Origin of the sequence: Paenibacillus sp. y28 (genome assembly GCF_037137075.1) — a bacterium.
In the GTDB taxonomy this organism is placed as follows: domain Bacteria; phylum Bacillota; class Bacilli; order Paenibacillales; family NBRC-103111; genus JBBBNV01.
The window spans coordinates 1-57,671 of the sequence record NZ_JBBBNV010000005.1 but is presented as its reverse complement, the minus strand read 5'-3'; the positions used below and the strand labels follow the sequence as shown (position 1 = coordinate 57,671).

Genomic DNA, 57,671 nt, shown 5'->3' with positions numbered 1-57,671 from the left:
CATCACATGCGCATGACTATGGTGAGTATGGCCGCTGTTGCGATGGCTGTGATCGCCGTCACCGCTGCGGGCGTCATGGCTGTAGCGCGGCTTATCCTCCTCGCTCTGCTCATGAGTACGCGCAGAACGCACAGCCGGATGTGCGCCGTGCCCGCCTCCATGGCCCGCATCGCTCCGGGTCCCGCCATCCGCCTCGCCATCCGAAACCGGCTGACTGCCCGCAGAGGTCGGCGGCTGCTCTATGGCTGCCATCCACCTGCTGCCGCCCGCGCGTGCAGGCTCCGTCTGCCTCGTCGCATCGAGCAACCCCATATCCATCCCGCCATAAACCGAGGCAAGAATAGGGGCGCGGCTGTTTATGCTTCGCAGCGCCCGCTCAAGCTCCGGCAAATCTCCGGGCTGCGCCAGCCGGTCGATTTTGTTCATCAGCACAAGCGTCGCGTATTGCACCTGGATTTGCAACAGCTTCATCGTCCGGCCCTTGCTGCCCAGACGCCGGTAACGATCCAGGAAAGCAGGACCGTCCACCAGAGCAATCACATCACGAAATTCCAGGCGCTGCACAAGCGTGAGGTCCGTTGCCGCATCAAGCAAATCTGCAGGATTGGCCGCTCCGGTCGACTCTACAAACACCACATCGGGCTTCTCCCCGGACACCAGCTCCTTCAGCGCTTCTGCCAAATCGCCGCGAACTGTGCAGCAGATGCACCCGTTCAGCAGCTCCCGCATCGGCACACCGGCATCAAGCAGCATCCCATCCAGATTAACGTCTCCCAGCTCGTTCATAACGACGGCCGGGCGCTTCCCCTGCAGGATGTAATGATCTATCGCTTTCTGCAAAAATGTTGTTTTGCCGCTGCCCAAAAAGCCGGTCAGCAAATAAACCGGGATTCTCTCTCCTGCCTCCAGGGGCTGAACAACAGCTTGGTCATGTACAGGATGCGCTCTCGTCTCCATCTCTTTTCTCTCCATTATCTTTTCTCTCCTTCTCCGTCCGCCCGCTGCACCTATTTCGTAAACCTTACGTTCTGATTCCCGTTATCTTTAGAATATGCTACAATTAGCGGTAAATCAACCGTTTGTCCCCCTCGCTGCTGCAAGGGGGGCTGTATGTGAAGGGAGCCGCCATACGCATGACAACCTCCGTTGAGCAGCACCGCAGCGAAGCGCCTTCCTCTGTCCGCTGCATGGTCATTACCGTGTCCGACACCCGTACACCGGATACGGACAAAAGCGGCCAGCTGATGAAGCAGATGCTGGAGGAAGCCGGGCACACCATTAGCGATTACCGGATCGTCAAGGACGAATACGGGCCGATTCAGGAGCTCATCCGCGGGGCGGCCGGCAGCGGCTCTATTGATGCCGTGCTGCTGAACGGCGGCACCGGCATCGCGCTGCGGGATACGACCTACGAAGCGGTACGGGATGTGCTGGATAAGGAAATGCCGGGCTTCGGCGAGATTTTCCGCTATTTAAGCTTTGCCGAGGATATCGGGCCTGCGGCCATTTTGAGCCGCGCCGTGGCCGGAGTGTGCGGCCCAACCGCCGTTTTTTCCACTCCCGGATCGTCCGGCGCCGTGAAGCTCGCAATGAGCCGGATTATCGTGCCGGAGCTGGGCCACGTCATGCGGGAAATTAACAAGGACCGCTAGAGAATCGGCACTTTATTCAGGCCCGCTCTCGGCCCCTCTACGCTCGCCAGGCAGTCAATGAGACCCGTGAGGCTGCTTGGGGCTAGACGGACCGCCACGCAGCGCCGCCACGCGCGCTCGGGATTCCCGCGGGTGGCAAATCGGGCGGCATTCCACCCGATGCATGCGAGGCCGGGAGGCCTGAATTTATGAAAATTCGGCTTGTCCGCTAGCCGGACTGTCCTTGTCGCCCCCCTAGCTGTCCTATATACTGAAAGTACAGCATATCCTTTCAGCAACAATGCTTTTTTTGAAGGAGGATGCGGTTTGTCTACCACTGTCCGGCGGGGAATAAATATCGTTCTCGGCCTTGCCTGCCTAAGCTTGATTTATTTGATTGCCACCCGGCGCCGGCTTCCGGAGCTGGATTGGGCCGCCATGCTTACCGGCAGCGAGATGACCAGCTTCAAAATTTTATTTCTCAGCATTATATTAGAAGCTTTTCCGTTTATGCTGCTCGGCGTACTGGTCTCCGCCCTGCTGCAGGTATTCGTATCCGAGGAAACGATTCGGCGCTGGACACCGAAAAATCCGCTGCTCGGCATCTTGTTCGGCTGCACGCTCGGGATCGTATTCCCGCTTTGCGAATGCGGCATGATTCCGGTCGTACGCCGGCTGATGCTCAAAGGAATGCCGCTGTATATCGCGGTGGTATTCATCATCGCCGGTCCGATACTTAACCCGGTTGTTTATGCCGCCACCTTCATGGCCTTCCGCAGCCGGCCCGAAATCACGTATTCCCGGATGGGACTGGCCGTGCTTGCCGCTGTGGTCATCGGACTTATTATTTACCGCTTCTACCGGACGAACCCGCTTCGATCTCTGATGCCGGGCAGCGGCTCCTCGCTCGGAAGCGATCATGCCCATCTTCATATGAATACCGGCGGCTTCCGAGGGAAGGTCGGCGCTACGCTCAGCCATGCTTCGGATGAGTTTTTTGACATGGGCAAATATTTGCTGTTCGGCGCGCTGCTGACAGCCGGCATCCAAACCCTGGTCGCCCGGGAAACACTCGCGGCCATCGGCCAGGGAGAGTTCAGCTCCCATTTGTTTATGATGGGCTTTGCCTATGTGCTGTCCTTGTGCTCGACCTCCGACGCCTTCGTTGCTTCTTCCTTCGCCACAACGTTCTCGGCCGGATCGCTGCTGACGTTTTTGGTCTTCGGCCCGATGCTGGACATCAAAAACACGCTCATGCTGCTCTCGGTGTTCCGGACACGATTTGTGCTGGCGCTTACCCTGCTCATCGTCGCCACCGTTCTCGGCGGCTCCTTGCTGTTTGAGAAATTCATTCTGAGCTGAGGAGGAAATCCGATGATTTCGATGCGAAGGCTGGCCCTTCATCATTTGTTGCGGGCCCTGATTTTATTCGGCTTTGCGCTTTATATCCTTATGCTTGTCCGCAGCGAGGGCATCCTGCTCTATATCGCGCCTCGTATGCTGCTGTATGTGAAGCTGTCCGCCCTGGGCTTGTACCTGGTTTCGGCTTATCAGGCATACCAGGGCATCAAGGCGTGGCGGGGCTATGCAGCCGCCTGCGATTGCGATCACGGCCCGTCTCCTTCCTTCATCAAAAACAGCCTGATTTACAGCCTGTTCTGCCTGCCCCTTGCACTCGGCTTCCTGTTGCCCGATGCGACGATGGGCAGCGCGCTGGCCTCCAATAAAGGAATGGCCATCAGCGGCTCCGGCTCATTAAAAGCCAACACCGCAGGTACGCCTTCCGCGGCTCCGGACCGGGAAACAGCGCCTTCCGGCGAAGCCTCTGCGCCTTCCCCGGAAGCCAGCTCTCCTGCAGCCGGCTCCGGCAGCGCCGCTGCGGGCGAAGCTGAGCTTGACAAGCTGTTTCCATACGACAAGTTTACGGAGCACTTCGCCAGGCACGCCAAAAAGCTTTACAAGCAGCCCGTCATCCGCATCCCGGAGGACACCTATCTGGAGACTCTCACAACACTGGATTTGTTTACGGACTCCTTCGCAGGAAAAACGATTGAAATTGAAGGCTTTGTTTACCGCAATGAGGACATGAACAACCGGCAATTTGTCGTCGGCCGGTTCGGTATTTCATGCTGCGCCGCCGACGCTGCGCCGGTAGGCCTGCTCGTGCAGTATGACGGCTCCGCCTCGTTCCCGCAGGATACGTGGGTTAGAGCGACCGGCACAGTCATCCATACTAAATATATGGACATGGATTTGATTGCGGTCCAGGCCGATACCATCACAGCAATTAACGCCCCTAAGAATCAGTACGTCTATCCGAATTATGAATTCGGCCAAGAACCGTAATCCGATCTATTCACAGCAAAAGGAGCTGCTATCTTCATGATTAGTAAACAATCGTGGCAGGGCGTCACCGTCTATACCTTGCATAACAGCCAGCTGTCGGCCTCCCTGTGCCCGGAGCTCGGCTGCAATTTGTACTCCATCCGCGATCATGCAGAAGACCGCGAGCTGCTGCGCGCGCCGTCCACCCCGGAGGAACTGCGGGAGCAGCCGATTCAATTCGGCACGCCGATTCTTATGCCGCCTAACCGGATTCGAGGCGGTCACTTTGAATTCGCGGGACGCGCTTACCGTTTTGAACCGCTGAACCAATTCGGGCATCACAGTCACGGATTGTTCCGCAACCGGCCATGGCAGGTAACCGAAACCGGGGAAAATGGAGCCTCGTGCTACATGACCTGCGAGCTGCATACCGCAAGCTTCCCGGACATTCAACACGTATACCCGCATGATCTGCACCTGAGCCTTACTTATGAGCTGGAAGGCGGCACGCTGACCCATCGGCTGACCGTCACGAACCGCGGTCAGGAAGCGGCTCCGTTCGGCTACGGCCTGCACACATGGTTTATGCTCGACGGGGAGCCGGAGGCTTGGACACTGCAGCTTCCGTCGGAACAAATCTGGGAGCTGGATGCACATCATATTCCGACAGGCATCCGTCACCCGCTCGGAGACCTGGAGCAGCTCAATGCGCCGGGAGGCCTGAGTCTTAAAGGGCTTGACCTCGATACCGTGTTCCAAATCGGCGCCGCCTCCCGGACCGCGACATTATCCCGTGGCAGCCTGGAGCTCCGCTACACCGCTTCGGATTTGTTCAAGCAATGGGTGATTTACACCAAAGGGACAGCGGACCAGTACATTTGTCTGGAGCCGTATACGTGGGTCACCAACGCGCCGAATCTGAACGATTCGCCAGACGTGACCGGATTTCGGGCGATAGAAGCCGGGGAAAGCCTCCAGCTCGATGTAAGCCTTGAGATGGAACATAAGTAAAAGGGGAGCGAGAAAACGGATGAATGTCAAAGCGGCCGTCATCGGCACCATTTTTATGGATTGCAAGGGCTTTGCCCATCAGGCCTATGTGCCGACAGGAAGAAACCTCGGCCACGTGCAGTTTGTGCACGGCGGCGTAGGACGCAATGTAGCGGAAAATTTAGGCTTGCTCGGGGTCAGCACCTCGCTGGTTTCGACAGTGGATACCAGCGGTCTTGGTCAAGAGGTCATTGCCAGGCTGCAGCGTTCCGGCGTGGATACGTCCACGCTGCAGCACACCTCCGAGAACGGCATGGGGATGTGGCTTGCCATTCTTGAACAGGACGGCGGTCTGGCGGGGTCCATCTCGCATATGCCCGACCTGAAGCATTTCAACACCTTGCTGGCAGAGCGGGGAGAAGAGATCATCCCGTCCGCCTCCCATCTTATTCTGGAGCTGGATCTGAATGCCGACCTCGCCCGCCGGACGCTGGCCCTGGCCGCTAGCCACGGCAAGCCGGTATACGGCATCCCCGGCAATTGTGATGTCATCTTGACCCATCCCGAGCTGCTGAAGGAGCTGTCCTGCTTCATCTGCAACGACATTGAGGCCGGGCGCCTGCTCGGACACGCTCTGGAAGCAGCCAGCCCGGCGGCGGTATTGGATGAACTGAAGCGATTTGTTGACGAGCAGGAGCTGCAATCCATGGTCGTCACCCTTGGCGCCAAGGGGTCCGTTTTCTATGACCGCAGCACGGGAGACAGCGGATTCCAGCCGGTGTTCCCTGTCAAGCCGGTCGATTCCAGCGGCGCCGGGGACGCCTTTTTCTCCGGAACGGTTCTTGGTCTGCTCTACGGCTTCCCGCTGCGCAGCTCCGTCGTCCTCGGAACACGCGTCGCCAGCTGGACGATCGAATCGCCGGAGAATAACTGCTTTGAGCTGGCCCGGAAAGTTCGGGAGGAGCCGTTGTTCCATGACGTGCTGAAGCTGCAGGCAGCCTACGGGAAAGAGCAGGAAATCCCTGCCTTGTAACAAACCCGCTCATTAGCAAAAAAACACCCGGACTGCACCTGCACCGTCCGGGTGTTTTTTTTGCGACCGCCCTCATTGCACCACCGGCATCCGCAATCCTTATTCGGCAAAGCCATCGATTTCATAACGGGATATTCATTCCTATCCCTTTGTATGATTGTGGTTTAATTTTCCAATTTTCCGAAGGAGTAATAAAGCAAAATTGGTTTATACTACCTAGTACAAAGTCAGAATTCATTCCGATGCCCGGGCCTCAGCAGCTCGGCAAGGCTTGATGGCAGGACCAAACTTTATCCTCTGACCTCGTGCAGCCTGACGGCAGAGAGTTAAAACCAGGCGGCCTGAGCTTCCGCTGTGCGGCAAGCGCTCCGATGACAGCGCACCGCTCAAGCCTTCTGACTTTACCCGATTACATACGGAGGAGGTGACTACACATGGGAACTGGACAAAGCAGAAGCAGCAACTCCCTGGTTGTACCGCAAGCTAACGCAGCCTTGGATCAAATGAAATATGAAGTCGCTCAAGAACTCGGCATCCAAATTCCACAGGACGGATACTACGGCTATATGGCTACTCGCGATACAGGCGCTATCGGCGGCCACATCACCCGCCGCCTTGTACAAATTGCGGAACAGCAGCTCGCAGGCAAATTCTCGAGCATCAGACAATAGGCAGCAGGTCCTCTATACGGAAAAGGTGGCCGAACAATCTGTCACCTTTTTTTGTTGCGTGCGGATAGTTAGATGGTTAGTCAGCCATCGTGACACATACCGAATCATTGCCTTAAGTACCGGTATCGGGCCAAATGACGACATCGATGAAAATTCATCCGTTCAGCTTCCAATGGCCTCCACTTTACAGCAGCAAAAAAAGAGGGGGTTAGCCCCTCTTGCTCCGCATTCCCTTGACGACCTTCGTTTCCTCCGAAGCGCAAAGGCCTCTCCTACGGTTCTGTATCCGCTCCGAGCAGCGCGATTTTGCCCGCAGCATCAAAACCCAGTCCCCATCCGTACTTTTTTACCAGCGGAGATGTTCTCAGGCACGCCTTCGGCTTGGAGAAAAATTCACTCCACAGCGGCTCCGGCTCTTCCGTCTGGCATGTGGTCGACCGACCGCCGTCATGCAGCGAAACACCGCGCGCTGGGAGCTGCGCGCGGTGCGGAAATCTGATTCTGAATCCGGTATGTCCCTCTTCCTTCAAGCACCGCAGCCTGCAGCGGCCGCTACAAATTGAGAAGCATCTTAACCCCTACTTAATCTCTACTTAATCCCTACTTGTCCGGCAGCAGCCCCGCAAGAAACATCATTGCCCGGTCATGAAAGCCCGGCAACATTTCATGCCCGAAATCCGGGTAAATGAGGGTTTGCTTCGGCGAACGGATTTTGTTGTAGGCCGCGTACTGCGTAGAAGGCGGGCAGACCGTGTCCATCAAGCCGACACCCATCAGCACTTCCCCTTCAATCCGGTCTGCCAGATGCTGAATATCGATATAGCCCAAGGTTTCAAAAAATTCCTGCTCCCGCTCATGCATCGGATCAAATTGGCGGAAATACGCCCGCAGCTCCTCGTAGGCGCTGGACGTATTATCCATCTCCCATACGCGGCGGTAGTCGCTCAGGAACGGATACACCGGCGCCAGCTTCTTGATACGCGGCTCCAGTGCTGCGCAGGCGATCGCCAGCGCCCCGCCCTGCGATCCTCCATAAGCGCCCACCCGCTCGGGATCGATTTCGGGCAGCTCCATTATAATCGACGCCAGCTGCGCCGTATCCAGGAAAATGTGGCGGAACAGCAGGTTTTCCGGCCCGGAGTCCAGACCGCGGATGATGTGGCCGCGGAAGGTGTTCCCGGCAACCCCGCCCGTGTCCTCCGATTTGCCGCCCTGGCCGCGGCAATCCATCGAGAACACCGCAAAGCCGAGGCCGACATAGCTGAGCTTATCCGCCCAGTCGCCGGAGTGTCCGGTATAGCCGTGGAAGTTCAGCAGCGCCGGCAGCTTGCCCTTGGCCTGCTTCGGCCGCAAATATTTGGCATGAATGCGGGCGCCGCGCACGCCGGTGAAATATAAATCGTAGCAGTCCGCAGAAGGAACCTGGAACGTGCTGGGCACCAGCTCCACATTCGGCTCTACGGCCCGCATCTCCGCAACAGCCGTCTTCCAGTATTCCTCGAAATCCGCAGGCTTGCGGTTCATCCCCTGATACTGCTGAAGCTTCTCTAACGGCCAATCCACTAATGGCATACTCTACGCCCTCCTGTATTTGATTTCCATGGATCATATCCAGCTTTATCGACATTTCCGTTACAAATTATACCATAACAGCGGCTGCAGTTTCACAGCGGCCTTATATAGCAGGCCTTGTGTTGCATAAGCGTGCTTCTTCTTTGTATGATGGGAATAATTCGACAAGAAGGGGCGGTCATTCACTTGCTGCTAGAGGATATCAACCTCCGTGATCCGTTTATTCTGCCTGTCCCGGAAGAGCAGGCCTATTATTTGTATGGCACTGCCGGCGCTACAGCCTGGTCCGGCACGCCTGAGGGCTTCCCCGTATACCGGAGCAGCGATCTGACACACTGGGAGGGGCCGTTCCAAGCGTTCCAACCGCCTGCCGGCTTCTGGGCGGATCGCCATTTTTGGGCGCCGGAGGTGCACCGGTGGAACGGGAGATACTACATGCTGGCCAGCTTCAAATCAGAGCAGCGCTGCCGGGGCACGCAAATTTTGGCTGCCGATCAGCCGCAGGGCCCCTTTGAACCGCTTGGCGACCGGCCGGTAACACCGGCGGACTGGGAATGCCTGGACGGCACCTTGTATGCCGATGAAGACGGCGTGCCTTGGCTGGTGTTTTGCCGCGAATGGCTGGAGGTCTTGGATGGAGAAGTATACGCCATGCCGCTGCTGCCGGATTTGACCGCAGGCGCCGCAGAGCCGGTACTGCTGTTTCGGGCGTCCGAGGCAGCCTGGGCGAGACCTGTGAAGGGAGACGACCACTTCGTTACCGACGGGCCGTTTCTACACCGCCTGCCTGACGGATCGCTGGTCATGCTCTGGTCCAGCATCGGGGAGCAGGGCTATGCCATGGGACTGGCCCGATCGGCCGGAGGCCGCATGACCGGCCCGTGGTCACAGGAGGCGGAGCCGGTATTCGCCAAGGACGGCGGTCACGGCATGCTGCTTCGCACCTTGGAGGGCCGGCTGCTGCTGACAATCCATACTCCGAACAAAAATCCGCTGGAACGGCCCATTCTGCTGAAGGTTGAAGAAGCCCCAGACGGCATCAGCCTTCCGCAGATGCCGCTGCCATAATCGGAGCACTGTCCATTCATTCATTCGTGATGGCAGCCGCTCCATTTTGCGATTATCCTCTGGCTGCCCGCACACTTATACAAGAAAGGTAAAAAAGCCGCGCTCCTGAAATGAGCACGGCTTTTCAAATTGCATTTTTACCCCATCACCCTTCTTCCGCCCACTGCTTCAGCTTGCGGTCCGAGGGCAGCAGGAAGGTGACCACGCCGAATAGCGGCAGGAAGCTGAGCACCTTCATCATAACACCCAGGCTGTACATATCGATTAATCCGCCCAGCGCAACCGCGCCGATCGCTCCCAGCCCGAAGGCGAATCCGGTCGTCAGGCCGGAGACGGTGCCGATCATGCCCGGAATCAGCTCCTGGGCGTATACGACAGCCACGGACCAGCCGGACAGCAGGATAAAGCCGTTCAACAGCAAAATCACATAAGCCCACGTCTCATTGGCGTACGGCAGCACCAGAGCCAGCGGCGAGGAACCGAAGATGGAGAGCAGCAGCACATTCCGGCGGCCGAATTTATCCGACAGCGGCCCGCCCAGGAACGTTCCGAGCACCCCGGCAGCGGCATACAGGAAAATATATACTTGGGCTTTCTCCAAGCTGATCCCGAACTTCTCCATCAGTTCAAACGGATAGTAAATGGAAACCCCCGATTGATACCATGTCCGTATAAACAGCAGGAAGATGAGCAGCACCACGGCCATGCCGATTTGCTTCTTGCGGGCCGGGTTAATCATCCCGCTATTCGCCTTTTTGGCCGGGCGCGGATTAGCGACCAAATACCCACCGTACCAGCGGGCTACATACATTTGCACGAAAATGCCGAGAGCCGTAATAATGGTAAACCAAATGGCGCCCATCTGGCCGAACGGAACGAAAATCACGGCCGTCATCACCGAAGCGAGCGCCGATCCGGAGTTGCCGCCCACCTGGAAAATGGATTGCGCCAGACCGCGTCTGGACCCAGCAGCCATATAGGCCACGCGCGACGCTTCCGGATGGAATACCGCGGAGCCGAGACCGACGAACAGCACGGCCAGCAGGAGCAGCCAGTAGTTCGGCGCGAAAGCAATACCGAGTACTCCGATACAGGTTAGACCCATACCGAGCGGCAGCATGATCGGGGACGGGCGGCGGTCCGAATACAGGCCGACCACAGGCTGCAGCACCGAGGAGGTCATATTAAGCGCAAAGACGATAATTCCCGACTGCATGTAGGTTAAATGCATCGTGTCCTTCACAATCGGCAAAATGGCGGGAACAATCGCTTGAATCGTATCGTTAATCAAATGCACAAAGCTGATAATAAACAAAATGCGGAAAATGGTTGGCTTCAAATTTTGCGGTGCCGCAGCTTGAAGCTTTGCTCCTGCGGACGGCGATCCTGTTGCTTGCTGCATTGCATAACCCTTCTCTCTCTGGAAATCACATCCGTCGAATACAAAAAGAGACTTCATTTCCCGGATACCCCCGGAAAATAGCAGCCTCTAGCAAGTAAACTAGTCAGCAGATGCTACACCCGATACAGATGCATCTATATCGTTGGCAATACGGAAATCATAACTCCGTTTTTCCAGCCCGTCAATGCTTAAAATCGGCTCGCCTTCTGCAGCAAATCCGGCTCCTGCTTTACAGAATGTACTCCATTCAAACCGGGTCTATCGGTAAAAGCCCGGGAAAGCATGTCCGTGATGCGCCTAGCGGATTTGCCTGCTCGTCAGTCCGGGCAGAAAGCGCTCTTCCCCTGCCGCGCCTTCATCTCGCCGGATACCTGCTGCAAGCTCCTCCCGCTCTGCTCCAGCCGGGGAGTCGTTTAGGAGGACAAGCCGCGAAGCACTCTCCAATCCTCTTCATCCAGGCTCGAAACCGGGCCGGACTTAATCAGGTCGGAAAATTGCTCATCCGGCACCATGGTGGTCAGCACGTACAGGCGGCCTTGGCCCGTATTATGTACGGCATGGGTATTCCCGGGCCGCACGATGAAGAAGGAGCCCGGCTTAATCGGCACGGTCGTATCCCCAACAGTGGCTGTCCCTTTCCCTTTCAGCACATAAAAATATTCAAAGGCTTCCGCGTGCTCATTCGGGGGCGTTTTTCCGCCTTCATCAAAAATTTCGATAACCGACACGAACGGAACCTGCTCCCGGTCGCACAGCAGAACAAACTTGTTCGTATCCTTTTCGGCAATTTTATAGACAGGGGCCTTCTCAAAATGACCGGCGACTAAACTGGACCTATTCATCGGAATCTTCCTCTCAGGTGATTAATTTGATGGCTTCATGGCCGATTCATGCCAGGAGCTGAGCAGACGCTTGGTAATCAGATTCACGAGCATAAAGAACGCAATGCCGAGAAGGGAGGCAGACAAGCCGCAGGCGAACAAATACGGGGTTTGCAGACGGGTTGCCGCAACCGTAATCGCATAGCCCAGACCGCCTTTGCCGCCGCCGATGCCCGCAATGTATTCCCCGACGATAGCGCCGACAACGGACATGGAGCATGAAATCTTCAGGCCGGCCACAATATACGGAAGCGCTGCTGGAATCCGGAGCCGCATAATGGTTTGCAGCTTCGTGGCATTATAGAGGTAGAACAAGTTTTTCATATTTTGGTCGGTGGAGTTCAGGCCGATCAGCGTATTCGACAAAATCGGGAAAAAGCTGATAATAAACGAAATAATGACAATGGCGTTTAATCCCGCGCCGAACCAGATCACAATAATAGGCGCAATGGCTACAACCGGAATGGTTTGCAGTATAATAGCGTACGGGTAAACGCTCCGTTCAACCAGCTTGGACAGCGCAAGCAGAACAGCAACCGCAATCCCCAGCACCACACTCATCAGAAACCCGACCACCGCTTCTAAAATCGTTGTGCTGACCGAGGTGAGCAGGTTGCTCCAGTTCTCGCCGGCCGCCTGCACTATATCGCTCGGCTTCGGCAAAATGTAAGGCTTGATGTCGGCCAAACGGACAATCAACTCCCAGCCGCCGAGGAAAATCACGAGCACCGCAAGGGACGGCCCGACATTGAGAAGCATTTTGGCCAAAGCGCCCAGTTCCTTTGCCGGAACGGCTTTCTTGCCTGCTGAGACACTGGCAAAGGACGGATTAGATATCACGCCTGCATATTGTTTTTCCATCGCTCCATCACGATCCTTTCATGTTGTACATCAGATACACCGCACCGCTTTACCGCTCTCTTTCGTGGACCGGCTCTTCAATAAACCTGCGCGAAAGCCGGTTATACGCGTGTATGAGCTTAATGCTTCAGGGATTGGGAGACCAGCTTGACATATTCTCCGAACTCGGGACGGACCCGGAATTCCTCGCCACGCGGGAACGGGAACGGAATATCGATAACGTCCGCAATCTTGCCCGGTCTCGGTGTCATCACGACAACCCTCGTCGACAGAAACACCGCTTCAAATACATTATGGGTAATGAACAGCACCGTCATGTGCTTCTCCCGCTGCCAGATGTTCAGCAGCTCATCCTGCAGGGTTTGGCGGGTAATCTCGTCCAGGGCTCCGAACGGCTCGTCCATGAGCAGCAGCTTTGGTCTGGAGATAAGCGCGCGGGCGATGGACACCCGCATCTTCATCCCCCCGGACAGCTGGCGGGGCAGCACCTTGAGGTAATCCTTCAGCCCGACAAGTTCCAGCACGCGGGTGCCTTCCTCTATCCGCTCCTTCTTTGGCACACCTCGCAGCTTCAGCGGCAGTGTCACATTGTCCAGCAGGTTAAGCCATGGCAGCAGGGTATGCTCCTGGAACACGAAGGCTATGTCGTTATGCTTGCGCGCTTCCTTCGGGGTCGTCTGCAGTACGGACAGCTCCCCTTCGGTATGCGAGGTCAAGCCGGTAATCATGTTGAATACCGTCGATTTCCCGCAGCCCGACGGGCCGACGAAGCACAGAAACTCACCGGGTCCGGCTTGCAGATTCGCATGTTGAACGGCGACCGTGCCGTTCGGATACATCTTCCCGACATCCTTCATTTCCACAAGCAGTGACTTCGATTCCAGAATTCCACGACGCGTTTGTTCCAATTGTTCCAGCTGCATTTCCATAGTGTCACCTCCAGCGAAATTAAAGAAGAAAAACAAGACACAGGCCTAACATAATATTAATGTTAATTTTAATGACATAATATTTACCTATTGAAAATCAGAAGGTTATAATCGGTTCCAATCGATATTTCATGTCACATTTTCTATTCGAATGGTTACTGAATTTAGGTTAATTATAACGATTCGAAATTAAATCGTCAACATATATGTTAGTTTTTATTACATAAATTAATATACCCTTGAACATTCATACATCTCACAGTTCTATTTTCATTTTTAAATTCAATTAATTTAGTTGATTGTGTCATGTAATATAACACATAAAACCGTACACAATAATTTCTCAAGTTCTTTCATTGTAATCAGTTTTAACTATTTTTATTTATTAAACTAATAATTTTGTGTATTTACAATCACAATTAGGTTAAAATGTAAATAAGATATCACGATTATCTAATGAGGGCGAGGAATCTGGATGGCAAGAACACCTTTTATCCCTGACAATTTACCTTTAGACATAAGTCGAATAAATCAACTCATGTTCCTTCGGGAACTAATTGAAGCGAACAAGAAGGTGGCACAGTATCAAGTCTTACTTCAAAACACGAAGCTGCCGTCACATCTATTACTAAACCCAGTAATGTTAAATGAAGCCGTTCAGTCTACTAAAATTGAAGGTACACAAGTAACTCTTGATGAGGTACTTGAAGTAGAAGCGCACAGTAGAAAAAATAATAAGGATGTACAAGAAGTACTAAATTATTATCATGCACTTCGGGAAGGAATGGATAAATTATCTACGCTGCCAATCTCAACACGATTATTCAAAACCATGCATTTAACACTGATGTCAAACGACGTACGCGGGAGCAATCGTTCCCCGGGAGAATACAGAAAAATTCAAAATTTCATTGGTCCTGAAGGATGTACGATGGACACTGCCACATACATCCCTCCCCAACCCCAATTAGTCGACAAGTATATGAGTAATCTCGAAACCTATATTAACGATCCTCAAGATCAATTTGATGAGCTGATTAGAACTGCCGTTATTCATGCTCAATTTGAAAACATACATCCTTTTCTGGACGGTAATGGCAGAATTGGTCGTATTTTTATTCCCTTGTACTTATTTAGCAAAAAAGTTATTGATTATCCGAACTTCTTCTTAAGTGAGGCATTGGAGCGTGATAAACACAAATATTATCGCTTCTTAAACGACACTCGATATAACGGAGATTGGAACCAATGGATCCTCTTTTTCCTAGAAGCTGTAATACTCCAAGCAAACAAGAACATTCGATTAATAAATGAAGTCAATGCGTTGTACAACCATGACTTAGATCTAGCACAGTCCCTAATCCATAGCAGCGGTGTTAAGAAATTAATTGATGCCATTTATCAAAAACCTATATTTACTGTCTATACCATCTCATCGACAGCAGAAATATCCGAAGCGACATGCAGACGTTATTTATCTATTCTGGAATCCAATAGAATTGTTTTCTCTGACGGTAAACAAAGATTTAAGACTTACTATTATTACAATTTGCTCGATAAATTGCGGTGAAGCCCGCAATGATTTTGATGCTCCGTTAGTTATAGTCCATTGGACGGCTTCGCCTTCCCTTGCGAGAGGACGATTCCCACTTACTCGCTGGATTAGACTGAATATAAGCCTGTGCGAACAAATCATAATATTTTTACAAAACAAATAAGCCTCTAAGCGCATTATTACAGCGCTTAGAGACTTATTTACATGCAGATAAATGCACCTCGCTTAGTTATGGAACGAGTTGTGAATTCTCCACAGTCATGCCTTACTGCAAACCTCACCGCCCCCTCACTTCATGACCTTGACCGTCATCCGCTGGCTGCTTGTTACACCCGCATCATTTTCCAGCTCCGCCCGGTATTCGTACGTGCCGATAGACCGGCCGGTAATAACCGTTGCCGCGGCCTGTGCCGCCGGCGTTTGGGAAATCAGGGTCTGGGTGTCGATCAGAACGTCATTTTCGTACAGCCTATACACCTTGGCATTCGTTCCCCACCACAAATTCATCTGTACCTTATAGCTCCCGTCCTGATCCCAATTGTCGTTGGACAGTACAGGCACAGCAGGCATCGCGTCCGTCACGGTCACGGTTAGCGGATCGCACGCCGTCGTTCCATGCCGGTTCAGCAGCTCGCACGTGTACGTGTAGGTGCCGTTGGCCTTTCCCTGTACAATCGTTGCGGCGCTCTGGGCTGCCGGGCTGTGATCGGCCAAGGTTTGGATATCGATCAGCTTCCCGTTCTCATACAGCTTGTAGACACTTCCGTTCTGCCCCCACCACAGGTTCATCGTAATCGTGTAATCGCCGGACCGCAGGCCGTTCGTATGGCCGTTATTGTCCGAGAGGACCGCTTTGGCCGGTGCGCTTACAGCCGGACCGTCCGGCAGCACAATCGTGATCAGCTTGCTTCCCGATACTCCGGATCCGTCCTTCGCTGCCGCAACCACCTTCACCGTGCCGGGTGCCAAGGCATGAAGCACGCCGTCACTGTCCAGTGCGGCTATGGAGGTCGGTGCGCCATCCGCTGCGTAGACCGACCAAGCAACCGGCTTGGCTGCAGCGGCCGGAATGATGACCGCCGTCAGCTGAAGCTGCTGTCCGGCCGCCACTTCCTCTGCCGGGGCAGTTACACGGATGCCGGATACCGCTACCGGCACCGGGGTAATATTCGGAGCCGGAGGCCTGCTCATGCCGTCACCCAGGAAGAAGCCTGGATGCGGCGGCTGGTTGTAGGCCACATTTTGCCATGCCACAGATAAACGGTACTGCGGATCATGCATCAAGGTTCTGAATCGGTAGGCGGTCGTGTCCGTTGTCGTATAAATGCGCAGAGCGCTGCTGTCCTCGGTGCGCCATACCGCTTCCTCGCGCCAATCCCCGAACAGATCCGCCTGCAGGCCCGGATTGCCCTTGGTCGTATTGCTCGAGTACGTGCCTTCCGCCGTAAGCAGATTCACCCGCTTAAAGTTCACGTAATCCCATTTGTCAATAATTCCGACTCCATTGGTTCCATCCCAATTGTGATCCAGCTGCTCCCGCAGCAAGTCCCCGTCCCACCAGATCGAGAAATTAATCCGGGGCATGCTGTCGGAAATTTTTTGCCCCTTGGCTGAGTACAGACCGGCGCTTGAAGCCCAGACCTCTTCTCCGGGATAACGCGGGTCCACATCGCCGCTTAAGCCGCGCCCTACATCATAATTGGTCGGAATGCCCCAGATCAGCTCGCCTGTCTCGGCATCCCGGAATTCGAGTCCCGCCCGGTTCGGGGTTTCTTCATGTACATCGAACACTTCCAGTCCCGGCCGCTCCGGGTCCAAATCCCCCAGGTGCATCGCATCGCCGTGACCGAGCCCTGTCGTATATAAGCCTTGTCCGTTGTCATCGAGCGCCATCGCGCCGTATACAATCTCATCCTTCCCGTCGCCGTCCACATCGCCGATACTCAGATTGTGATTGCCCTGACCGGCATAATCGCCTTTGCCCGCATCATTGGAATCAAAGGTCCACAGCTTCGTTAGCTGGCCGTCCCGCCAATTGTAGGCGACAAGCACGGTTCTTGTATAATAACCGCGCGCCATAATAAGACTCGGGCGCTCCCCGTCCAAATAAGCGACTGCCGCCAGGAACCGGTCCACCCGGTTGCCGTAGCTGTCCCCCCAGCTGGACACATTGCCCCGCGGCGGGTCGTAGCTGGTCGTCACAAGCGCTTTGCCTGTCTGTCCTTCAAAAACGGTCAAATACTCGGGGCCGGATAAAATATACCCGCTGGAGTTGCGGTAATCCGCTGCCGCGTCGCCGATAACCGCACCGGTTCCGTCCACCGTGCCGTCCGCTGTTTTGAAGGCCAGCTCCGCCTTCCCGTCGCCGTCCAGATCATATACCATAAATTGGGTATAATGGGCGCCGGCGCGGATGTTGCGCCCCAAATCAATCCGCCACAGGAAAGCTCCGTCAAGCCGGTAAGCATCAATATAGACGTTCCCGGTATAACCGGAAAGTGAATTATCCTTGGAGTTGGACGGGTCCCATTTGACGATAAGCTCATATTTCCCGTCCCCGTCCAAATCGCCGACACTGACGTCATTGGCATGGTACGTATAGGCTTCGCCCTTCGGCGTTACGCCGTCCGCAGGCTTCTGCAGGGTGACCGACAAGTAATTGTGCCCCCATACGGAAAAAGTCTCGGAAGGCGGCTCCTCCATGCCGTGCAGGACGGCCCGCACTTCATAGACCGCATCCGGCGTGCCGGACGAGTCGGTGAAGTTGGTTGTATCTGCAATCGGAGCCGAGTTAAGCTTCGTCCCGTTGCGGTACAGATTAAAGGCAATGTCCTCCGGGTCTGTTCCCAGCATACGCCAGCCGACGTATACGCCCTGGTTTGTTTGGACAGCAACAGGGCTCCGGTCAAGCGACTCCATCTGACGCGACAGCACCGCAGCCGCAGGGACGGCAAGCACACCGGACGGAGCGGATTTTCCGCCCGTGCTCACGGCGACAACCTGATAATAGTAAGGAATCGTTGTAAAAACCTGGTTGTCGGTAAATTGTGCACCGGTTGAAGTGCCGGCTTGTACAAAGGGCCCCTCCGCTGATTTGGACCTGTAAATGAAATAATGCAGCGCCTCATTCACAGCGTTCCATTTCACGGTTATCGACTCTTTTGAAGCGCTTACAAGTTGAAGCCCGCTTGGAGCCGCCGGGACCGGCTTCGACCGATCCGCCACTGTGACTGTCACTGGATCGCCGGGCATCGATTCCAGCCCCTGGCTTGTCAGCTGGGACACCTTATATTGATAGGTTTCTCCGATGCTTACACTGTGATCGGTATAAGACGTACCCGCGGTACTGCCGATTGGGAGATAATTCGTTCCCGGTCCGTCCTGCCTGTAAAGATTATAGCCCGCTGCGCCGTATACCTCTTCCCACACCAGGCTGACCGATGCGGGAGCATAAGTCACTTCTGTCACAGTCAAGCCTTCCGGGGCTGTAGCGGAAACGATCTCCACAGCATTCGCCCGTCCATCCCTGGAAAAAGCAATCGTCAGCTGCCCGTCCGCCACATGAACCGTCCGGGTCAGCTCTGCATAGCTGCCCGAGGCTGATGACATCGTGCCATAGGATATTCCCTCTATCGTGACATCCGTTTTGTTGGAGGCGATTGCATCGCCGGAAATGACTTTGACCACATAATCTCCCGCAGGCAGGTCAACAAGAAAGGAGTAGCTGCTGCTAACCACGAAATCCCGCAGCAGCGTGTCCTGGGTTCCACGATCGCGGCTGTTCACCGTTTTATCCAGCCCATAGCCTCTGGACGCGGTGTATACGGTGGACTGGGACACCCGGGTGTAGCCGCTGGCCACAGGGCTGGAATCCGTCCCGAAGTCGAATTTCATCGGTACCGCTTGAGCCGCCGCCGCGCTACTCGCCGGCAGCCATCCCGCGCCGGATAAGAGCGATAAGGCCAGCATGACCGCCAGAAAAGCAGGCAGCCCTTTCCATCTTCTCATCTGCAATTTCAATCCCTCCCACAAAAGAAATGGTAGCGCTTTCTATTATTGGCAAGCGCAGCCGTTTACCAAGCTCTCGATTCTCGACTCTCAACTCTCGACGGAGAAGGAGTAAACCGCATTTCCCGCCCCCTTTCTTCCAAAAATATGCATTCGCAGGCCTTACACTCGTATTATAGGCCGTCTGTTTCCTTCCCCGCTAGATTCATAGCGTCCAAAAAAAGGAGGCCCTAAGGCCCGATCCCCCGACAAAAAGCTACTTATTCTGCGAGATAACGAGCTTTGGGGGCGTAATCTCCGGCCAGCCTGCATTCCAAGCAGCACCGAGGAGCGTCCGGAATTCCCCTCTCCCGAATGACAGGAAGCATAAGAACACGGAATCATCTAAGTAAATCAGCGCAAAAAAACAGGCCTGCCCGCCTGAAGGAGCGGATACAGACCCGTCTGGTATGGTATGCCAATCCAGCCGTCGCCACAAGCGCAGGCAGCGCCGCATGCTGTCTTCGGTGACGGCTATGCTTTCGGCGGATTTGTTACTGCATTCGAATCATGCGATATTCGTACGGCTGAATGGCCAGCCGGCCCGCCTGAACCGTTTCCCCGGTAAGCGCGTCCGTCCCGCCTGACGGCAGCACCGCCTCGCCGCCCTTGCCGTTCATGTTCACCAGACACCACAGCTTATAGGCTCCGTTCCTGGCTATACGCGGAACCGCCAGCGTGCCGGGCGTTACATCAAGACGCAGGGTCAAATCGCCTTGCCCGGCGTAATGCTCTACCAGCCGGCGAATCAGCTCCTTGCCTTCGTCTCCCAGCGGTGCGGCGCCGAGCATCACAATGCGGCCCTGCCCCACACGCCGCTCCGTAATGAAGGCCGCTTCGTCCGACGGCCCGCCCTGTACGACGCCGACAACCTGAGCGGAGGATTCCGCCGGGTCAAATACATGCGCCCACCGGCCAAGCGCCGCAGCGGCCCCGAACGCATGCCCGGTGCTTCCGGTGTCCCCGATCGGGTAGCTGTACAGCGTCTCCACGCCGGCCAGCGCTTCAAGCTCGCCAAGCGCCGCAGTGGTCGGCACGGTGTGCTCGCCGGTACGGTAGCCGGTCATCGGGCCGACAATCCAGATGCCGCCTTCACGCACGAAGCGCTCGGCCCGGGTGCGGAATTCATCGGGCACATGAGGCAAATACGGCGTCATCAGGATCTTATAGCCGCTCAAATCGCCGCCTTCCGGCAGCAGGTCGCGGTGAATCCCCATATCCCGGATCAGGTCGGTCCACTCCCGCAGCACCTGGCGGTAATTGATGCCCTCCAGCGGCTCCGTCAGCAGGAAGCTGCGGGCCCGGTCGGAATATACCGCCGCCAGCTCGGCCTGCTGCACCACCGTCTCCAGCAGCAGCGGCTCCAGCGCCGCAATGGCGTCGCGGGTCTCCAGCACGCCGCGGTAGCCGACGGTCGGCTTGCCCCAGGAGCTGAGTACCGCGCCGTGCGGCAGCTCGCAGCCCGCCCGCTGCTGCCGCCACAGCCAGTAGGAGAAGCCCTGCGCGCCGCTGACGTAAGCAGCCACCGCTTCCGCCCGCAGGAAACCGTTCGGATGTGTCGCATGATACGCGGATAAGTAACCGTTGTGCGAAGTCGATGTCTCCATCACCCAGAACGGGATACCCTTCTTCATGTTCCGGAACAAATCATACTTGAGCAGCAGCTCCGTGTAGCTGCGGGCATCCGGATAATCGTCAAAGGAAGCGAAGTCCAGATTACGGAAAATAAGCTCATTATCAAGCGCAAAGCCAAGTCCGGTATTGTGCGTTATCGGCGCTTTGGAAAATTTGCGAATCATATCCAGCTGCAGGTCCTGGTATTCGGCGATTTTTTCCCGGGAAAAGATCCGGTACGCCGTAATTAATGACGCATTGTGCAGAAACGGCGTTTTGCGCGGCTGAGGAACCTGATCGAACGACAAATACGCTTCGCTCCAAATTTGTGTGCCCCAGGCTTCATTCAAGCGGCCGATGGTGCCGTACTTCCGCTCCAGCCATTCATGCCACTGCTCTTTGCATGTATCACACATGCATTCAGCCACATGACACTTGAATTCATTATCCGTCTGCCAGCCGATGACACCCGGCAGCGAACCGACGGCCCGGGCCAGCGCTTCCACAATGATCGCCGACCGTTCCCGGAAAAAAGCGTTGTTCGTGCACACATGCTGCCGCGCCCCATGCACCATGACCTGCCCGTCTCCGTCCACATACATCCGCTCCGGATGCCCATGGCTCATCCAAATCGGCGGTGTCGGCGTCGGGGTGCACATGATGGTGTCGATGCCATGCTTATGCAGCTCGGTAATTCGCTCTGCGAAGAAGCTTACATCAATCTGATCCTGCACCGGCTCCATACGCGCCCAGGCGAATTCCCCCATCCGCACCACGTTAATGCCGGCTTCCTTCATATAACGCAAATCTTCCTGCCAAGCCTGCTCGTCCCACAGCTCCGGGTAATAGGCCGCACCGTAGTACAATTTGTTCTGCATGTTCCGTCTCGTCTCCTTCGCATCGGTTTTTCCACCAGTATACCATGTCCATTTCATCAAAAAAGCCGAAAAATCCGTGCGAAATCCACGAAATTCCGGCTTTTTGTTCAGCTTCGCTTGCCCTTCAAAATATAGACTCCGTAAATGACGACAAACACCAGCATAAAGAAGATGGAATAGCGGTACATGAGCGCATAGCTGGTTTGTTCGGCCACAATCCCAAGCAGCATGCCGCCGCCCCCGATCCCGAGGTCGAAGGCGGAGAAATACGTCGCATTGGCGGCCCCTCGCCGGCTCGGCGGCGTCCGGTTAATAATCCAGGCCTGAATGGACGGCTGAATCGCTCCAAGCCCGATGCCGTACAGAAATGCGGCGGCGATGAGCATGCCTTGCGATGCGGTCAGCGACAGCAGAAGTAGGCCGATGATGCTGAACAGCGCCCCGGGCAGCAGCACCCACACGTGCCCCTTCTGATCGAACAGCTTGCCTGATATCGGACGGACGAGAAACACGCTGAGCGCATTAATCAGGAAAAACCAGCCGATGCTCGCTAGGCCCGCTTCCCTTCCGAACAAGGTGATGAACCCGACAATGCCGCCATATGTCACTCCCAGCAGCAGCACCAGCAGGGACGGGAACAGCGCCTGGCGGTCAACCAGCCTCGACCCGAGCGAGGCGGCGGGCTCCTGCCTCAAGCCGGCAATAGCGGCACGAGCCGGCTCCGAGCCGGCGGCGAACTGAACACATACGAACGATAGCAGCGTGCTGCCGAATACACACAGGAACAAAGGACCGAACCCGTATGCCTTCAGCAGCTCCAGCCCCAGAAAAGGCCCCAGCGCCATAGCCAGCGTCGTCCCGAGGCCGAAATACCCCATCCCCTCTCCGCGGCGGTGATCCGGGATCATATCGGAGGCGATCACCCCGAAGGTTGTGGTAGAAATCCCCCAGCCGATGCCGTGTACAAAGCGCAGAAGCAGCACGAACCCGACGCTGGCTGCCGCATAGAAGCCGCCCATCGCCAGCAGCGTAATGAGAAGCCCGATATTCAGAATGAGACGCCTGCCGAGCGAATCCAGCGCCATGCCGGAGAATGGCCGGATCAATATCGCCGCCAGCGTCAGCACGCCGATGACCAAGCCTACCTCCGTGCTGCTTCCCCCATGCTCCGAGACGAAGACGGGCAAGGTCGGCAGCAGCATCTGAAACCCGAAAAACAGCAAGGTATTGGATAGCGTCAGCAGTATGAAACGGCTGGTCCACAGCGGCGCCTTCTGTTGCGAGGAAGGGTCTGTGCGGGTAGTTGCATTAGGCATTTCTGTCACCCCGATTTTGTCTTGTATTCCAATACTTCAGAGCGAAAAGACCCGCCCCTCTACTCCAAAACCTGCTTCGTAAACCTGATCCATTCCTTGGCTGCAAAGGACAAATAGCCGTCCTTGCGCCAAATCATACCAAGGCGCCAAGGCAGCGCCGGCTCCACCAGCTCCAGCTGGCGCACCCGCCGATCATCAAGCCGGGCGCAAATCGTTTCGGGCAGCATGGCAATGCCGAGGCCGGCAGCAACCATCTCGCTGATGAAATCCCACTGGGAGCTTTCATACACCACGCGGGGCTTGTAGCCGCTCCGGACACATTCTGCGATAATCCGGTCATGCAGGGCGAAGTCCTCCCGCAGCAATATAAACGATTCCCCGGCAAGCTCCTCGAACGCGACCCGCTCCCGCCGGGCGAGCGGATGGGAAGGAGGAACAATCAGCTTGATCTGCTCCTTCACAAACACAAACGAGTCAAACAGCTCCTCGTTGACCGGCAGCAGGACGACCCCCATATCCAGAGAGCCGTCTCCGACCTGCGCTTCAATTTTTTTGCCCCCGTTCTCAACCATTTCAATGTGTATGCCCGGATACTTTTCACGAAACCGGCTCATCACCCCGGGGAAGAAGTTCGCCCCTACCATCGGCGGAAGCCCGAAGCGGATGCGGCCTTTTTTCAAATGGGTCAGGTCGCTCAGCTCCGCCGTCAAATTATCGAACGACTTCAATATCGGCTGGGCCTGGGCAAAAACAATTTGCCCGGCATCGGTCAGCTCTACGCCTTTGCCGCGCCGGATGAACAGCTCTACCCCGAGCTCCTCCTCCAGGTTCTTAATCATCTTGCTGATGGTGGGCTGCGTAATATGCAGCGCCTCGGCCGCCTTCGTAAAGCTGTTGCAGCGCACAACCTCCATCACATATTGCAAATGCCGCACATCCATGATCTGACCCGTCCCTTTTCATAGACAAATGGAATGAAAACTATTCAATACATTCATTTTACTCATATTTGATGTTGATGTACACTTTTTTATATCCATTGATGAAACGAGAAATGAGAAAAGAGGTTCCCGAAGATGGTGAAGAAATGCGCTATCGTTCTTGGTCAAGTCATCCTGTTTGTTCTCATTTCCCGGGTGATGAATGCGCTGGCCTCTTACTTCCAGCTTCCGGTTCCGGGGAGCATCCTCGGCCTGCTGCTGGTATTCCTGCTGCTGCAAACCCGGCTTGTTCCGCTGAGCTGGATCGGTGCCGGAGCACAGTGGCTGCTGGCGGAGATGCTGCTGTTTTTCGTCCCGTCCGCCGTCAGTATGGTGCAGTACAAGCGCCTGCTGCTGAACAACGGCTGGCAAATTGCCCTTGTCGTGCTGGCCAGCACCACGGTTGTCATGATTATATCCGGCTTGCTGGCCCAGAGGATGGCCAAACCGCAGACTGAGCCGCAGGAAGGGATGACAGAATAAATGCTTGCTTTACTAGGTGTACTCTGCACCATCGTTATTTATCTCGCCGCCAAACGGCTGTACCGTGTTGCCCCCAGGGTATATTTGTCCCCGCTCGTCATTACCCCGGCGGCCGTCATTGCGGCCCTCCAGCTAATGGATATCCCGTATGAAGCATACCAGCCGGGAGGCGACTGGTTAACCGATATGATAGGGCCCGGCACGATCGCCCTTGCAGTACCGCTCTACAAAAACCTGCACGTTCTTAAAAAGCATGCAACCGCCATCGGAGTCAGCGTCTTCTGCGGCGCGATAACCGCCATTCTGACTTCGGTCTTCTTATCCGAATGGCTCCGGCTGGATACCAGCCTGACGGACAGCCTGGCTCCGCGTTCGGCGACGACCCCTATCGCAATGGCCGTCTCCCAGACTAGCGGCGGCATTCCGAGCATGACCGCCATCTTCGTCATGGCGACCGGTCTGCTGGGCACCGTGCTCGGACCGCTGATTGTGCGGGCATTCCGCATCCGCAGCGATATCGCGCGCGGTGTGCTGCTTGGAACCAGCGCCCATACGGCGGGTACGACCAAAGCGTTCGAATTCGGTCCCGTCTCGGGCGCCGTCTCCAGTATCGCTATGATTTTAACCGCCTTTATTACCTTGTGCGCGGCCCCGATTGTACTTCGAATGATTTCTTAACTAAACAGGCAGGTGACCGGACCGAATATGTGAGACAGAGGATCTATTCACTTCAAGCTATACCGCTCAGCATAACAAAGCCCCGGGTCCGCAAAAGGACCGGGGCTTTGAAATTGTTCCGCTTGTTTGCGCTTATGCTTCGCCTCCGTAATCCTTCTAGCGGATTCCGGCATCCCTCTTCTGCTTAAAGAGCAGGACGGCAAGGCAAACCTGAATATTTTGAAACAATAGCTTGGTTTCAAATAAATCGGCGTTTCGGTGAGCTGTCTGGAGCTGCAATTCATTCGAAGCGGCCTTGCTTCTGCTTGCTGTAGCTGAAGGCGCACGCGATTCCCACCAGCACGACCACCGTCAGCCCCCAGTAAATATTCGAGTAGGCCTGGGGCAGCGTCAGGCTTTTCTGCCACGTCAGCGCACTGCCGGTAAGCGCCACACTGAATGCCCCGCTGAAAAACTGGGTCAACTGAAACAAGCCCATCCCTGCGCCGATTTGCTCCTTCGGAAGCATCTGGGACAATTCGTTGGACACACTTGTCGTCAAGGCGCTGAAGCTGAGACTCAGCATAGCGTACAGGACCATAATCGTGTAGAAGGAAGTGCTGACGAAGAGTGCGAACAATACAGCCGATGCCAGCAGCATCCAAGGCGCATAGCGGAACAACAGCCCGTTGCCGAAGCGGTCAATGAGACGGCCAATCCGGTTTGAGGCCAGCGCGGAAAGCATAGCCCCGGGGAAAATAACGAGCCCCGACTGTCCCGGTGTCAAGTCATACAGATGCGCCAGCACCTGCGGCAGCAGGAACAGCGCCGCAAAATTGTTCATATACGATACAATTCCGATGCCGCTCAGCAGCAAATAGGGCTTATTCCGAAACAGCGCCGGCTGCACGAAAGGATTCGCCGAACGGTGAATGCGGACCCAGAACAAGCCGAGAGCGACAATTCCCGCCGCAAGCAGCAGCCAGGAGCGTGAAGTCAGAAACAGCAGCAGCCCCGTCGTGCCAATACCGATAAGCAGGGAGCCCGCGGTATCGAATGAGCCCTTTTGGACAGGCTCCGCCGGAAGCAGCCGGTAAAAAAACGGAATCAAAAATAACACGATGCCGGTGACAATAAACAAATCATTCCAGCCCAAATATTGCGTAATCGCCCCGCCGATAACCGGCCCGAGACCCAGGCCAAGCGAGCTGGCCGACATGATGACGGACATCGATTTGCCGCGGCGGCCTGCGGGCACAAAGCGGGTGATAAGCACCATGCCCAAGGCGGGTACCGATGCCGCACCGGACGCTTGAACCAGTCTCGCGCAGAGCAGCAGGGCAAAGTGATGACTGAAAAAGCCAAGCACGGACGCCGCGCCAAGCGAGGCTAAGCCGATAAGCAGTAATCTCCGGATAGGCAGAAAATCAGACAGCCGGCTGTAGGTAATGGAAGAAATCGCAAAAACGATCGAATAGCCTGTAACAATCCAAGAGGCCGCCGTCGAGGTTAGGCCGAAATCCCGGGTCACCTGCGGCAGCGCCAGATTAAACATCATTGTATTCATCACAACCAGCATGACCGTGATGCCCAATAGCGCAGTTACTACGCCTTCTTTCAGCCGAACGGCCGGTACATCGTTTAACGGTGCGGAAGCGGAAAGCGCAGCTTCTTGATTCATGGGGACTTCCCTCACATTCATTAAAGTTCCATGCTTATCGAACAATAGAAATATACCATGGATTATGGTATACTTCAATACGAAAGTGTGAAAGTGTGAGATGAAAGAGCTTTCGGGGGAGGAATTCGGATGAAAATTTTGTATCATCCCGGCCGGGAAGACATTCATATCAGCAGTGTCCTGAGCGCACTCAGCGATCCGATCCGGCTTTCCATGCTAAAGACGATTTCACTGGAGGGCGAGCGCCCCTGCGGCGAATACAATTTATCCGTTTCCATCGCTAAATCGACGTTATCCCACCACGTCCGCATCCTGCGTGAGGCCGGCGTCCTGCGGGTCCGTGTCCAGGGCACCCAGCATTTGCTCAGCATCCGCAGCGAAGATTTGGAAGCCCGCTTTCCGGGGCTGCTGTCTTCCATTCTTCAGGCGGTGGACATGAAAGCATAATCCCTTATCAATTTATAGAACGATCCATAATACATGCTGGATATATCACGAGAACCATGATGGCCTTCACACAAAGAAGCCGGACAAGCGCTTTAACGCTGTCCGGTTTTTCTACTGCTTTGATAGGACAAAGGGTAGCCGAAAATGAGTTCTGCCAGCAGCTCAGCCGGGATTATTTGGCCCGACAGGAGAACGAGAACGGTTCGCCGCCTCATACACAAGCAGCTTCAGGTCCCGCTGGGAATGATTGTACAGGCCATGGCTGCCGTACGGCTTATTCAGAATCGTATCTCCGGCCCGCACCTCCCGGGCTTCCCCGTTTACCGTCATCATGCCGCTGCCCTCCAAAATAATGTACATCTCCTCATCATCCTGATGCGGATGGTACCCAATGGAGGTGCCGGGCGGAAGCTCCATATCATATAGAAACCGCAGCGGCGTTTCAAAATCCTCTTGACTGTACAGCTTGACACTGCGTACTTCCCCGATGCCCTTGTGACTGGGAGCATGACGCATTTCCGCCTTCAAAAAGCTGCGTACCTCCACCTGTCATCTCCCTCCTTCCATGCTTCGCCATTTCAGTGTCGGCGCCTGGCAGCGGCGCATCTATTTTACATGTCGCTTTCCGAATCGCTGTGAACATCCGAATAGACAGCGATAAAAATAATGGCCGTCTCCTCCCCGATGTTGCGCACCAAATGAGGTGTACAGGCATTCCAAGTAAACGAGTCGCCTTCCTCCAGCACCGCCGAATCTTCTCCCTGCTCGGCACGTACCGTTCCTTGCATCACGACATGAACTTCTTTCCCCTCATGGGCATGAGGGGCATCGCCGCTGGACGATCCTGGCGGCATCTCTGCGATCAACAGCCGCATTCCTTTATTGGAGCACAAATGCTCAATCTTGACGTTCTGGCTCCCGCTGGTCGTAACCCGCCGTTCATTCTTGCGGATGATCTGCATCCGCTCGTCTTTGCGAAGCAGCAAGTAGGCCAGCGGAACATCCAGCGCCTGCGCGATATTGTCCAGCGTGGAAATGGACGGCGAGGTTTTGTTCGTCTCGACCTGGCTCATAAAGCCCTGGGACAGCCCTGTCGCTTCGCATATTTGGGCAATGGTAATGTTCTTGCGCTTACGGATCGCCCGAATCGTGGAACCGATGTCCATTCTGATCATTCCTTTCTTGAAATATTACTTATACAAATTATATTTCTATATTATCAATTTTTATATTGACATGCTAGTGCTTGCGGAGTTAAATTATTCATACAAAACAGTTTTTGCTATTACTAATATCTTGGATGAAGGTGGAGAACAATATGGAACAAGAAGCACGTCTGGAGAAGTCAGCTTGGATATCTACTCTGATGAGGGTGGTACTCGGCATTATTTTTTTGGTGCACGGCTATATGAAGTTTCAAATGGGCCTCGGTAATGTGGACGCCTGGTTCACAAGCGCAGGAACTCCCGGCTTCCTGGCTTATATTGCCGGTCCGCTGGAGCTGGTTGGCGGCGTAATGCTCATTATCGGTCTGTTTACCCGTTATGTGTCCATCCTGTTCGTGCTGCTGATGGTTGCCGCTATTGTACTGATGAAGCTCCCGCTCGGACTGGTCAGCGATACGGGCGCAGGCTATGAACTGGATCTGGGCTTCCTCTTGATTGCCCTGCATCTCACCTTCGCCAAATCGACGCCGCTGTCTCTGGATAAAGCATTTCTGAGCGAATAATGCTGGGGCCGCGGATAGCGGCCCATGAACGAAGTCCATTCGAAGGGCTCGCCACCCGACATACCGTGCCGCAATACGAGCCTGGATTCGCGCTTGTGACTTGATGGTGCGGGGCGGCAACAACCGCCGGCTGCTGCACTGCATACGGCACAACAAAGCCGCACACCCTACCCAGCAGGAGGAATTGTCCTATGAAACCGGCTTACCGGTACGATCTTCATCTGCCCCCGGACTACGATCCGGGCCGGCGTTATCCGGCCATCTTCACACTGCACGGCAAAGGCTCCAACGAACGGAACATGTATGGTCTCGTGGAGCCGCTGGACTCTCCATGTATTATTATCGGCATTCGCGGGAATCTTCCGCTCGGAGCCGGATACCAGTTCTACGAGCTGAAAAGCCTCGGCAAGCCGATTCGTGAGCTGTTTGATACAGCGGTCCGGCAGCTGGAGCAATTTATTGCCTACGCTACGGAGACGTACGCGATCGATCCGCAGCAGCGCTATTTGCTGGGCTTCAGCCAAGGCGCTATTTTATCCATGTCCCTCGCATTAACAATGGGGCAGGATCAAATCAGAGGGATTGTAGCCTTGAACGGCTACGTTCCGGAATTCGTGAAGACCGAGTATACACTGCAGCCTGTGGCGCAAATGCCGGTGTTCATCTCTCATGGCGAATACGATTCCGTATTCCCTGTCCGTATCGGGCATGAAACAGCCGCCTACTGGCAAACGGCAACCTCCGCTTGCACCTTCAAGCTGTATCCGACCGATCACGGCGTTTCGCCGGACAATCAGCGGGATTTCCTGTCCTGGCTGAAGCAGGCTTTCACATCCCATCCTCAAGGAGGCGATACAATATGATGCCCGCTTATTTTTTTGCGCACGGTGCGCCTTCCCTCATCCTGGATCATATGGAGTATACGAATTTTCTGAAGGAATTTGCTGCGGATAAGCCTAAGCCGAAGGCAATTGTCTTGTTCTCGGCCCACTGGGAAAATCCGGAGCAGGCTGTCAGCGGCGTCAAGGGAACGTATGAAACGATTTATGATTTCTACGGCTTCCCCGATGCGCTGTATCAAATGACCTATCCGGCCCCCGGCAATCCGGAGCTGGGCAGTGAAATCCAATCGGTTCTGGCGGCTCACGGGATTGCGAACGTGCTTGATGAAAAGCGCGGGCTTGATCACGGGGCATGGGGCATTCTGAAGCTGCTTTATCCGGACGCAGCTATTCCGGTGGTGGCCCTGTCCGTCAACCGTTACCTGACCGGCGAGGAGCAATACAACATTGGCAAAGCTATCGGAGCGCTGCGGGAGAAGGACGTGCTTGTCATCGGCAGCGGCGGTACCGTGCATAATCTGCGCCGCGTCAGCCGGGGCGCCCAGCAGCCTGAAGCCTGGGCGGTTGCCTTCGACGACTGGCTTAAGGAAAACCTCGAGGCATGGGACACCGAAGCGCTGTTCCGTTATGCCGAGGATGCCCCGTATGGCCGGGAAGCCGTGCCTACCGCGGAGCACTTCGTTCCGCTGCTGCTGGCTATGGGCGCCGGCGATGCAGGCCGGCAAGCCAAGCTGCTGCACCGCACATACCAATACGGCACGCTGAGCCTGAGCTGCTGGGAATTTAAATAACGGTATGTGGAATTGAGATACCGCTCCTGCTTTACAGTTCCAATTAGCACCGCATGCAGAGTTCTGCGTGTGGTGCTTTGCTTTATAACGGCGGTTAAAAGCAAAGGAGCTTCTCTATAAACTGGTACCCATAGACTGGACACTTTGAAAAAAAGGTGTTTGGGCTGTGGGTACTTTTTCGTATACTGGAAGATGCAGCGGAGGGGATGACATGAGCGAGATATATTTTAATGAGGCACAACGCAAAGCATTATCGAGTACCTCATACATCACAAGAGTTAGTGAAACATCCATTGCCTACCTGAATTTAAACGGATCTTCATTGAATAATACATGCTCGGAAAGACGCCTAGGGAGATCTTTGAGGCGAATGGATTCGATGTCACTATTCCAGGAATCGTGTAGAGCAATGCGCTGACCGCTTAAACTAGACTATGTGTCAGTAATAACTGTCGTTGTTTTCTCGTTAGCAAAATTATCATTGCGTCTATATACTGACTGATACACATTGTTTCCATTTGTTTCTTGGTTTGTCTTCGACGGTGCTTCGCTCTTGGAAAATTGATTATCTGTATTTTCGGAGACTGTAGTAGGACTAAATAAGTTCGTGTTATAGTTTGTTCTCGAAAATGCTAGTAGCGGAATCAGCAAATTAATTACTAAGCATAAAACTAGAACAAGTGATATCTTCCGTTTCAAGTGGCTTTCCCCCATATTCATGCATTGAACCAAAATGCAGCAACCACAACCAAGAAATTGATCCCATACAAGAACAGCACATTGAACCCGAGAAAAGCACGGGTTTCTTTGAAAAATAAAAATAAGAATGTGCAAACACTGGAAATACAGAACGAAAGAAAAAGGGTTATAGGAAAATCAATTAATATTACTATTTCTGGAAAATCACTTACAGAAAACAGATCTGTTGTTACATGCGTATAAATAATCCAAAATAAATGAATACCAACGCAGCTTGCTAACCAGAGCAGCTTCCTTTTATTCAGATTAAACTCCTCCCATTTTGGCTAAAATCCCCACTGGTAATAGACTTATAACCCTGTATTTCAAGTAATTCCCACCCGTTCCAATAAAGACACCCTATCTCTTTCTTAATCACTTTATCCCTCCCATAAAACCCTATAATTCCCTACAAATTAATTAAATGGTATTAGATTTCGTTTGTTTTTCCCAGTAAATAATTGGTAATAGCACTTTTTTTGTCGAAAATGTCGCAATTCAGCGAAATTCTTAACTAAATTATATCTGTTATGGTATATTCAGGTTGAACCAGAACCGATGGAAGGGAGCTGCAAGGAATGAAAAAGCTGCTGCTCATGATGCTCATCTTCACTTTATCTTTCTCCCTATTCGGCTGCCGTACACCACCGAGTCAGGAAATTCAGAACAGCATCCGGCCCGTCGCCTTCCAAATCCTTCAAGACAATTTCGAGGAAGAGTATGAAATCAAAAACATGCTGGACGATACGCAGCTTTGCTGCATGTTTGGGGAGCGCGTGGAGGATAAGGACCCTAACTACTTTCACGTCTATGTATACCCGAAGCGAAAGCCGAACGTCGTCAGCGATCTTGATATTCGTTTTGTGAATGGGGAATATATGCTGGGGAGTGAATTGAGCCTCTACTCAATATGGAGCGACTTGCTCCAATCCGATGCCGAGGATGATTATATGGAGAAAATCAAGGCCTTTTATACGGAAGACAAAACGCGGATAACCTTTCGTTTAACCCTTTATGAAAGCAAGATAAATCCTGAAGGGAAATACTGGTTGTATCAAGACTATGTGAGCAGAGAAGGTCGCAACAACATACGGCCTGATATAATTATGACACGCTACATCCAGCCCAAAACAATAGAACAGGAATACCAGACACTCCTTGAACTGTTACGCTCTTTATATGCTGATAAATATTATTGGGGAATATTGAGAGTTGAATACATTAACGATTCCACCAATAACCCCATTCATGAACCAATTAGAATTAGCACGGATGACATGCTCAACCTTCACTCTGCAAAAGATATCGAGAAGCTCCTGTTCCAATCACCGTCGCGAAACAGTGTGCCCCCGGTGAAGGAACAATAGACCAAGCACCGATCAGGGAGTTGGGATCTGTACACGTTTCATTTGCTTCACTTGCTTTCTTGATACCGCTTTCTAGTGCTGCATGTTTGGGCAGCGAGTGGAGGATAAGGACCCTAACTACTTTCACGTCTATGTATACCCGAAGCGAAAGCCGAACGTCGTCAGCGATCTTGATATTCGTTTTGTGAATGGGGAATATGTGCTAGGGAGTGAATTGAGCCTGTACTCAATATGGATCGACTTGCTCGAATCCGATGCCGAAGATGATTATATGGAGAAAATCAAGGCCTTTTATCCCAATAAAAGGGTAGGATTAAACTTCCAATTTCCAAGTTCCCCGGATGGAAGGAAAAATTCAAAAGGAAAATACTGGACATATAGCGACTATATAAAAAAATATCCGTATCGAGATGGTATTCAACCCATGGTTGACTTGAGTCGTTCCATTAATCCCGAAACAATTGAACAAGAATACCAGACGCTCTTTGAATTGCTCCGTTCCTTATATGCCGAGAAGTATTATTGGGGAGTATTTAGGGTTGAATACATTAACGACTCCAACAATAACTCCATTCATAAAAAACCAATTTTCATTACTCCAGACGATCTGATTACCCTTCACTCTGCAAAAGACATCGAGAAGCTCCTGTTCCAACCACCTTGGCGAAACAACGTGCCTCCGGTGAAGGAACAATAGACCAAGCACCGATCAGGGAGTTGGGATCTGTACACGTTTCATTTGCTTCACTTGCTTTCTTGATACCGCTTTCTAGTGTCGCAGCTCCGTATTTCAGAGTATATTCAGGTCGTACTTCATCCGATGGAAGGAGCTGCAAGGAATGAAAAAGCTGCTGCTCATGATGCTCATCTTCACTTTATCTTTCTCCCTATTCGGCTGCCGTACACCACCGAGTCAGGAAATTCAGAACAGCATCCGGCCCGTCGCCTTCCAAATCCTTCAAGACAATTTCGAGGAAGAGTATGAAATCAAAAACATGCTGGACGATACGCAGCTTTGCTGCATGTTTGGGGAGCGCGTGGAGGATAAGGACCCTAACTACTTTCACGTCTATGTATACCCGAAGCGAAAGCCGAACGTCGTCAGCACTCTTGGCATTCGTTTTGTGAATGGGGAATATATGTTGGGGGATGATTTGAGTTTGTATATGATTTGGAGCGCATTATTTAATTCCGATGCCGAGGATGATTATATGGAGAAAATCAAGGCCTTTTATCCCAATAAAAAGGTAGGATTAAATTTTCAATTTCCAGGTTCCCCTGATGAAAGGAAAAATCCGGAAGGGAAATACTGGACATATAGCGACTATATAAAAAAATATCCGTATCGAGATGGTATTCGACCTATGGTTGACTTGAGTCGTTCCATTAATCCCGAAACGATAGACCAGGAATACCAGACGCTTTTTGAACTTCTCCGTTCTTTATATGCCGAGAAGTATTATTGGAGAGTATTCACTGTTCAATACATTAACGATTCCACCAATAACCCCATTCATAAAGAACCCATTTTCATTACTCCAGACGATATGATTACCCTTCACTCTGCAAAAGACATCGAGAAGCTCCTGTTCCAACCACCTTGGCGAAACAACGTGCCTCCGGTGAAGGAACAATAAGCCAAGTATACCCCAAGCGAACGCCCAACGTCGTCAGCAAGCTTGACATTCGTTTTGTGAACGGGGATGGATTCTCCCCCCTTCTGCCCCCAATGATACGGCGGACATTAAAGTGATGCTGCCGATCGTCTGCAAGCCAGACAGCACACGAACAAGCTTCCGGACCCGCGATAGTGCGGCTCTGGAAGCTTGTCGTCTAGTGTGGCGTTGCCTGTAAGAAGGCTCAGTCCCCTCCCTCATGCCACAATTCCAGCGGCAGGCCGACCAGCGCCTTGCCGATCCATTCCCGGGCGATGTTGTTGGAAGGCCCCATGGCGATACCTGCACGCGCATCACGGAACAGCCTCTCGAACACGCCCTTCTTGTAGCCGTAGCCGCCGGTCACATCCAGCGCCGCCTTCGTGGCTTTATTAGCTACCTCGGCTGCCTGGATTTTGAACTCTACCAGCGGCAGCAGCAGCTCTACCTGGGGCCGCCCCTGCGCCTGCAGCTTATCCAGCTGGTTAGCCAAAGAGATTTGCCATGGCTTCAGGCTTTCAACAAGCACCTTCACCTCGGCCAGCTGCTGCCGAATGATTTGGTAATCCGCCAGCCGTTTGTTGAAATCACGGTGAATCATGCTCTTGACATACGCGGTCGCCGCCTCCAGCGCGGCCTCCGCCACACCCAGCCAGGTAGAGCCCAGGCCGATCAAATACACCGGCGATACACCGCTTTCCAGAATCTCGCGGCCCTGGCCCTCTGTACCCAGCTTATCCTTCGGCGCAATCCGAACCCCCTCGTAGGTAATCGGGCCGCTGTGATTGCCCCGTACACCCAGCGCTTCCCAAACACCCGGCGTGATGCCGGGAAGCTTGCTGTCAACGATAAAGAAGCTTACGTCCGTCGGTGTCTGCGCTCCCGGCGTTCTCGTCTGGAATACATAGAAATCTGCCTGGCCGGAGCTGGTGGTGAACGACTTCTCCGCGTTCAGAATGTAATCCTCACCGTCGCGGGAGGCCTCACTGAAGTTGAACCACCAATGCCCGCCGGAGGCGCGCTCGCTCGTGGAATAGGTGCCGATGAAGCCGCTGCGAACCGGCTTCAGCCAGCGTTCCTTCTGATCCTCGTTGCCGTACAGGGCGATCGTCTGAACGGCGCCGACGTGCATGACGTATACCAGTGAAGTCGAGGGGCATCCTTTTCCGATTTCCTCGGCGGCAATCGCAAAGGCCACGTGGTCCAGCCCCTTGCCCTCATAGCGCTCGGGGATCAGAACGCCGTTACATCCGGCTTCCCCCAGCGCTGTCAAATTTTCTCTCGGAAAAATCCCTTCACGGTCGGTCAGCTCCGCCCGCGGTTTGATAACCTCCTCCACAATGCTGCGGATCTCCGCCCGAAGCTGCTCGTAATCAGGTTGAATGCTTGCTTGTTGAATGCTCATACTCCAACTCTCCTTGTCCATATCAAATTTGGTTTCATGGCAGCTCTGCCGAAAATGAATGCCCCGGGCCGGCAAAGGCCCGATCTGCGGCCGTGCGGTGGACTGCCATCACCATCACGTGTCGTCCCACCTCGCGCCAGGAGCCGTGCACAGTGCAGACCTCTGCCGTTCTTTGACCAGAGAGGACTTGCCTGCGGGACCAGCTCGGCGCTGTGATAAACACCGGCCTGCGGCGGTACACGCCCGGGAACTGCGCAGAAGGCAAGCCGGATGCGAATGGAAACCGCTGATCAGCTTGCTGCGCAGCGAGACGCTGCGAGATGCTGCGAGACGCTGCGAGACGGATCAGGTAGCCGACGCGCTGAACAGGGCTGCTTCCTTCTCCCGTACGAGCGGGATGACCTGCTCTCCGAAGGCTCTGATGTCCTCGTCATAGTGCAGGAAGCCGGTCAAAATGAGATCCACGCCAATCTTCTTCAGCTCGATAATCCGGTCGGCCACCTGCTCGGCTGTTCCGATGAGCCCGGTTTTGAAGCCGTCGTTGTATTGCACCAGATCATCAAAGTTGGAGTTGGCCCACATGCCCTCCCGCTCCGGCGAAGCCTTACCCGCAAACTGCACCTGACTGCGGAAGCCCTCGACCGCCTCAGGGTCGGCATGGTGAATAATATCCCGCAGCACCTGACGCGCTTCTTCCTCCGTATCCCTGACGATGACGAATGCATTGGCACCAAAGCTCAGCTTGCGGTTCTGGGCGGCGGCCAGCCGGGACACCTCCTCGATTTGCGCGCGAAATCCGTCAATCGTGTTGCCGTTCATGAAATACCAGTCCGACACCTTCGCCGCCATCTCACGGGCTGCCGCCGAGTTCCCCCCTTGGAATACTGGTGGCAGAACCTCCGGCTTCGGCTTGTGCGGCGCAGAGCGGATGCGGTAGAAATCCCCGCTGAAGTTCGTCTGCTCCTCTGTCCAGAGCTGCTTCAGCACGCGGATGAACTCCTCGGAACGGCGGTAGCGCTCATTATGGTCCAGCCAGGGCTCCCCAAAGCCATGGAATTCGCCCTTGAACCAGCCGCTGACAATATTGACGGCCGCACGGCCCCCGCTGATTTGGTCAATTGTCGTAATCGCCTTGGCAATCGTCCCCGGATGCCAGAGCCCTGGCAGCACGGCTGCAATCAGCTTCAGCTTCGTCGTTACCGTCGCCAGCGCCGATGCGAGCGTGATGGCCTCAAGCTGGTTCTCCGCGCCATAGCTGGCAATAAACCTGGTCTGGAGCAGGGCATATTCGAACCCGGCCGCTTCAGCCAGCTGGGCATACCGCGAATTGGCCTCGAAGGACCAGCCTGTCTTCTGCGGGATGTTGGAAATGACCAGCCCGCCGCTTACATTTGGTACCCAATACGCAAACTTTAATGACATTGCTTCTCACCTCTGATTTAAAATAAAAGCTTATAGATAAGGGCAAGCCCTGTTCTAATGAAGGAATGGATAGACGCATACAAAAAGACACCTGTTCTGTTACGTTCAGGTGCCTTTAGTTGACTAATCGGCTGGAAGATGCAGTTGTCAGGACATGCTCGTCGCAGCGCTCACGCGGTGGACGGGAATTCGATTGTTGGCGATCATCTCCCCGAAGGGGCTGATGAACGCGCGGTCTCCCCCTCCCGGTTGTCTGGCGTAGCCCAGCTTCGGAAACAGCAGCTCCGCTGTGCGATAGGCCTCCTCCAGATGAGGATAGCCGGACAGGATGAAGGTGTCGATGCCGATCGCTTCATATTCCCTCATTCGCGCCGCCACCTGATCCGGATCACCCACGAGTGCTGTACCCGCACCCCCTCTCACCAGGCCAATTCCAGCCCACAGATTCGGGCTAATGACCAGTGAACGGCGATCGCCCTTGTGAAGCTCGGACATTCTGCGCTGCCCCACGGAGTCCATCCTTGCAAAAATTTGCTGGGCCGAGGCAATCGTCTCCTCGTCCAAATGGGCGATCAAATCATCGGCAGCCTGCCACGCCTCCGCCTCGCTCGGGCGGACGATGACATGCAGTCGAATTCCGAACCGAAGCGTGCGCCCCTGCTGCGCCGCAAGCTCGCGCATCCGCTTCACCTTGCGCTCGACCTGCTCCGGCGGCTCGCCCCACGTCAGGTAAACATCGACATGGCCGGCCGCCACCTCCATCGCTGCTTCAGAGGAGCCCCCAAAGTACAGGGGCGGGTGGGGCTTTTGAATCGCCGGATACAGCACCGTCCCTCCCTTGACCTGAAGGTACTTCCCGGTGAAGTCCACCTCTTCGCCCTCTAGCTCCTTGCGCCAGATGGTCAGGAACTCGTCTGTCAGCGCATAGCGCTCATCATGCTCCAGGAATAGCCCGTCGCCTTCGAGCTCCACCGGATCGCCGCCAGCCACGACATTGATCAGCAGCCGTCCGCCGGAGAAGCGGTCCAGCGTCGCAGCCATTCGGGCCGCCGTTGTCGGCAGCATCAGCCCGGGTCTGGCCGCGACGAGAAACTTCAGCTTCTCGGTAGCAGAAATCAGGGATGAAGCCACAATCCATGCATCCTCGCAGGACTTTCCTGTGGGGAGCAGCACTCCCGCATAGCCCAGCTCGTCTGCAGCCTGGGCAATTTGCCTGCAGTAAGGGTGCGTTACCGCTCTGGCGCCCTCCCGTGTTCCCAGAAACCGGCCATCGCCATGAGTGGGGATAAACCAGAATAGCTCCATGCTCATTCCTCCATTCAATACATTGTTGTAAGGCCGCCCTTGCTGTTGGCCTTCATTCGCTGCCATATCGGGTCCGTCAGCGACTCCTTATCAAACCGGTTATAATGATTCGCCAAATTCCGGATCGGGTCTCCGGCATAGAAGCGTTCATACAAGAGGTGCCTTGCGCCAAGCGGGCTGCCGATTAAATCCCAGGCCAGCTTGAACAGCTCCACCTTTTTCTCCGCGCTCACGCTTGCCCCCTCGAAATAAAGATGCATCAGCTGCGAGATCGGCCCGTAGAAATCCTCAATGCCGGAAGGCGTCTGTACGAAGCCCCCCGCTCCAACCTGCTGCACAATCTCGATCGCCCGGGGATAATATTTCGTCCCGAGGCTCCGGGCCGTTTCGATATAGGACAGGTCCGGCACGAGCACTCCGGCGGCATCAACCGTCGCCTTCGTTTCCGACGCAATAATCAGCGCCTTGATGACATCAATCTGCGTGAGCAGTTCGCCCAGCTTCTCCTGAATGTGGAGGAAGCCCGTGGCCCCGATCGACTCCGCGACGGCCATCGCAATGCCGGTTACAAACTCCAGCTTCGCCACAAAGCGAACGACATTCTGGTGAAAGGCCAGTCCGTTGGCCGTTTGATTGGCCCGCAGGGCAAGCACCTTCTCGGAATCCCCGTACAGCAGTACCCGTTCCCATGGAATCAGTACATCATCGAAGAAGAGGACTGCGTCCATCTCGTCATAGCGCGCGCTCAGCGGATGGTTCAGCTCGCGGGTATCCGCGAAGGACTCCCGGCACACGATATGCAGGCCCGGCGAATTGGCTGGCACGATCAGCACATGCGCGTGCTTATGATGCTGCGACTGGAACTGCAGGAACGAAAAAATAACAAAGTCGTGGGTGTACGGAGCGCCCGTCGCAATCATCTTGGCTCCCCGGACGACGATGCCCTCCGATGTTTCCCGAACCACATGCAGGAACCGTTCTGCAATCCGTTTGTCATCCAGTCCGCTGGACCGGTCAATCTGCGGATCAATGATCGCCGTCGTCAAAAATAAATCGCGGTCTCGCGCCTCCTCATAGTACGCCGTAATTTTGTCCGCGAAGTGCGGGTCAAGCGCCGCCAGCTGGTGCCGAGCTGCATACCAGCCCGTCACCAGGGAGCGGGCATAATCAGACAAACGGCTCATCATCCCCTGGGTTTCCGCTGACCAGCAGGCGAACGACTGGCTTCTCTTTTCCAGCTCAAGCGGCGTATAGGGAACCAGGAACGAGCTGTGGGCATACTGCCCTGTAGCCGGAACCAGATAGCCGACCTTGTCCCGCTGAAGGGGATCGTCCAGCATATTGAACAACCCTTTAATCGTACTCAAGGTCCCCGTGAAGGCCGTGTGTTCAGAAAGATGGTCGATCTGCTTGCCCTCCAGCCACACGCTGCGCCCGTCATGAAGACTCGCTATAAATTTGTCACCCCTCAAGCTGCTTCTCCCCGCTCCTTTAAATTTAACTATTCCGATTGATTTTGTAAGACTTATTTATTATTATAGCTACTAACCATTTTCGTTCAACAATCAATCTTCACGGATGCGATGGTTAAGAAACATAAGTTGAAATCCTGTCGGGAAAGTGGAGAATAATCCACATTTTTTGCAACATTGGGGTGAAGTCCTGCCGTTATACGGCATCTGCAATTCGAGCATCGCGGGTCAAGTCAACGCCAATTCCTTGTTTTTCGGGGGCTATCTTCGTGTTGCTTAACCAACACCTTCGACTATTTTGTTGTTTATGGGGGATGAGAAGAATGAAGGAAAACCAGAGCCGGGATCGGAGAATTGTTCGCACGCGCAGCATGATCTGCGATGCCTTCTTGGTCATTTTGAACAAAAAAACCTACGACGAAATCAGCATTGTCGATATTGCCGATCAAGCTAATATTAACCGTTCGACCTTCTACGCCCATTTCATCGACAAAGAAGACCTGCTGCAAAAAATGATTGCCGAGCAAATCGACATGCTCAAGGAATCGATTCGCGGCGTCACGGATTCAACCCGCTTCGCCCCTTCCTTTACTACGCCTGATCCGGTGTTCTTGACCTTGTTTGAGCATGCGTCCCGGCATGATCCGTTTTATCGGGTCATGCTGCTGCGCACGTCGGCCGGGGTTTTTCGCAGCCAGTTGAATGAAGTGATCCGGGAGGGCTTCTTTGTGCGCCTTTCCCGGCTGGATCTGGAGCAGAAGCTACAGGTGCCACTGGATATCCTGCTCGACTATGTGAGCTTCTCCACATCGGGGATTATGGTCAAGTGGCTGTCCGACAATAAGGTATATTCGCCGCACCACATGGCGCTGCAGCTGACACGCATGGCTTTAATCGGGGTGTATTCGTCCATGGGGGCATCTGGTCAAGCATAACGGGGCTGTCCATGATCAGGATTGCGCAGCCCGAAGAAGCACGAAAGTGCGCCCCGCTTATGGCGGGCTTCGCTTTCTGCTTTCTATGCCCCATGTTTATTTCACTACCCGGGGCGAATACTGCAATCTGGACGTACGGCGAAGCTTGGCTTCGACATGTATCTCCAGCTCAGCCTCGGGCAGCAGGCGGGCTTCCCAATCGTCCTTCAGCGTCTTCCAGAGCGCAGGATTCCAATCCTCCAGGCGATTACCGAAGCCAAACACATCCGAGTGATATTTCCTTACGGCCTTGTCAAAGGCCAGCGTAATTTCCTGCTGCACCACTTGGTTGAACTGTTCCTCCAGGTATTGAATGATGCTCTCATCAACAGCAAACTGCTTCCCGGTATTCTCGCCGATGTTGAATTCGACGTTAACGTAAATCTCGGCTTTTACCCTGCCATCACTGTAGCGGGTCTTGATTTTGCCGCCGGTTTCACCGCTTAGCTCCAGGGATACGCTGCATTGCTCATCCCGGCACGGTACAACGACGATGGCGCTTTTTAACATGTGCTTCGCCCATAGAAAGCCGCGGGTTTCGGCATTGTTTAAGATGCCTGCCATCTTGCCGCCCTGGAACACCGCCATGCCGCCGGTGACGAATAATACGGACTGCTTCGTGTCTCCGCCCTGGTAAGGAGCGGTACCTACAATTTGCCGCACATATTGGTTCTGATCCATGACGGAGACCAGCGGAGCAAATGCCTGTCCGCCTGTTGGATCGGTGAGCAGCCTGGAGAAGGTGGTATAGTTGATTTTGGGCGACTTGGCATTCAGATCGGCGTTTTTGAGCAAATCGTTCAAATAATCCGACGGGTTCGATGTAATGTCCGGATTCGATTCGAGAATGTCCAGCGCTCTTCCTTTCACGACCGCAACAGTGGCTGTCCCTCTCAGCTCGGGATCGGACGAGAAGAAATTAATCATCGGAAGCACATCTGCCCTGGCCGCCTTCTCTCCAATCAACAGCACCTGCATATGGGACCAGAACAGCTTTTTTCCGGTAATATCCAAATAGTTGCGAATAGCTTCAAACGTCGTGCTTCCGCTGACGCTTAATGTTTTGCTCTGCTCCTGCTTGATTCCGGTTTGGGGCTTCAGCGCCTCCAGCACCGGGGTCAGCACGCTGATAACCGTCTGCCCCTGCTCATTGAGATCGATGCCGACCGCCAGCACATATTCGACCTTCTCCGCTTCCCGCCTATTCCAGCATCCTGCTGCCGACAAGAGGACAAGAAGCAGCAGCAGAAGCTGTTTAACCCGTCTGCTCATGGCGCGTTCCCCGGGATTTAAGTTTGGCAGCAAGAAGCAGGATGGCGGCCAGCGCATACGCATAGGCGGAAAAGGTCAACCCTTTTGCTTTTTCATATTCAATCAGAACCAGATACAGGTTTTGAGGAACCAGCGCCAAATAAAACATTATCAGGGTGACGGGAAGCATAAGCGGCCGATAGCTGCTGGCTCCGAACCAATCCTTGCAGCCGATGAGGATCATGTAGAAGGTAAAGCTGCCCTTGGTCAGATTCATAAAAATGCATAGCGCCAAAAAAATACTTTCGAGATGCTGAATGAACTCGAAAATATTAATATCCTTTACCATTTCGATGAACGGATAGGTCAGATGCGCGGTCAGGGCGCTGCCATAGGTTCCGATGGATAGCAGGTAAATGATCAGAAAGGCAGCCATCAGCACCGCGTCGGCATACAGCAGCACAGCAAACACCCCATGCTTATTCCTCAGATTCGGCCAGACAAAGAGTAGAAACAGCATCTCCGTCAGCCCGCTCAATATGACGACCGCCCCGCGGAATACTTCCCCGAAGGAAGCGTTGAACAGCGGCTCGATTCGGGATAGCTCCACATTGTTGATCGACAAGGCGCACAGGGTGATGAAGGTAACCGCGATGCCGGGAATCACGATCTCGGCCCATCTGGCAATAGCGGAAATTCCTCCGAGTGTCAAATAATAGCGAAGGATAAGCAGCAGCGCGAGCACCAGCTCGATTGGCGTTTCCGGCAGCACCAGCGAAATAAACAGCTCTGCAATGACACGTAAGGTCATCGCCGAAATGACGACCAAGGGAAGCAAGACAAGCAGGGCGAACAACCGGCCCAGCATCGGCCCGAGCAGCCTCAGGCAAAAAGGAATAAAGGGCTCCTCCTTCATATAAAAGCCGATTCGGGTCAGCATCCACATGAAGGGCAGGAACATCAGGCCTGCGATCAGGATGGATAGCCAGCCCGAATGGCCTGCGAGATCAGTGAGAGTTCTGGGCAGTGTAAAGAAGATCGTACCGAACACGCAAAAGGACAACAGGATGAAGATTTGCTTGCTGCTAATACGCTCTGCACTCATTGCGGCTGCCTCCCTGTCTGCAGGATAACTAGCTTCCTTACTTAATACGGCGCGCGGTGTTTCGCTGCATGACGGCGTTCGGTCGACCCAATAGGACCTGCACCATTTTCAGTCACGGTGGCGCCCCTGGTCATCATGCTGCTTGCACGAAAAGGTTCTGTTCCAAGCGATAGGGCTGTTATCCTATCTGCGGCTTCTGCTGCCGAGGAATGACTGGCGGAACCGGAGCAGAGGATTGGGCTTCTTGAACAAGATGGAATCATCCATAATCTTCATGGTCTGCGGCGTAATCGGAGCCAGATAGCTGACGCCAAAGGAACGGAGATGAATCATATGCATCAGAATCAGGCTTGTGCAGAACACAATGCCGAAGATCCCGAGCACCGCAGCGAAAATCATAATCGGATACCGCAGCAGCCGAATGGAGACCGATGCATTATAGTTCGGAATGACGAAGGTGCCGATGGCCGTAATCGAAACAATAATGGTCAGCACCGGCCCGACGATATTCGCCTGTACAGCAGCCTGACCGATGACAAGAGCCCCTACAATGCCGATCGTTTGTCCCATCGATCCCGGTATGCGCAGACTTGCCTCACGAAGCAGTTCCAGACTGACCTCCATAATCAGCGCTTCAAAAAAAGCAGGAAACGGCAGCCCGCTTCGATTGGCGGCAATGGCGATCATCAGCTGTGTAGGCAGCATTTCCTGATGGTACGTAGAGACGGCGATATAGATGGAGGGCATCAGCAGCGCGAGCATAAGCGACAATGCTCTCACGAGGCGCAGCATGGTTGCGGCCAAAAACTTGCCGTAATAATCCTCGGTCGATACCAGAAACTCTGGAAAGGTCACCGGCATAAAAAGAGCAAACGGGGTCCCGTCAATAAGCACCACCACCTTGCCCTCCAGAATTGCTGCAGCGGCCTTGTCGGACCTCTCCGTTGAACTAATCTGGGGAAATGGAGACGTAGGACAGTCCTCCAAATATTCCTGCAGCTGTCCGCTATCCAGAATCCCCTCGGTTTGCACCTCCGCAAGCCGACGCTTCACTTCCTCCACAATGCGCGGGTTCGCCGTATCCTGAAGATAGATGACAATACCGTCGGTAACCGTGCGTGAGCCGATCTTGAAGGGAGCCAGAACAAGCTGCTCGTCCTTGATTTTCCTCCTCAGTAACGCGGTATTCGTGCGCAGCACTTCGTTAAAGGCGTCCTGCGGGCCGCGAACGAGCGGCTCTGCATTCGGCGAGCTTACAATGCGGTGCTCCCAGCCCTCGGAGGTCACGATCAGAGCGGCGCTCTCCCCTTCAATCAGGACGATGGTGCTGGAGTACAGCAGGCTGGCCACGATATCCTTCAAGAGTACCTGCTGCTTGACGCCGCTAGCGGTAATCATCTGCTGTTCAATTTGGTTCAGCAGGAGTCCCGGCCCAGCCTCGCACCGAAGGAGTGGCAGCATCACACATTGGTGCACGATATCTTTATCTGCCAGGCCGTCGATATACAACACGGCCGCCGCAGTGTGGCTGCCGCTTACGCCCCGCACCTGCAGCTCGCGGACGATCAGGTCGGACGCATGCTGCACCTTGTCCTTGATGCGCTGAAGATTATGCGCCAGGCTGGCCGATAAGCGCGGCTCTGCAGCTTCCGATTGACTGCCGGCCCGGCCGGGGGCTGGAGCGCTGTCAGGACTAGTTTTTTTCCAGAGCTTGCGGAGAAGTGACACGATCCCTAACCTCCAAATGCGATGACAACCTTTTGCATCAGATGATGAATAAGCGTCGAGAGATAGCCCCCCCCTTTTGACGCGTGTAACACGGCTAAAGCCAGAGCAACCAGGGATACCGAAAGAAATGAAATCACCGCCCGGGTTTCCCTGGAGCGAACCTGCTTTTTCGGGAATCCGAGCAGAAGCAGAAGAATCGAAGCAAAGAGAACTGTCATAGACCACCTGCAAGCCAGCGACTTTACGCATAGCCTATCCAACAACATCCTTGAATATTCTGTGCAAAACACAAATGCCCCCGAAAAGGCCACTTCGTTGAAGCAGCCCATTCGTGAGGCACGAGTGCAGGAATCACAAGATGATGCTTTGTATCCATGATGAAGAACCATACGATTTCATTTCTATGCAAATCCCCTGTACATGCCGAACCGACCTTGGTTCATAAAAACAGTTCCATCTGGCTTACCCGGGTACCGATGCGATCCAGGGTGTCCGGGTCATTGTCGCGAAAATAAGCCGTCTGGATTTGTTGATTCGCCTCCACGATCTGTTTCGTAGAATCCGCCGCATGACGCAGACGGCAGCTGTAAACGATGGGGAAGTAATCCTGCAGAAACTTCCCTTCCATATGCGCGGTCAGGGCGAGCATTTGAAACCCGAGCTGCTCCGCGATAAAAAAGACAGGACTCAGCACATGGTCGCTGGATGCTTTGCCGAACGGATTATCCAAAATCACCGTGCGATGACGCTTCATTCTGGTCTGGATATACTGTTTCCGCTCCGCGACATAATTGAGCAGCCCGAGGAAGAGCGTCATGTTCTTGCTCCACTTCTCCCCGCCGGACCAGCGATTCGATTGCTCCCACGAATAGGCGGCCCGGGTAACTTGCTGATCATTGGTTACTTTGTGGCACGTTACCTTCATGCCCTCGCCCGCCAGAACAATTTGCAGCAGTTGTCGCGAGTCCAGCCATTTATCCAGACTTTTGCGCAGCAGGGCCTGCTGCTCCTGCCAGCCGGCCTGCTCCTGATCGCTGGCAGCCCGGTCCAGCTTATTCATGATCCAGTCGATATGCTTGCGAATCCGTTCTTTGCCCTCCTGCTCCTCCCAAATCGGAAGGGTGAAGCTGAATATGTCTCTCCAGCCCTCATCGGTCTTTACCCGGGTCTTCTTCGGAATTTCTTTCAGCTCCTGCAGGATCAGCTTCAAATGGGTATGAATATGCTGAATGTACTGCTGCAATTCCTGATCATGCGTCTGCAGCGTCTGCTCCCCAATATGAATGACCATTTGGATGCGTTGATCCATAGATTCCTGGAATTCCTTGATCTCCTCGTATCGCTGCTTCGTATCGATCCCCTGGATGGTCATTTGCTTCAGCTTCACATCCTTGACCTGACTGCTGCAGAAATCCTTGAACTGCTGCCGCCCCGTCTGCACCAGATTTCGTTCTCTGGCAAGCAATGCAAGACGCTCGCTTAACTGCTGAATGCATCGCTCCGCATACCCCTTGCGGCTGTATCCAAACTCCGTCCGGTTCTCGACAGGGATGACCATGGCTGACAGCCTCACATCCTCAAGCGCATGAACGAGCAGATGCTTATTCCATAAGCCGATCACCTGCTCCAGCTCCGCCTGGTGCTGGGCCGTCTGCCGCTGTTGACGCTGCAGCTGCTCCGCTTCCTGCTGCAGCAGGGCCTCCTCTTCCTGCAGTCGATCCTCCACCATCGGAAGCGGTTCAATAAAACGATCCGGCTCATCACCTGGAAACTGCGCCTTGAACTGCCGCAGCAGTGTATCCAGCGCCCCTTTTCTAGCTTGCAGTTCCCGCTCCGCTCCGGCCTTCTCCTGGTTTACCTTCTTCACCAGCTGACGGTAATCCTGAATCCTTGTCCACTCGTCCCGTTTGCGCGCTTCCACTTCCAGAGGAAGCTGCATCTCCTCCATTAGATTCGGATGCTCCGTAAGCAGAGTTTCCATAAAGCGCTGACCCTCCAGCGCTCTCTCCTGCTCACGGGAGAGCTCCGTTTCCAGCTGTGTTCGCTCTTGAAGAATGCGGTGCCTTTCCAGCTCCAGTGCTTTGCGAGACTCCTTCACTTCCTCGATTGTCCCATCAACAGCAATCGAAGAGCAAGACTGCACCTCGGCATACCGTTCGTCCCGGCGTAAAAGCTGCAATTGCCAAACGACCTCCTGCACGTCCTGGCGCAGCTTGTCGTGCTCCTCCTGCTTCTGCTTCATCAAGCTCTGCTCGCGGTCCAACCGTCGCTGCAGCAGTACAAGCTGCTCCCGTAGCGGGACAAACTCCTGCTCCAGCTTGTTCACCTCGCCGCTGAGCCGCATATACTGCTGGGCGTCGCGGAGCCACACGCCGAGCTGCAGGATGCGGTTCCCTGCTTCGGCTTCCGCTTTTCGCCGCTGTTCCTCGGTCTGACGGTTCACAATAAGCTGATGCTCCAGCCGTTCCAGCTCCCGGGCTCGCTCAAGCAGCCTGCCTTGCTCCGTCAACCGTCGCTGCTCCAGCTCTTGCTGGGCGGGCAGCGGATACCTCGCCAGGAACGAAGCCAGCTTCTGCTGCGCCGACTGCCACTCGGCCATGTCCGCCTCTACAGCTTCCCTTTCACTTCGAATGAGCGCGGCCTGCTCCGCCAGCTCCGCCTTCCACTGCTCGAAGCGTGCTGGCTGCTCGTTGTCAAGCCAATGACCAGGGACCACCCACTCGCCGTGCGATTCTCTGGACGACCCTTGTCCCTGGATCGTATCGGCGGCCTCCTGGGTATTCAGGATACGAATAGGATAGGCAAGGCTGCCGCTTACCTGCCTGAGCCTCTGCTGCAGCGCGGATTTCTCATGCGCCGTCGTAATGAGCGTAACCGCCCACAGCCGGTCAGGGCGCTGCTCGCCCACAGCTGTGACGTCCAGGCTCTGGATATAATCCGTTCCCAGCTGAAGCAGGGAAAAATGATGACTCCACTGATCACACAATCCGGAAACCGCCGCATCCGCGAAAAACAGCTGCTGCTCCCCGTGATCATCGACATAGCGGTAAGCCAATCTCTCCTTCATGAACAGCCTCTGCTTCTGATGACGCAGCCGCTCTAACACTTCCTCGATCTGTTCCATCATCGAAGCCTGCTTCTCATATAGCGAGCCTACCCGCTCCCAGGACGGACGCAGCCGCACAAGCTCCCGTTTCAGCTCCGTATGATCCGCATGCCAAAGCTTCTCCTGCTCCTGCAGCCGCGCCAGCTCCCGTTCCGCTTCCGCGCGCTCCTCGCCGGCCGCCTTGCGCCTGCCCTCAAGAGCAGCACGCTCCCCTTCCAGACGCTTCAGCTCCTGCAGCAGCTCAATCCGGCTTTGCTCCAGCCGCTGCTCCTCCTCGGCCCAGAGGGGCATCTGCCTCTCAACCTTTTCCAGCTGGGGATTGGCTAGAATAGAGCGGGCAAGCTGTGCCATCTGCTCCCGCTTTCCCCGCTGCTCGGCTTCCTGGAGCAGAAGCGACTTCTCGCTGTCCGCGATGTCCTTCTCCAATTGCCGCCGCTTCCCATCCATGGAGCCAAGGTCATCCTGCAGCTGAGCCAGAAGCCTCTCCTTCTCCACTTGACCGCCCGTAAGCTTCTGTTCCTGTAGGGTGAACAAGTACCGGAGCTGCGCACCGTTCAGTTCCCAGCGCCGCTGCAACTCCTGCTCATCCTCAGAATGGGAAACCCGGGCAAGCTGATCGCCAAGCCGCTTGATCCGGGCCTTCGCCTGCTGCTGTTTCTCCCGAGCTTCCGCATATTGCAGCGAATAATACTGGACCTCCGCTTCCCCCAGCCGCTCCTCGGCGCGCTCCAAATCATCGTGGATTATCCCAAGCAGCGTCTCCATGGCAGCCTGTTCCTGCTGCTCCCGGACAAGCTCCAGCGATTTCCCCTTCCGTTTATGCTGCTTGCTGCGTCGCTGCCAATCTTCTTCCTGCAGCAATAAACGGCCGGTCTCCTGCTCAATCTCCGCTGCATGCTCCATCGACAGCTGCCAATAAGCCTTGGCTTCCGCGCGGCTTTCCTCATAATACCGCTCGACGCGGTCCAACCCCGCAAACAGCTTCACATACTGCCCCAGCTCCTGCAATATTCGCCGATTCTCTTCGATCTGCTCCTTCAATTCCTTATACTTTTTGAATCCCTCGCGATGCGCCTCGAACATCCTGGCGAATGCCCCCTGCTCATAGCCCTCGATCGATTGCTCCACGGTCGGAATAAGCAGCCGGTCAAACAATTGGGTCGTCGTCTTGCATTCGTCAAAGAAATTCTCGATGCCGCCCTCCGTATCATTGATTTTCACAATTGCTTCCCATTCGCCGGTTATGATCTGAAACTGCTCTTCCAAATACGCCTTGTATTCTTTGATCGTGGCAAATGTTTTGGCATGCATCGGGTAGCGCTGCTCCATGGAGGAATAATAATCCTGCATTTCGCCTTTGTCGGCCGGCCGCGTCTTGCCCATGTGAGGCTTGACGAAAGGCAGCTGATCCAGACCGTGCGGGTCGTGCTCGCCGTACTCATAAACATAGCGGAACGAATCGATTCCATTGCCGGTTTGAAACAAGCTGACACAGGTGACCGCATATCTGCGACGCGGCTTGTCGTTCAGAATCCATTCAATCGCAATGTGCGCCGGACCGTTATCCAGCACCAGCGTATCCTTCAGCTTGCGGCCAGCCAGATCGGCATGGGGCAGTATCGCTTGAACGGCAGTCTGGATAAACACCGTTTTGCCACCGCCATTTTCAAGCACAATCGCCCCGTTGTGACCGTGGAAGTCAAAGGTCTCGTTGTTGTAACGTTTATTTCCCTGTTCATAGATGACGTGGGTGAACCTGATCTTGGAGATGGTCGGCATTCGAATGCTCCTCCTTCCGCGTATCGACGTGCTTCCGTTCCTCCTCAAACCGGTACAGAAACTGCAGGATGCCGCGGTTATATTGAAGCTCCATGAAATACCGCTGCACAATGATTTTCGCTTTTTCCGTCAAAGCAAGCTCATGCTCCCCGATCTCTTCAGCCAGCTTCTGGTCCAGCACGAACCGCCGAACCGTATCCAGGAAGCTCAAGCGACTGATCGTATTGCCGGTTTGCCGCTTTGCGGTCTCTTTGATATCGTCCATAGCGTCCCATTTCTCAATAATCGCCGACCAGTTATAGGAGAACTGCTTCTCATAGCCCTTCAGCTGCTCCGGATCATGCTCCTTGAGACCTTCAATTCGTTCCTGAACCAGTCCCAGCCACTCATCCAGCGGCAAGAAATCCCGTGTCGGCTCCATACTCTGATAACTATCATAAAATGCGCCGATCAGAACCATGACAGCAACATATAACAAATACAAATCCGCATTCACCGCCTGGCCGCGCAAATAGGTTTTCTTCAAATAATCGTTGGACACATGGAAAGGTGACAGTCGGACCATTGGAATCAAATGCAGTTGATCCCCCGCCGTGAGTGTCAAGCAATCGACCTCCCGAGCGAATTGATCGACAAGACCTCTAATCTCGTCGTCAGCCAAATACTGCTGCAATCCTTCCCGCTCCACGACACCTCGCCGCGCCAGCTCGACATAGAGGCTAAACGCCCTCATCACCGTTTCATTATCATAGCGCATCGTCCACATCCCCCCATCGCAGCTTCATTTCCTGGATTGCATAGCGATCATTCACTTGTAGAATTCCCTGCTCCTCCACCAGAACGAGCGTTCTATCCCCCAGCAGCCGAAGCGCCTCTTCCATGCCGGTAGGTCTCTCCTCCACATCGGGCTGCAGAGGCTTCGATCGAATCGGGCTGCGCTGGTGCAGAATAAGCCAGAAATCATAGAACGCACGCTTGTCCAGCCATAATGCTCTCTCGCTGTCCTGTCGATATAGATTCAAGATATCCGACAAGTACACGGACGTTCTGGTACGCAGAACCTCCAGCATATCCTTCATCAACGCAGCAAACAGCCTGCCCCGCTGCTGTGCGAACGCACCTGCCCGATCCGGATCGGCCGCTTCCAGAAAGGCTTCATCCCGATTGTCTTCCTCGCCGTCACCCGCTATATTTTGTTCCGCGAATATCGTCAAGGGCGACCAGGCTGCCATATGCTCAAGTCCCATAAAGGGAGAAAGCACACCCTCAAGCGCCACAAGAGGCAGCGGAGAACCGAAGATGAAGCTCGCGATATCCTGATCGAAATTGAATGAATCCATCCCGGTGTAATATAACGATTCTTTGGCCGCCTGCAGCGCGCCGGTCTTAAGCTCCATGCTTCGCTGAAGCAATAAGGTATGCTCCCCGTGAACCTTCTCCAGTTCACTGGATATTCGCAGAATATACTCATATGCGTGCGGCTGCCTGGTCTGCAGCGTGTCGGAATAGATGCGGTCCCTCGTCTCCTTGACGAAGTCCCGAAGCTCCTCGAATTCCTCATTCTCCCGATGAAGCCTGGAGTAAATATCGTCAAGCAGCGTTCCGTACTTCTTCAGGGTTTCTTCGGAAACAATGCTCCGTTTGATCTCATGCGCCAGCTTCATCATGCGCTCCTGCAAAGCTTCTACATCCACTCGCATTTCGTTGATTTGCCGAAGCGCCCCCTGAAACTCGCCTTTCTCCAGCTGCTTGCGCAGCACAAGCTGATGAATAGAAAGCTGAAATTCCAGATAAAATTCCTTTGTCGCAAATACAAGCTCAAGCCCGTCTTCATCGAGCGCATAATATTGTGTATTCGTCCTGGTATCAAAAGCGCTTGTCTTCAAAATAGACGTATACACCGTATCCTGTCCCCGGGTTTCCCAATTATAAAAAGAAAACGACCTTTTTCGGCCTGAAGCCGGACGGAACACCTGGATAATGGAACGGGCAAGGTCCTCATATGCGTCCCCGTTCATACGGAAGCGTCCCGCAATCGCCGATCGCAAAAAAACAGCCAAATCCGCAGCCCCTGCCTTCGGGTTGCGCATCAGCTTTTGCTCGAAGAAATACAGCAGCGCCAGCAGCCCGAGCTCCATCATATCGATGCTTGCTCCGTCCAGATCCGTTTGCTTTTTGCGCTGCAGCTCAAAAAGGGGATCGAACAAAGCCACCTTCGACATCCGCTCATGAAAGCCTGATACAATCTGATGCACATCGACGGTTTCGTTCAGCTCCATACAGCGTTCCTCCAAATGTCCCGCAGCTCCTGCGCCGGCAAGGCCTCCTGGGGATAATAACAACCGTTTGACAGACTCTCCTCAAGCCGCTTCCCATCCCGGGACGATAAGCAGCGCATAAAATCTCGCAGAGCCTGGTCATCCCGACGCTGATTCGTTTTGCCCTTTGCCGGGGCTCTGTCCAGACAAGCAGTATAGAACGGCATCGCCGGGATGACAGGCTGCTTCATGGACAGATGATGCCAAATCTGGATGCCCGTATAATCCAGGTCTCCAAAATAATAAAAACGATGCTCCCTCCCCTGAATCGGATACTGCTGAGGAAACATCTCCAGATTGCCTACGATTTTGTTGCCGCATCCGTATATCAGCGTGTGAAACCGTGTTTCGGGCAATGCGGGGAGCAGTGCCTGAAACGTCGCCTTGTTCTCCACAATTAAATGCAGGCAGGCGGCCGTATCGGACGACCCGGCCAGCTGACCCGGATGAACCGCCATCATGAGGGGATCGGAAGCAAACGCTATAAGCAGCTTGTCCCACAGGCCTATTCTTTCCAGGATCGCCCTGCCCTTCTTCTCCGTCACCCATTTCTCGTCACCGACAAGGGCGAAGCTTCTCTCCTCTGCAGACGCAGCGTCATCAGGCAAGCCCTGATCGTGCAAATAACGGTCAATGCTTTGCAGATAGGGGAGATCGCCAGCGAAGAGGTCTTCTTCCTCCGAAAAGTACCGATCCAGGGAGATCAGGGGATGCAGCTCAAGCCGATACCGGTGCAAGCGTTGATGCAGCTCCGAACGAAGCGCTGCCTTGTGTATGCGGTAGCGCTCAGCCAGCTTCGGCGGCTTCGCTCGTCTGCCCGCCGACTTCATCTCACGAAGCAGGCCACCCTCTTCTAAGGCCAACACCGCCCCGGCAAACTGCTCATAAGTAATCGGCTCGCCTTCCACACATTTTTCCAGTTCTTCCGTCCACACGCTTGCCCGCTGAAGGGATCGGATAAATGCCAGTAATTTATATTGAACGTCCGTCATGACAGCTCCTGTCGAACAATGAGGATATATCACGATTATATCTCACCTTCCGCCCTTGTGTACATCGCAGGCCATGTTGACTTTTACCCGTTTTGGGTTATTCTAGAAAGCGACAGACTGGTATTGGAATGGGGGGCATGTTTATTCTAAATGACTTGTACACCTTGATGTTCATTGTCAACGTGGGTCTGGCCATGGTGGTTATTTTTCTGGAACGGCGCAATATCGGGGTCACCTGGGCCTGGCTGATGGTACTGCTGTTTCTTCCGGCTGCCGGCTTTATTCTATATTTAATTTTCGGACAAAATCTAAGTAAGATGAAGCTGTATAAAATCAACAAACGAAGCCGTCAAATTATGTCCGGCCTCATCTCCTCCCAGCAGCGCCAGCTGGCCAAGGACGAAATTGAGTTCAAGGACCCGTCCATGGCTGACTACCGCGATATGATTTATATGAATTTGACAAGCAGCTCGGCCTATTATACGCAAAATAACAAAGTGCACATTTTTACCGACGGCAAACAGAAATTCGACTCCCTGCTGGAAACGATGGAAGCCGCCACGGATCATATTCATTTGATGTATTACATTGTGCAAAATGACAGCCTCGGCAAGCAAATTGTGGAGGTACTAACGCGCAAGGCCGCGGAAGGGGTGCAGGTCCGCTTCTTGTATGACCGCCTGGGCAGCCACCGCATTTCAAACAAATTTTTTCAGTCTCTGATTGCTGCGGGCGGACAGGCGGCGGCCTTCTTCCCCTCCAGAATTCCGTATCTGAACTTCCGGGTCAATTACCGCAATCACCGCAAGCTGGCCATTATTGACGGAAAATTCGGGTATATCGGCGGCTTTAATATCGGTCAGGAGTACCTCGGGATGGACCGGCGGTTCGGCTACTGGCGCGACACGCACCTGCTTATTCAGGGTAATGCCGTCGGACAGATGCAGGCCCAGTTTCTGCTGGACTGGAATTTGGCCTCCAAGAAGGAGTCGGACCTGATCGTGAGCTCAAGTCTGTTCTCCGCCATGTCCGATCAGGACGGAATGGGGGTGCAAATTGTAGCCAGCGGGCCGAATTATCCGATTGAGCATATTCGCAATGTGTACATCAAATTAATCAGCTCTGCGAAGGAGAGCGTCTATATTCAGACGCCGTATTTCGTGCCGGATGAAAGCCTGCTTACCGCTTTGAAAATGGCGGTGCTGTCCGGTGTCGACGTCCGGCTCATGATACCGGCCAATCCGGATCACAAGATGGTGTACTGGGCCTCGTACTCGTACCTCGGCGAGCTGCTGTCCATCGGCATGAGGTGTTACTTGTATGAAAAAGGCTTTCTGCACGCCAAAACGATCGTTACGGACGGCAAGCTGGCCTCGGTCGGAACGGCCAATATGGACAACCGCAGCTTCCGGCTCAACTTCGAGGTCATTGCCATGCTCTACGATACCGGAACGGCCGGAAGGCTCCGCGACATTTTTCAAGAGGATATGAAGCACAGCCGGGAGCTGACCTACGCGGATTATCAGGCCCGGCCCCGGCTGCACAAAATCAGGGAGTCGTGCACCCGGCTGCTGTCCCCGATTTTGTAGGCGGGGGAATTTTTATTCAGGGTACAGCAAATCGGTAAAATCGGTTCAACGTACGAAGCTTATGGCTGATCCGGATACCGTCGTTGATTAAAACCAGCATGACTTTCTGTCGCATCCCCATGAAAGCCGGGCTTGCACAGAAAAAAGGGCAGCGCCGCCAATGTTCCCGAGACCAGCGGGTTATTGGCGGCGCTGCTTGCGGTAACCGCTTATCGGAACGACAGGCATAGGCAGCAAAGGCAATCTTCCTATGGCAGCTTCAAGCCGAAATGATGGCGGTCAACCGCGGGCTGTGTGCGGCGCAACGCCAGCATCCTCAAATGGAAGAAATAATTCCGGGCTTGTTCTAATGCTGCATTGCCCCGGCAGCGGCTTGTTTCGATTACGCCCGTCTTCGGCGGCGGGCGGAAACGACTTGAATTCCAGCCAGCTGCCTGGGCGTCAGCGGCTTGGCGAAGGGGATACCGGGCTTGCTGCAGGAAGGCTTGCTTCCCCCGGCTCCACGCGGGGTGGCAACCCGGACGCCAAATACTTGAGCGAACCAGTTAAATGGATAGGAGACCGAGCGCAAGCCCCCGGACAGACCGGCGAAATTCACCGCCGCTGCGAAGCTGTCGCTGTTCCGCAGCCATACGGAGCCGGAATCTCCGGGCTCGGAAACCGGAGTAGCGCCGGTAACGATAGTCTGGTTCGCGAACTCGATCATGCCGAGGCCGCCATAGCTGCCGTAGTTCACCTTCACATTCGTATTGACCGATTCCACGGTCCCCCGGACGAAGCCGGTGGTCCGGCCCACCTTCTTGAAGCGCGCGCCGACCGGATACGTCATCAGATGCCCGGGGACTGTGCCGACCACGGCGTAGGTCGGGCTGAGCAGCTTGTTACGGTCCGGGACCGAGGTAGCCGCATCGAGCAGATTGACGCCGTTCTTGCGCAAACGGACGAACCGATCCAGCCGGCCGATACGATCCAGACCGGGACGCCCGCCATCTGCGGCACCCGGCTGTATCGTTTCGGTGAAGCCGGCCGTATTGTTCCGGTTCAGCACGTGGTCATTGCTGCAAATCAGCAGCCGGCTGCTGCCGTTCTTGCGCACAATGAGCCCGGCAGTGCCGGATGCCCCCGGCGAGCCGCTCAGGCTTGGGAACCCCACGCTGTAGCCGCCCGGAACCGGCCGGATTCTTTGGGTAAACGTCTGGGTCGGCCGGACTTTATTCGGCCGCGCCATCCCGGCCGCAATCGTCCGGATCGGAACCGTCAAACCGGCGCTCGTTACCTTTGTCGGCAACGACAGCCTTGCTGCTGCCGCCGATTTCTCGGTGTATATAATAATTGCAGCCCCCTGCTTCGGACAGCGCGGGTTGGCAAATCCGACTCCGATGCCGGTTATTTCCGGCTTCCTCATCATCGCCCGGGCGATATTCGTCTTTACTCGGTTTGCCTGCTTGAAACTGGCCATGCCCTCTCCTCTTTCATCCATAGTTTACGGGTCATTCACCCTATTCTATGTGATTCGGGCACCGGGGACTGGGCAGAGCGCGATTTTCTATTATCGGCCAGGCGTCGTTTCAGGCCGGTCATTCACAGGATCAGGCCAGGCGGCATTTTCCGGCCGTCCTGCGTATGATTGAGCAGCCAGAAGCCTTTGGTCTGATTTTTTTGAACCTTCTTTTCCCGCGCCGCACGAAGCTCCCGGCCGCGCGGTGCTTGGCGTTACAGACGGTGGTGAACCACAGGAATGGCGGCGGAAGCGGATCAACAGTGCGGGGAAGCCTGTGAAGCGGCAGCCAGCTCCTGCTCCCTTCGTCCCTAGCCGAAATCGGCCTGCACCAGATCGGTATTCACGCCAATGGCGGCGCGGCTTCCGCCGCTGGCCGCAATAATGAGCTGGGACGGGGCGAAGCTGGCACTGTCGCCGGCAGCATATACACCGGGGACGCTTGTTCGGCCGAACGAATCAATGAGCAGCCCGCCGAATGAATCGGCTGCACAGCCAAGCGTCGCGCCGAACGAGGCCGCCTGTGTCCACCGGGCGGTGACGAAGCCGCCGGCTCTCCGGGCTTCTGCGCCATCGGCCCAAACCACCTTTTCCAGCTGCCCGTGCCTTCCGGCAAGAGCAGCAATGCGCTGCTCATAAACGGAAATGCCCTTCGCCCGCAGCGCCTCCTGCTGCGCAGTCGTCAGCAAACGCCGGCCGTTGGTGCACACGATCAAATCCCGGCTCCAATTCGCAATCAGCTTGGCCGTATGAAATGCATGCTCATGATCCGTAATCAGCACGAGCGGCCTGTCTCTCAGCTCCCATCCGTCACAATACGGACAGCCGAACAAGCTTTTTCCATAATACTCCTTCATGCCATCTACGGCGGGAAGCTCCTCTCGCAGGCCTGCGGCAATGATAATGGTCCGGGCGTGATAACGCTCTCCGGCCCCAGTCTCCAGCTGGAACACCTCTGGGCGTGTGACTTCTGTAATCCGGGCTTGACGCCATTGAACAGATGCATACTTGCCAAGCTCCTCGCGGGCTATCCGCCGAAGCTCCTCCGGCGCCACGCCGTCCCGGGTAAGAAAGCCGTGAGACCTCTGAGTCACTCCGTTGCGGGGACGGTTATCGTCGAACAGCATGACGTTTCGTCTGGACCGGCCAAGCATCAGCGCCGCGTTCAGGCCTGCGGGGCCCCCGCCGATTATCGCGCAATCAAGCAGCATCGCATCACCCCCCTCACATTGCGGATATTAAGGGTATTAATAATCGTTAAATCACTAGCGTTGCATAAAAAGTCGGCGGCATAGTTTTCGAATAATTCTGAACAAGGTTTTAGTTTTCATTACCAAAAAGTCGATTGCCCACCAGAAGGTAGCTCTCTGTCCATTTGGTAAATTTATGTAGTTTCCCCTGAGTGACGGAAATACTAGCTCACTGTTTCTTGCGCCTACCCGCTGATTTTCGACTAGGTTTACGGTGAATTCGTTCCATCCATTGATGCATCGGTTCCCATAATAGAATTTTAAGCCAACGATAAAGCTGAAGAATACTGTGATGTGTAGCGGTGTCCAGTTTCATAAGTACGAGCAGACAAAA

Annotated in this window: 46 protein-coding genes (1 of these 46 running past the window's edge); 19 read left to right on the top strand and 27 right to left on the bottom strand. The window is 54.5% G+C overall.

Features of this window, described 5'->3' with window-relative positions; translation table 11 throughout:
- Positions 1 to 972 carry the 5' portion of a CobW family GTP-binding protein gene (locus WBG83_RS06650; RefSeq protein WP_336743779.1) on the bottom strand. 264 nt of this gene lie to the left of the window's left edge, so the window shows 972 of its 1,236 coding nt (coding positions 1-972); it begins with the start codon at positions 970 to 972; the stop codon falls past the left edge of the window.
- 161 nt (positions 973 to 1,133) lie between these two features.
- Between WBG83_RS06650 and WBG83_RS06645 the strand changes: the two genes are divergently transcribed.
- From WBG83_RS06645 to WBG83_RS06620, 6 genes are all read left to right on the top strand, one after another.
- On the top strand, positions 1,134 to 1,652 hold the full coding sequence (locus WBG83_RS06645; RefSeq protein WP_336743777.1) for a MogA/MoaB family molybdenum cofactor biosynthesis protein: 519 nt from the start codon (positions 1,134 to 1,136) through the stop codon (positions 1,650 to 1,652).
- A gap of 306 nt (positions 1,653 to 1,958) precedes the next feature.
- Positions 1,959 to 2,993, top strand: coding sequence for a permease (locus WBG83_RS06640; protein WP_336743775.1), 1,035 nt, complete (start codon positions 1,959 to 1,961; stop codon positions 2,991 to 2,993).
- 12 nt (positions 2,994 to 3,005) lie between these two features.
- Positions 3,006 to 3,977: a TIGR03943 family putative permease subunit gene (locus tag WBG83_RS06635; protein WP_336743773.1), complete on the top strand. Its 972-nt coding sequence runs from the start codon at positions 3,006 to 3,008 to the stop codon at positions 3,975 to 3,977.
- A 36-nt stretch (positions 3,978 to 4,013) separates the two neighbouring features.
- Positions 4,014 to 4,967, top strand: a complete 954-nt coding sequence (locus WBG83_RS06630) for an aldose 1-epimerase (RefSeq protein ID WP_336743772.1) — start codon at positions 4,014 to 4,016, stop codon at positions 4,965 to 4,967.
- Positions 4,968 to 4,986: 19 nt separating this feature from the next.
- Positions 4,987 to 5,979 carry a PfkB family carbohydrate kinase gene (locus WBG83_RS06625; protein ID WP_336743770.1) on the top strand — a complete coding sequence of 331 codons (993 nt, stop codon included), beginning with the start codon at positions 4,987 to 4,989 and terminating at the stop codon, positions 5,977 to 5,979.
- A 434-nt stretch (positions 5,980 to 6,413) separates the two neighbouring features.
- A complete protein-coding gene (locus WBG83_RS06620; protein WP_336743768.1) occupies positions 6,414 to 6,650 on the top strand; it encodes an alpha/beta-type small acid-soluble spore protein in 237 nt (78 codons plus the stop codon).
- A gap of 272 nt (positions 6,651 to 6,922) precedes the next feature.
- Here the strand turns inward: WBG83_RS06620 and WBG83_RS06615 are convergent, their stop codons facing one another.
- Entirely contained in the window at positions 6,923 to 7,180 is a 258-nt protein-coding gene (locus tag WBG83_RS06615) for a DUF6157 family protein (protein WP_336743766.1), read from the bottom strand.
- Between the two features lie 70 nt (positions 7,181 to 7,250).
- Positions 7,251 to 8,222, bottom strand: coding sequence for an acetylxylan esterase (locus tag WBG83_RS06610; protein WP_336743764.1), 972 nt, complete (start codon positions 8,220 to 8,222; stop codon positions 7,251 to 7,253).
- Between the two features lie 186 nt (positions 8,223 to 8,408).
- On the opposite strand from WBG83_RS06610, the gene WBG83_RS06605 reads away from it, so the two are divergent.
- Positions 8,409 to 9,290, top strand: coding sequence for a glycoside hydrolase family 43 protein (locus WBG83_RS06605; RefSeq protein ID WP_336743763.1), 882 nt, complete (start codon positions 8,409 to 8,411; stop codon positions 9,288 to 9,290).
- A 145-nt stretch (positions 9,291 to 9,435) separates the two neighbouring features.
- On the opposite strand, the gene WBG83_RS06600 is transcribed toward WBG83_RS06605, so the two are convergent.
- The 4 genes from WBG83_RS06600 to WBG83_RS06585 all read right to left on the bottom strand — a co-directional run bounded on the left by WBG83_RS06600 (position 9,436) and on the right by WBG83_RS06585 (position 13,357).
- Positions 9,436 to 10,692 (bottom strand): MFS transporter, encoded by a 1,257-nt coding sequence (locus tag WBG83_RS06600; protein ID WP_336743761.1) that lies wholly within the window; start codon positions 10,690 to 10,692, stop codon positions 9,436 to 9,438.
- 413 nt (positions 10,693 to 11,105) lie between these two features.
- Complete coding sequence (locus WBG83_RS06595) at positions 11,106 to 11,534, bottom strand: cupin domain-containing protein (RefSeq protein ID WP_336743759.1); 429 nt, start codon at positions 11,532 to 11,534, stop codon at positions 11,106 to 11,108.
- A gap of 21 nt (positions 11,535 to 11,555) precedes the next feature.
- Positions 11,556 to 12,434, bottom strand: coding sequence for an ABC transporter permease (locus WBG83_RS06590; RefSeq protein WP_442955801.1), 879 nt, complete (start codon positions 12,432 to 12,434; stop codon positions 11,556 to 11,558).
- A 119-nt stretch (positions 12,435 to 12,553) separates the two neighbouring features.
- Positions 12,554 to 13,357, bottom strand: a complete 804-nt coding sequence (locus WBG83_RS06585; RefSeq protein ID WP_336743951.1) for an ABC transporter ATP-binding protein — start codon at positions 13,355 to 13,357, stop codon at positions 12,554 to 12,556.
- 481 nt (positions 13,358 to 13,838) lie between these two features.
- Between WBG83_RS06585 and WBG83_RS06580 the strand changes: the two genes are divergently transcribed.
- Positions 13,839 to 14,933 carry a Fic family protein gene (locus WBG83_RS06580; RefSeq protein ID WP_336743757.1) on the top strand — a complete coding sequence of 365 codons (1,095 nt, stop codon included), beginning with the start codon at positions 13,839 to 13,841 and terminating at the stop codon, positions 14,931 to 14,933.
- A gap of 273 nt (positions 14,934 to 15,206) precedes the next feature.
- Here WBG83_RS06580 and WBG83_RS06575 read toward each other — a convergent pair whose 3' ends face one another.
- From WBG83_RS06575 to cidR, 4 genes are all read right to left on the bottom strand, one after another.
- On the bottom strand, positions 15,207 to 18,926 hold the full coding sequence (locus WBG83_RS06575; RefSeq protein ID WP_336743756.1) for a rhamnogalacturonan lyase family protein: 3,720 nt from the start codon (positions 18,924 to 18,926) through the stop codon (positions 15,207 to 15,209).
- A gap of 533 nt (positions 18,927 to 19,459) precedes the next feature.
- Positions 19,460 to 21,457 carry a beta-galactosidase gene (locus tag WBG83_RS06570; RefSeq protein ID WP_336743754.1) on the bottom strand — a complete coding sequence of 666 codons (1,998 nt, stop codon included), beginning with the start codon at positions 21,455 to 21,457 and terminating at the stop codon, positions 19,460 to 19,462.
- 107 nt (positions 21,458 to 21,564) lie between these two features.
- Complete coding sequence (locus WBG83_RS06565; protein WP_336743752.1) at positions 21,565 to 22,773, bottom strand: MFS transporter; 1,209 nt, start codon at positions 22,771 to 22,773, stop codon at positions 21,565 to 21,567.
- 59 nt (positions 22,774 to 22,832) lie between these two features.
- Positions 22,833 to 23,714: a cidABC operon transcriptional activator CidR gene (gene cidR / locus WBG83_RS06560; RefSeq protein ID WP_336743750.1), complete on the bottom strand. Its 882-nt coding sequence runs from the start codon at positions 23,712 to 23,714 to the stop codon at positions 22,833 to 22,835.
- 135 nt (positions 23,715 to 23,849) lie between these two features.
- Between cidR and WBG83_RS06555 the strand changes: the two genes are divergently transcribed.
- Both WBG83_RS06555 and WBG83_RS06550 read left to right on the top strand, forming a co-directional pair.
- The gene (locus WBG83_RS06555; protein ID WP_336743748.1) at positions 23,850 to 24,236 is read left to right on the top strand and encodes a CidA/LrgA family protein; all 387 of its coding nucleotides are present in this window, start codon (positions 23,850 to 23,852) and stop codon (positions 24,234 to 24,236) included.
- Positions 24,237 to 24,914, top strand: coding sequence for an LrgB family protein (locus WBG83_RS06550; protein ID WP_336743746.1), 678 nt, complete (start codon positions 24,237 to 24,239; stop codon positions 24,912 to 24,914).
- A 280-nt stretch (positions 24,915 to 25,194) separates the two neighbouring features.
- Here WBG83_RS06550 and WBG83_RS06545 read toward each other — a convergent pair whose 3' ends face one another.
- The gene (locus WBG83_RS06545; RefSeq protein ID WP_336743744.1) at positions 25,195 to 26,574 is read right to left on the bottom strand and encodes an MFS transporter; all 1,380 of its coding nucleotides are present in this window, start codon (positions 26,572 to 26,574) and stop codon (positions 25,195 to 25,197) included.
- Positions 26,575 to 26,703: 129 nt separating this feature from the next.
- Between WBG83_RS06545 and WBG83_RS06540 the strand changes: the two genes are divergently transcribed.
- Positions 26,704 to 27,021 (top strand): ArsR/SmtB family transcription factor, encoded by a 318-nt coding sequence (locus WBG83_RS06540; RefSeq protein WP_336743743.1) that lies wholly within the window; start codon positions 26,704 to 26,706, stop codon positions 27,019 to 27,021.
- A 162-nt stretch (positions 27,022 to 27,183) separates the two neighbouring features.
- Here WBG83_RS06540 and WBG83_RS06535 read toward each other — a convergent pair whose 3' ends face one another.
- Positions 27,184 to 27,567, bottom strand: a complete 384-nt coding sequence (locus WBG83_RS06535; RefSeq protein WP_336743741.1) for a cupin domain-containing protein — start codon at positions 27,565 to 27,567, stop codon at positions 27,184 to 27,186.
- Between the two features lie 65 nt (positions 27,568 to 27,632).
- On the bottom strand, positions 27,633 to 28,187 hold the full coding sequence (locus tag WBG83_RS06530) for a helix-turn-helix domain-containing protein (RefSeq protein WP_336743739.1): 555 nt from the start codon (positions 28,185 to 28,187) through the stop codon (positions 27,633 to 27,635).
- A 152-nt stretch (positions 28,188 to 28,339) separates the two neighbouring features.
- Between WBG83_RS06530 and WBG83_RS06525 the strand changes: the two genes are divergently transcribed.
- The 6 genes from WBG83_RS06525 (at position 28,340) to WBG83_RS06500 (ending at position 34,125) form a co-directional block, all read left to right on the top strand.
- On the top strand, positions 28,340 to 28,750 hold the full coding sequence (locus WBG83_RS06525) for a DoxX family protein (RefSeq protein WP_336743737.1): 411 nt from the start codon (positions 28,340 to 28,342) through the stop codon (positions 28,748 to 28,750).
- Between the two features lie 191 nt (positions 28,751 to 28,941).
- Positions 28,942 to 29,613 carry an alpha/beta hydrolase gene (locus tag WBG83_RS06520; RefSeq protein ID WP_336743735.1) on the top strand — a complete coding sequence of 224 codons (672 nt, stop codon included), beginning with the start codon at positions 28,942 to 28,944 and terminating at the stop codon, positions 29,611 to 29,613.
- Positions 29,610 to 30,383 (top strand): dioxygenase family protein, encoded by a 774-nt coding sequence (locus WBG83_RS06515; RefSeq protein ID WP_336743733.1) that lies wholly within the window; start codon positions 29,610 to 29,612, stop codon positions 30,381 to 30,383. Before WBG83_RS06520 ends, WBG83_RS06515 begins: the two co-directional genes overlap by 4 nt.
- Positions 30,384 to 31,699: 1,316 nt before the next feature.
- Positions 31,700 to 32,488 (top strand): hypothetical protein, encoded by a 789-nt coding sequence (locus WBG83_RS06510; RefSeq protein WP_336743731.1) that lies wholly within the window; start codon positions 31,700 to 31,702, stop codon positions 32,486 to 32,488.
- Positions 32,489 to 32,585: 97 nt separating this feature from the next.
- On the top strand, positions 32,586 to 33,185 hold the full coding sequence (locus WBG83_RS06505) for a hypothetical protein (protein WP_336743729.1): 600 nt from the start codon (positions 32,586 to 32,588) through the stop codon (positions 33,183 to 33,185).
- Positions 33,186 to 33,327: 142 nt separating this feature from the next.
- A complete protein-coding gene (locus WBG83_RS06500; protein ID WP_336743727.1) occupies positions 33,328 to 34,125 on the top strand; it encodes a hypothetical protein in 798 nt (265 codons plus the stop codon).
- A 223-nt stretch (positions 34,126 to 34,348) separates the two neighbouring features.
- On the opposite strand, the gene WBG83_RS06495 is transcribed toward WBG83_RS06500, so the two are convergent.
- The 4 genes from WBG83_RS06495 to WBG83_RS06480 form a co-directional block, all read right to left on the bottom strand.
- A complete protein-coding gene (locus WBG83_RS06495; RefSeq protein WP_336743726.1) occupies positions 34,349 to 35,548 on the bottom strand; it encodes an acyl-CoA dehydrogenase family protein in 1,200 nt (399 codons plus the stop codon).
- A gap of 345 nt (positions 35,549 to 35,893) precedes the next feature.
- On the bottom strand, positions 35,894 to 36,970 hold the full coding sequence (gene sfnG, locus WBG83_RS06490) for a dimethylsulfone monooxygenase SfnG (protein WP_336743724.1): 1,077 nt from the start codon (positions 36,968 to 36,970) through the stop codon (positions 35,894 to 35,896).
- A 147-nt stretch (positions 36,971 to 37,117) separates the two neighbouring features.
- The gene (gene ssuD / locus WBG83_RS06485; protein ID WP_336743722.1) at positions 37,118 to 38,275 is read right to left on the bottom strand and encodes an FMNH2-dependent alkanesulfonate monooxygenase; all 1,158 of its coding nucleotides are present in this window, start codon (positions 38,273 to 38,275) and stop codon (positions 37,118 to 37,120) included.
- 14 nt (positions 38,276 to 38,289) lie between these two features.
- On the bottom strand, positions 38,290 to 39,747 hold the full coding sequence (locus tag WBG83_RS06480) for a 4-hydroxyphenylacetate 3-hydroxylase family protein (protein WP_336743720.1): 1,458 nt from the start codon (positions 39,745 to 39,747) through the stop codon (positions 38,290 to 38,292).
- Positions 39,748 to 40,070: 323 nt separating this feature from the next.
- Here WBG83_RS06480 and WBG83_RS06475 point away from each other — a divergent pair, with 323 nt between their 5' ends.
- On the top strand, positions 40,071 to 40,682 hold the full coding sequence (locus WBG83_RS06475; protein WP_336743719.1) for a TetR/AcrR family transcriptional regulator: 612 nt from the start codon (positions 40,071 to 40,073) through the stop codon (positions 40,680 to 40,682).
- A gap of 96 nt (positions 40,683 to 40,778) precedes the next feature.
- Here the strand turns inward: WBG83_RS06475 and WBG83_RS06470 are convergent, their stop codons facing one another.
- From WBG83_RS06470 to WBG83_RS06440, 7 genes are all read right to left on the bottom strand, one after another.
- Positions 40,779 to 41,993, bottom strand: coding sequence for a Ger(x)C family spore germination protein (locus WBG83_RS06470; RefSeq protein ID WP_336743717.1), 1,215 nt, complete (start codon positions 41,991 to 41,993; stop codon positions 40,779 to 40,781).
- Positions 41,977 to 43,077 (bottom strand): GerAB/ArcD/ProY family transporter, encoded by a 1,101-nt coding sequence (locus tag WBG83_RS06465; protein ID WP_336743715.1) that lies wholly within the window; start codon positions 43,075 to 43,077, stop codon positions 41,977 to 41,979. Before WBG83_RS06465 ends, WBG83_RS06470 begins: the two co-directional genes overlap by 17 nt.
- A 183-nt stretch (positions 43,078 to 43,260) precedes the next feature.
- Positions 43,261 to 44,805: a spore germination protein gene (locus WBG83_RS06460; protein ID WP_336743713.1), complete on the bottom strand. Its 1,545-nt coding sequence runs from the start codon at positions 44,803 to 44,805 to the stop codon at positions 43,261 to 43,263.
- A gap of 439 nt (positions 44,806 to 45,244) precedes the next feature.
- On the bottom strand, positions 45,245 to 49,690 hold the full coding sequence (locus tag WBG83_RS06455; protein WP_336743711.1) for a chromosome segregation ATPase: 4,446 nt from the start codon (positions 49,688 to 49,690) through the stop codon (positions 45,245 to 45,247).
- Positions 49,647 to 50,447 carry a DUF6063 family protein gene (locus WBG83_RS06450; protein ID WP_336743709.1) on the bottom strand — a complete coding sequence of 267 codons (801 nt, stop codon included), beginning with the start codon at positions 50,445 to 50,447 and terminating at the stop codon, positions 49,647 to 49,649. The genes WBG83_RS06455 and WBG83_RS06450 overlap by 44 nt, the downstream gene beginning before the upstream one ends.
- Complete coding sequence (locus WBG83_RS06445) at positions 50,437 to 51,969, bottom strand: replicative DNA helicase (protein ID WP_336743707.1); 1,533 nt, start codon at positions 51,967 to 51,969, stop codon at positions 50,437 to 50,439. The genes WBG83_RS06450 and WBG83_RS06445 overlap by 11 nt, the downstream gene beginning before the upstream one ends.
- Entirely contained in the window at positions 51,960 to 53,000 is a 1,041-nt protein-coding gene (locus WBG83_RS06440) for a Wadjet anti-phage system protein JetD domain-containing protein (protein ID WP_336743705.1), read from the bottom strand. Before WBG83_RS06440 ends, WBG83_RS06445 begins: the two co-directional genes overlap by 10 nt.
- Positions 53,001 to 53,137: 137 nt before the next feature.
- Here WBG83_RS06440 and cls point away from each other — a divergent pair, with 137 nt between their 5' ends.
- The gene (gene cls, locus WBG83_RS06435) at positions 53,138 to 54,589 is read left to right on the top strand and encodes a cardiolipin synthase (protein WP_336743704.1); all 1,452 of its coding nucleotides are present in this window, start codon (positions 53,138 to 53,140) and stop codon (positions 54,587 to 54,589) included.
- A 382-nt stretch (positions 54,590 to 54,971) separates the two neighbouring features.
- Here the strand turns inward: cls and WBG83_RS06430 are convergent, their stop codons facing one another.
- Positions 54,972 to 56,048 carry a hypothetical protein gene (locus tag WBG83_RS06430; protein WP_336743702.1) on the bottom strand — a complete coding sequence of 359 codons (1,077 nt, stop codon included), beginning with the start codon at positions 56,046 to 56,048 and terminating at the stop codon, positions 54,972 to 54,974.
- A 350-nt stretch (positions 56,049 to 56,398) separates the two neighbouring features.
- Positions 56,399 to 57,298 (bottom strand): NAD(P)/FAD-dependent oxidoreductase, encoded by a 900-nt coding sequence (locus WBG83_RS06425; RefSeq protein ID WP_336743700.1) that lies wholly within the window; start codon positions 57,296 to 57,298, stop codon positions 56,399 to 56,401.
- Positions 57,299 to 57,671: the final 373 nt, after the last annotated feature.

Excerpts from the sequence above, each read along its gene's own strand:
- WBG83_RS06545 (WP_336743744.1), bottom strand. The coding sequence starts at position 26,574 with ATGAATCAAGAAGCTGCGCTTTCCGCTTCCGCACCGTTAAACGATGTA.
- WBG83_RS06620 (WP_336743768.1), top strand. The coding sequence starts at position 6,414 with ATGGGAACTGGACAAAGCAGAAGCAGCAACTCCCTGGTTGTACCGCAA.
- WBG83_RS06450 (WP_336743709.1), bottom strand. The coding sequence starts at position 50,447 with ATGCGCTATGATAATGAAACGGTGATGAGGGCGTTTAGCCTCTATGTC.
- sfnG (WP_336743724.1), bottom strand. The coding sequence starts at position 36,970 with ATGTCATTAAAGTTTGCGTATTGGGTACCAAATGTAAGCGGCGGGCTG.
- WBG83_RS06645 (WP_336743777.1), top strand. The coding sequence starts at position 1,134 with ATGACAACCTCCGTTGAGCAGCACCGCAGCGAAGCGCCTTCCTCTGTC.
- ssuD (WP_336743722.1), bottom strand. The coding sequence starts at position 38,275 with ATGGAGCTATTCTGGTTTATCCCCACTCATGGCGATGGCCGGTTTCTG.
- WBG83_RS06540 (WP_336743743.1), top strand. The coding sequence starts at position 26,704 with ATGAAAATTTTGTATCATCCCGGCCGGGAAGACATTCATATCAGCAGT.
- WBG83_RS06625 (WP_336743770.1), top strand. The coding sequence starts at position 4,987 with ATGAATGTCAAAGCGGCCGTCATCGGCACCATTTTTATGGATTGCAAG.
- WBG83_RS06425 (WP_336743700.1), bottom strand. The coding sequence starts at position 57,298 with ATGCTGCTTGATTGCGCGATAATCGGCGGGGGCCCCGCAGGCCTGAAC.
- WBG83_RS06595 (WP_336743759.1), bottom strand. The coding sequence starts at position 11,534 with ATGAATAGGTCCAGTTTAGTCGCCGGTCATTTTGAGAAGGCCCCTGTC.
- WBG83_RS06530 (WP_336743739.1), bottom strand. The coding sequence starts at position 28,187 with ATGGACATCGGTTCCACGATTCGGGCGATCCGTAAGCGCAAGAACATT.
- WBG83_RS06465 (WP_336743715.1), bottom strand. The coding sequence starts at position 43,077 with ATGAGTGCAGAGCGTATTAGCAGCAAGCAAATCTTCATCCTGTTGTCC.
- WBG83_RS06630 (WP_336743772.1), top strand. The coding sequence starts at position 4,014 with ATGATTAGTAAACAATCGTGGCAGGGCGTCACCGTCTATACCTTGCAT.
- WBG83_RS06440 (WP_336743705.1), bottom strand. The coding sequence starts at position 53,000 with ATGACGGACGTTCAATATAAATTACTGGCATTTATCCGATCCCTTCAG.
- WBG83_RS06515 (WP_336743733.1), top strand. The coding sequence starts at position 29,610 with ATGATGCCCGCTTATTTTTTTGCGCACGGTGCGCCTTCCCTCATCCTG.
- WBG83_RS06550 (WP_336743746.1), top strand. The coding sequence starts at position 24,237 with ATGCTTGCTTTACTAGGTGTACTCTGCACCATCGTTATTTATCTCGCC.
- WBG83_RS06470 (WP_336743717.1), bottom strand. The coding sequence starts at position 41,993 with ATGAGCAGACGGGTTAAACAGCTTCTGCTGCTGCTTCTTGTCCTCTTG.
- WBG83_RS06495 (WP_336743726.1), bottom strand. The coding sequence starts at position 35,548 with ATGAGCATTCAACAAGCAAGCATTCAACCTGATTACGAGCAGCTTCGG.
- WBG83_RS06635 (WP_336743773.1), top strand. The coding sequence starts at position 3,006 with ATGATTTCGATGCGAAGGCTGGCCCTTCATCATTTGTTGCGGGCCCTG.
- WBG83_RS06475 (WP_336743719.1), top strand. The coding sequence starts at position 40,071 with ATGAAGGAAAACCAGAGCCGGGATCGGAGAATTGTTCGCACGCGCAGC.
- WBG83_RS06600 (WP_336743761.1), bottom strand. The coding sequence starts at position 10,692 with ATGCAGCAAGCAACAGGATCGCCGTCCGCAGGAGCAAAGCTTCAAGCT.
- WBG83_RS06590 (WP_442955801.1), bottom strand. The coding sequence starts at position 12,434 with ATGGAAAAACAATATGCAGGCGTGATATCTAATCCGTCCTTTGCCAGT.
- WBG83_RS06500 (WP_336743727.1), top strand. The coding sequence starts at position 33,328 with ATGAAAAAGCTGCTGCTCATGATGCTCATCTTCACTTTATCTTTCTCC.
- WBG83_RS06585 (WP_336743951.1), bottom strand. The coding sequence starts at position 13,357 with ATGCAGCTGGAACAATTGGAACAAACGCGTCGTGGAATTCTGGAATCG.
- cidR (WP_336743750.1), bottom strand. The coding sequence starts at position 23,714 with ATGGATGTGCGGCATTTGCAATATGTGATGGAGGTTGTGCGCTGCAAC.
- WBG83_RS06510 (WP_336743731.1), top strand. The coding sequence starts at position 31,700 with ATGAAAAAGCTGCTGCTCATGATGCTCATCTTCACTTTATCTTTCTCC.
- WBG83_RS06445 (WP_336743707.1), bottom strand. The coding sequence starts at position 51,969 with ATGGAGCTGAACGAAACCGTCGATGTGCATCAGATTGTATCAGGCTTT.
- WBG83_RS06525 (WP_336743737.1), top strand. The coding sequence starts at position 28,340 with ATGGAACAAGAAGCACGTCTGGAGAAGTCAGCTTGGATATCTACTCTG.
- cls (WP_336743704.1), top strand. The coding sequence starts at position 53,138 with ATGTTTATTCTAAATGACTTGTACACCTTGATGTTCATTGTCAACGTG.
- WBG83_RS06570 (WP_336743754.1), bottom strand. The coding sequence starts at position 21,457 with ATGCAGAACAAATTGTACTACGGTGCGGCCTATTACCCGGAGCTGTGG.
- WBG83_RS06610 (WP_336743764.1), bottom strand. The coding sequence starts at position 8,222 with ATGCCATTAGTGGATTGGCCGTTAGAGAAGCTTCAGCAGTATCAGGGG.
- WBG83_RS06555 (WP_336743748.1), top strand. The coding sequence starts at position 23,850 with ATGGTGAAGAAATGCGCTATCGTTCTTGGTCAAGTCATCCTGTTTGTT.
- WBG83_RS06520 (WP_336743735.1), top strand. The coding sequence starts at position 28,942 with ATGAAACCGGCTTACCGGTACGATCTTCATCTGCCCCCGGACTACGAT.
- WBG83_RS06575 (WP_336743756.1), bottom strand. The coding sequence starts at position 18,926 with ATGAGAAGATGGAAAGGGCTGCCTGCTTTTCTGGCGGTCATGCTGGCC.
- WBG83_RS06455 (WP_336743711.1), bottom strand. The coding sequence starts at position 49,690 with ATGCCGACCATCTCCAAGATCAGGTTCACCCACGTCATCTATGAACAG.
- WBG83_RS06580 (WP_336743757.1), top strand. The coding sequence starts at position 13,839 with ATGGCAAGAACACCTTTTATCCCTGACAATTTACCTTTAGACATAAGT.
- WBG83_RS06565 (WP_336743752.1), bottom strand. The coding sequence starts at position 22,773 with ATGCCTAATGCAACTACCCGCACAGACCCTTCCTCGCAACAGAAGGCG.
- WBG83_RS06430 (WP_336743702.1), bottom strand. The coding sequence starts at position 56,048 with ATGGCCAGTTTCAAGCAGGCAAACCGAGTAAAGACGAATATCGCCCGG.